45 protein-coding genes and 4 tRNA genes (1 of these 49 cut by a window edge) are annotated in these 57,671 nt (G+C 70.7%); 24 read left to right on the forward strand and 25 right to left on the reverse strand.

Going from position 1 to position 57,671, the window contains the following annotated elements; translation table 11 throughout:
* Positions 1–299 precede the first annotated feature (299 nt).
* Entirely contained in the window at positions 300–2,414 is a 2,115-nt protein-coding gene (gene malQ, locus ACF3NS_RS14705) for a 4-alpha-glucanotransferase (RefSeq protein ID WP_392466985.1), read from the reverse strand.
* A 60-nt stretch (positions 2,415–2,474) separates the two neighbouring features.
* Between malQ and ACF3NS_RS14710 the strand changes: the two genes are divergently transcribed.
* The 5 genes from ACF3NS_RS14710 (at position 2,475) to ACF3NS_RS14730 (ending at position 8,083) form a co-directional block, all read left to right on the forward strand.
* Positions 2,475–3,485, forward strand: a complete 1,011-nt coding sequence (locus tag ACF3NS_RS14710; protein WP_288799513.1) for a mechanosensitive ion channel family protein — start codon at positions 2,475–2,477, stop codon at positions 3,483–3,485.
* An 83-nt stretch (positions 3,486–3,568) separates the two neighbouring features.
* A complete protein-coding gene (locus ACF3NS_RS14715) occupies positions 3,569–3,940 on the forward strand; it encodes a globin (RefSeq protein WP_392466988.1) in 372 nt (123 codons plus the stop codon).
* A gap of 77 nt (positions 3,941–4,017) precedes the next feature.
* Positions 4,018–5,766 (forward strand): alpha-amylase family glycosyl hydrolase, encoded by a 1,749-nt coding sequence (locus ACF3NS_RS14720; protein ID WP_288799510.1) that lies wholly within the window; start codon positions 4,018–4,020, stop codon positions 5,764–5,766.
* 86 nt (positions 5,767–5,852) lie between these two features.
* Complete coding sequence (locus tag ACF3NS_RS14725; RefSeq protein ID WP_288799508.1) at positions 5,853–6,680, forward strand: glycerophosphodiester phosphodiesterase; 828 nt, start codon at positions 5,853–5,855, stop codon at positions 6,678–6,680.
* Positions 6,677–8,083: an MFS transporter gene (locus tag ACF3NS_RS14730; RefSeq protein ID WP_392466992.1), complete on the forward strand. Its 1,407-nt coding sequence runs from the start codon at positions 6,677–6,679 to the stop codon at positions 8,081–8,083. Before ACF3NS_RS14725 ends, ACF3NS_RS14730 begins: the two co-directional genes overlap by 4 nt.
* Here the strand turns inward: ACF3NS_RS14730 and ACF3NS_RS14735 are convergent.
* Positions 8,065–8,697, reverse strand: a complete 633-nt coding sequence (locus ACF3NS_RS14735; protein WP_392466994.1) for a hypothetical protein — start codon at positions 8,695–8,697, stop codon at positions 8,065–8,067. The genes ACF3NS_RS14730 and ACF3NS_RS14735 overlap by 19 nt on opposite strands.
* Entirely contained in the window at positions 8,694–9,164 is a 471-nt protein-coding gene (locus ACF3NS_RS14740; protein WP_154592606.1) for a thioesterase family protein, read from the reverse strand. Before ACF3NS_RS14740 ends, ACF3NS_RS14735 begins: the two co-directional genes overlap by 4 nt.
* Before the next feature lie 56 nt (positions 9,165–9,220).
* Here ACF3NS_RS14740 and ACF3NS_RS14745 point away from each other — a divergent pair, with 56 nt between their 5' ends.
* Together ACF3NS_RS14745 and ACF3NS_RS14750 are read left to right on the forward strand one after the other, a co-directional pair.
* A complete protein-coding gene (locus ACF3NS_RS14745; RefSeq protein ID WP_392466997.1) occupies positions 9,221–11,374 on the forward strand; it encodes a RecQ family ATP-dependent DNA helicase in 2,154 nt (717 codons plus the stop codon).
* 574 nt (positions 11,375–11,948) lie between these two features.
* Positions 11,949–12,908 carry an acyl-CoA thioesterase II gene (locus ACF3NS_RS14750; protein ID WP_288799387.1) on the forward strand — a complete coding sequence of 320 codons (960 nt, stop codon included), beginning with the start codon at positions 11,949–11,951 and terminating at the stop codon, positions 12,906–12,908.
* Positions 12,909–12,975: 67 nt separating this feature from the next.
* On the opposite strand, the gene ACF3NS_RS14755 is transcribed toward ACF3NS_RS14750, so the two are convergent.
* The 5 genes from ACF3NS_RS14755 to ACF3NS_RS14775 form a co-directional block, all read right to left on the reverse strand.
* Positions 12,976–14,715 (reverse strand): pyruvate dehydrogenase, encoded by a 1,740-nt coding sequence (locus ACF3NS_RS14755; protein WP_392467000.1) that lies wholly within the window; start codon positions 14,713–14,715, stop codon positions 12,976–12,978.
* Between the two features lie 172 nt (positions 14,716–14,887).
* Positions 14,888–16,570 carry an energy-dependent translational throttle protein EttA gene (gene ettA, locus ACF3NS_RS14760; RefSeq protein WP_392467002.1) on the reverse strand — a complete coding sequence of 561 codons (1,683 nt, stop codon included), beginning with the start codon at positions 16,568–16,570 and terminating at the stop codon, positions 14,888–14,890.
* A gap of 108 nt (positions 16,571–16,678) precedes the next feature.
* The gene (gene ssb, locus ACF3NS_RS14765) at positions 16,679–17,263 is read right to left on the reverse strand and encodes a single-stranded DNA-binding protein (RefSeq protein WP_392467005.1); all 585 of its coding nucleotides are present in this window, start codon (positions 17,261–17,263) and stop codon (positions 16,679–16,681) included.
* Positions 17,264–17,439: 176 nt separating this feature from the next.
* Entirely contained in the window at positions 17,440–19,092 is a 1,653-nt protein-coding gene (locus tag ACF3NS_RS14770) for a GTPase (RefSeq protein ID WP_154592611.1), read from the reverse strand.
* Positions 19,089–20,813 (reverse strand): dynamin family protein, encoded by a 1,725-nt coding sequence (locus ACF3NS_RS14775; protein ID WP_154592668.1) that lies wholly within the window; start codon positions 20,811–20,813, stop codon positions 19,089–19,091. The genes ACF3NS_RS14770 and ACF3NS_RS14775 overlap by 4 nt, the downstream gene beginning before the upstream one ends.
* A 241-nt stretch (positions 20,814–21,054) precedes the next feature.
* Here ACF3NS_RS14775 and ACF3NS_RS14780 point away from each other — a divergent pair, with 241 nt between their 5' ends.
* Positions 21,055–21,996, forward strand: coding sequence for a DUF929 family protein (locus tag ACF3NS_RS14780; RefSeq protein WP_154592612.1), 942 nt, complete (start codon positions 21,055–21,057; stop codon positions 21,994–21,996).
* Entirely contained in the window at positions 21,993–22,433 is a 441-nt protein-coding gene (locus tag ACF3NS_RS14785) for a vitamin K epoxide reductase family protein (protein ID WP_288798199.1), read from the forward strand. Before ACF3NS_RS14780 ends, ACF3NS_RS14785 begins: the two co-directional genes overlap by 4 nt.
* Before the next feature lie 110 nt (positions 22,434–22,543).
* Here the strand turns inward: ACF3NS_RS14785 and ACF3NS_RS14790 are convergent, their stop codons facing one another.
* On the reverse strand, positions 22,544–24,394 hold the full coding sequence (locus ACF3NS_RS14790; RefSeq protein ID WP_154592613.1) for a bifunctional UDP-sugar hydrolase/5'-nucleotidase: 1,851 nt from the start codon (positions 24,392–24,394) through the stop codon (positions 22,544–22,546).
* A 386-nt stretch (positions 24,395–24,780) separates the two neighbouring features.
* Between ACF3NS_RS14790 and ACF3NS_RS14795 the strand changes: the two genes are divergently transcribed.
* Positions 24,781–25,668 carry an antirestriction protein ArdA gene (locus ACF3NS_RS14795; protein WP_392467009.1) on the forward strand — a complete coding sequence of 296 codons (888 nt, stop codon included), beginning with the start codon at positions 24,781–24,783 and terminating at the stop codon, positions 25,666–25,668.
* Between the two features lie 268 nt (positions 25,669–25,936).
* Here ACF3NS_RS14795 and ACF3NS_RS14800 read toward each other — a convergent pair whose 3' ends face one another.
* From ACF3NS_RS14800 to ACF3NS_RS14810, 3 genes are read right to left on the reverse strand one after another with little or no spacing between them, the layout of a single operon-like run.
* Entirely contained in the window at positions 25,937–27,706 is a 1,770-nt protein-coding gene (locus ACF3NS_RS14800; protein ID WP_392467010.1) for a UvrD-helicase domain-containing protein, read from the reverse strand.
* The gene (locus ACF3NS_RS14805; RefSeq protein WP_392467013.1) at positions 27,703–29,589 is read right to left on the reverse strand and encodes an ATP-dependent endonuclease; all 1,887 of its coding nucleotides are present in this window, start codon (positions 29,587–29,589) and stop codon (positions 27,703–27,705) included. The genes ACF3NS_RS14800 and ACF3NS_RS14805 overlap by 4 nt, the downstream gene beginning before the upstream one ends.
* Before the next feature lie 57 nt (positions 29,590–29,646).
* Positions 29,647–34,014 (reverse strand): hypothetical protein, encoded by a 4,368-nt coding sequence (locus ACF3NS_RS14810; RefSeq protein WP_392467016.1) that lies wholly within the window; start codon positions 34,012–34,014, stop codon positions 29,647–29,649.
* Between the two features lie 383 nt (positions 34,015–34,397).
* Between ACF3NS_RS14810 and ACF3NS_RS14815 the strand changes: the two genes are divergently transcribed.
* The 3 genes from ACF3NS_RS14815 to ACF3NS_RS14825 all read left to right on the forward strand — a co-directional run bounded on the left by ACF3NS_RS14815 (position 34,398) and on the right by ACF3NS_RS14825 (position 35,712).
* Positions 34,398–34,991 carry a hypothetical protein gene (locus ACF3NS_RS14815; RefSeq protein ID WP_392467018.1) on the forward strand — a complete coding sequence of 198 codons (594 nt, stop codon included), beginning with the start codon at positions 34,398–34,400 and terminating at the stop codon, positions 34,989–34,991.
* 49 nt (positions 34,992–35,040) lie between these two features.
* Positions 35,041–35,304: a hypothetical protein gene (locus ACF3NS_RS14820; protein ID WP_392467021.1), complete on the forward strand. Its 264-nt coding sequence runs from the start codon at positions 35,041–35,043 to the stop codon at positions 35,302–35,304.
* A gap of 99 nt (positions 35,305–35,403) precedes the next feature.
* Positions 35,404–35,712 carry a hypothetical protein gene (locus ACF3NS_RS14825; protein ID WP_392467023.1) on the forward strand — a complete coding sequence of 103 codons (309 nt, stop codon included), beginning with the start codon at positions 35,404–35,406 and terminating at the stop codon, positions 35,710–35,712.
* Here the strand turns inward: ACF3NS_RS14825 and ACF3NS_RS14830 are convergent.
* Positions 35,700–36,989, reverse strand: a complete 1,290-nt coding sequence (locus tag ACF3NS_RS14830) for an IS256 family transposase (protein ID WP_154592268.1) — start codon at positions 36,987–36,989, stop codon at positions 35,700–35,702. The two genes, ACF3NS_RS14825 and ACF3NS_RS14830, sit on opposite strands and share 13 nt — an antisense overlap.
* Before the next feature lie 89 nt (positions 36,990–37,078).
* Positions 37,079–37,282 carry a hypothetical protein gene (locus tag ACF3NS_RS14835; protein WP_392467026.1) on the reverse strand — a complete coding sequence of 68 codons (204 nt, stop codon included), beginning with the start codon at positions 37,280–37,282 and terminating at the stop codon, positions 37,079–37,081.
* Positions 37,283–37,454: 172 nt separating this feature from the next.
* Here ACF3NS_RS14835 and ACF3NS_RS14840 point away from each other — a divergent pair, with 172 nt between their 5' ends.
* Positions 37,455–38,855 (forward strand): recombinase family protein, encoded by a 1,401-nt coding sequence (locus ACF3NS_RS14840; RefSeq protein WP_392467028.1) that lies wholly within the window; start codon positions 37,455–37,457, stop codon positions 38,853–38,855.
* Between the two features lie 60 nt (positions 38,856–38,915).
* On the opposite strand, the gene ACF3NS_RS14845 is transcribed toward ACF3NS_RS14840, so the two are convergent.
* A tRNA-Arg gene (locus tag ACF3NS_RS14845) sits at positions 38,916–38,991 on the reverse strand.
* Positions 38,992–39,061: 70 nt separating this feature from the next.
* On the opposite strand from ACF3NS_RS14845, the gene ACF3NS_RS14850 reads away from it, so the two are divergent.
* Positions 39,062–39,778 carry a 4'-phosphopantetheinyl transferase family protein gene (locus ACF3NS_RS14850; protein ID WP_392467031.1) on the forward strand — a complete coding sequence of 239 codons (717 nt, stop codon included), beginning with the start codon at positions 39,062–39,064 and terminating at the stop codon, positions 39,776–39,778.
* A 54-nt stretch (positions 39,779–39,832) separates the two neighbouring features.
* Here ACF3NS_RS14850 and ACF3NS_RS14855 read toward each other — a convergent pair whose 3' ends face one another.
* From ACF3NS_RS14855 to ACF3NS_RS14865, 3 genes are read right to left on the reverse strand one after another with little or no spacing between them, the layout of a single operon-like run.
* A complete protein-coding gene (locus ACF3NS_RS14855) occupies positions 39,833–41,176 on the reverse strand; it encodes a M1 family metallopeptidase (RefSeq protein WP_392467032.1) in 1,344 nt (447 codons plus the stop codon).
* On the reverse strand, positions 41,173–45,042 hold the full coding sequence (locus ACF3NS_RS14860) for a Pls/PosA family non-ribosomal peptide synthetase (protein ID WP_392467034.1): 3,870 nt from the start codon (positions 45,040–45,042) through the stop codon (positions 41,173–41,175). Before ACF3NS_RS14860 ends, ACF3NS_RS14855 begins: the two co-directional genes overlap by 4 nt.
* A 54-nt stretch (positions 45,043–45,096) precedes the next feature.
* Positions 45,097–46,254 carry a PrsW family intramembrane metalloprotease gene (locus ACF3NS_RS14865; RefSeq protein WP_392467036.1) on the reverse strand — a complete coding sequence of 386 codons (1,158 nt, stop codon included), beginning with the start codon at positions 46,252–46,254 and terminating at the stop codon, positions 45,097–45,099.
* Positions 46,255–46,298: 44 nt separating this feature from the next.
* Here ACF3NS_RS14865 and orn point away from each other — a divergent pair, with 44 nt between their 5' ends.
* From orn to ACF3NS_RS14880, 3 genes are all read left to right on the forward strand, one after another.
* Entirely contained in the window at positions 46,299–46,943 is a 645-nt protein-coding gene (orn, locus tag ACF3NS_RS14870) for an oligoribonuclease (protein WP_019287747.1), read from the forward strand.
* A gap of 123 nt (positions 46,944–47,066) precedes the next feature.
* Positions 47,067–47,142 (forward strand) — tRNA-His (locus ACF3NS_RS14875).
* A 137-nt stretch (positions 47,143–47,279) separates the two neighbouring features.
* Positions 47,280–47,777, forward strand: a complete 498-nt coding sequence (locus ACF3NS_RS14880; protein ID WP_392467038.1) for a hypothetical protein — start codon at positions 47,280–47,282, stop codon at positions 47,775–47,777.
* Positions 47,778–48,227: 450 nt separating this feature from the next.
* On the opposite strand, the gene ACF3NS_RS14885 is transcribed toward ACF3NS_RS14880, so the two are convergent.
* Positions 48,228–49,208, reverse strand: coding sequence for a P-loop ATPase, Sll1717 family (locus ACF3NS_RS14885; protein WP_392469139.1), 981 nt, complete (start codon positions 49,206–49,208; stop codon positions 48,228–48,230).
* Between the two features lie 101 nt (positions 49,209–49,309).
* Here ACF3NS_RS14885 and ACF3NS_RS14890 point away from each other — a divergent pair, with 101 nt between their 5' ends.
* Positions 49,310–50,599: an ISL3 family transposase gene (locus tag ACF3NS_RS14890; RefSeq protein ID WP_289032526.1), complete on the forward strand. Its 1,290-nt coding sequence runs from the start codon at positions 49,310–49,312 to the stop codon at positions 50,597–50,599.
* Here the strand turns inward: ACF3NS_RS14890 and ACF3NS_RS14895 are convergent.
* A complete protein-coding gene (locus ACF3NS_RS14895) occupies positions 50,571–51,161 on the reverse strand; it encodes a hypothetical protein (protein ID WP_392467040.1) in 591 nt (196 codons plus the stop codon). The two genes, ACF3NS_RS14890 and ACF3NS_RS14895, sit on opposite strands and share 29 nt — an antisense overlap.
* Positions 51,162–52,045: 884 nt before the next feature.
* Here ACF3NS_RS14895 and ACF3NS_RS14900 point away from each other — a divergent pair.
* The gene (locus tag ACF3NS_RS14900) at positions 52,046–52,201 is read left to right on the forward strand and encodes a hypothetical protein (RefSeq protein WP_392467043.1); all 156 of its coding nucleotides are present in this window, start codon (positions 52,046–52,048) and stop codon (positions 52,199–52,201) included.
* A 500-nt stretch (positions 52,202–52,701) separates the two neighbouring features.
* On the opposite strand, the gene ACF3NS_RS14905 is transcribed toward ACF3NS_RS14900, so the two are convergent.
* Both ACF3NS_RS14905 and ACF3NS_RS14910 read right to left on the reverse strand, forming a co-directional pair.
* Positions 52,702–54,135, reverse strand: coding sequence for a thioesterase domain-containing protein (locus tag ACF3NS_RS14905; RefSeq protein ID WP_392467045.1), 1,434 nt, complete (start codon positions 54,133–54,135; stop codon positions 52,702–52,704).
* The gene (locus ACF3NS_RS14910) at positions 54,132–54,488 is read right to left on the reverse strand and encodes a hypothetical protein (RefSeq protein ID WP_392467046.1); all 357 of its coding nucleotides are present in this window, start codon (positions 54,486–54,488) and stop codon (positions 54,132–54,134) included. Before ACF3NS_RS14910 ends, ACF3NS_RS14905 begins: the two co-directional genes overlap by 4 nt.
* 168 nt (positions 54,489–54,656) lie before the next feature.
* Between ACF3NS_RS14910 and ACF3NS_RS14915 the strand changes: the two genes are divergently transcribed.
* Positions 54,657–55,334 carry a copper resistance protein CopC gene (locus tag ACF3NS_RS14915; RefSeq protein WP_392467048.1) on the forward strand — a complete coding sequence of 226 codons (678 nt, stop codon included), beginning with the start codon at positions 54,657–54,659 and terminating at the stop codon, positions 55,332–55,334.
* Between the two features lie 76 nt (positions 55,335–55,410).
* Here the strand turns inward: ACF3NS_RS14915 and ACF3NS_RS14920 are convergent.
* Positions 55,411–55,485, reverse strand: a tRNA-Lys gene (locus ACF3NS_RS14920).
* Positions 55,486–55,577: 92 nt separating this feature from the next.
* Complete coding sequence (locus tag ACF3NS_RS14925) at positions 55,578–56,159, reverse strand: DUF3618 domain-containing protein (protein ID WP_288799615.1); 582 nt, start codon at positions 56,157–56,159, stop codon at positions 55,578–55,580.
* 160 nt (positions 56,160–56,319) lie between these two features.
* Here ACF3NS_RS14925 and bcp point away from each other — a divergent pair, with 160 nt between their 5' ends.
* The 3 genes from bcp to arfB all read left to right on the forward strand — a co-directional run bounded on the left by bcp (position 56,320) and on the right by arfB (position 57,418).
* Positions 56,320–56,790 carry a thioredoxin-dependent thiol peroxidase gene (gene bcp / locus ACF3NS_RS14930; protein ID WP_288799613.1) on the forward strand — a complete coding sequence of 157 codons (471 nt, stop codon included), beginning with the start codon at positions 56,320–56,322 and terminating at the stop codon, positions 56,788–56,790.
* Between the two features lie 38 nt (positions 56,791–56,828).
* Positions 56,829–56,908, forward strand: a tRNA-Leu gene (locus tag ACF3NS_RS14935).
* 54 nt (positions 56,909–56,962) lie between these two features.
* Positions 56,963–57,418, forward strand: a complete 456-nt coding sequence (arfB, locus tag ACF3NS_RS14940) for an alternative ribosome rescue aminoacyl-tRNA hydrolase ArfB (RefSeq protein WP_392467050.1) — start codon at positions 56,963–56,965, stop codon at positions 57,416–57,418.
* 34 nt (positions 57,419–57,452) lie between these two features.
* Here the strand turns inward: arfB and rdgB are convergent, their stop codons facing one another.
* Positions 57,453–57,671 carry the end of an RdgB/HAM1 family non-canonical purine NTP pyrophosphatase gene (rdgB, locus tag ACF3NS_RS14945; protein ID WP_392467052.1) on the reverse strand. The gene runs 384 nt beyond the window's last position, so only the last 219 of its 603 coding nucleotides appear in the window; its start codon lies beyond the right edge, outside the window — the gene reads right to left on this strand; it ends in the stop codon at positions 57,453–57,455.

Genomic DNA, 57,671 nt, shown 5'->3' on the forward strand with positions numbered 1-57,671 from the left:
TCCACGTCTCGGACGCCCGGCGGGGGCGCGTCCACCTACCGGGGGCAGGATCATCAGCCTGGCGAACTAACCCCGGCTGATGCCCCTACCGGGGGCCGGATCATCAGACGGGCGAACGAAGGCCGGCCGATGCCCCTACCCCCGGCCGGATCATCAGCCTGTCGAACGAAGGCCGGCCGATGCCCCTACCCCCGGCCGGATCATCAGCCTGGCGAACGAAGCCCGGCCGATGCCCCTACCCCCGGCCGGATCATCAGCCTGGGGGACGAAGGCCGGCTGATGCCCTTACCCCCGGTAGGTCAGAGGGTGCGGGCGAGGCGGCGTGCCCAGCGCGAGCGCATGAGGTCCTCGAGCAGCACGGGCCGACCGTCGGCGCCGGCCAGCGGCATGCGCCAGTTGGGGTACTCCTCATCGGTGCCCGGCTGGTTGATGATCCGCCGGTCCTGCGCGAGGTCCGACACCGAGATGCCGCGCAGCAGCGCCGGCGTCCACGACAGCAGCTTGTGCAGCGCCTCGATCGTGTCCTCGTCGCTCGCGTCCTCGCGCAGCAGCCCGCGCGAGCGCAGCAGCGCCGTGATGCCGGCCTGCTCCTTGACCTCGCTCGCGCGCTCCTCCTCGATCGAGCGGGTCAGCAGGCCCAGCTCGTGGCGCAGGTCGATGTGCACCTGCTGCAGGTAGCCCGCGGTCGGGGGCAGGTCGTGGGTGGTGACGGTGGCCAGGCACAGGCGGCGGTACTGCTCGGGCTGGATCGGCTCGCCGCCGTGCTCGTAGTCGCGCTCGAACCACAGGATGGACGTGCCCATGATCCCGCGGTCCGCGAGGTAGTCGCGCACCCAGGACTCGACCGTGCCGAGGTCCTCGCCGATGACGACGGCGCCGGCGCGGTGCGCCTCCAGGGCGAGGATCCCGATGAGCGCCTTGTGGTCGTAGCGGACGTAGGTGCCCTCGAAGGGCTTGCAGCCCTGCGGGATCCACCAGAGCCGGAACAGCCCGATGATGTGGTCGACCCGCAGGCCGCCCGCCGAGCGCAGGACGGTCCGGAGCATGTCGCGGTAGGGCGCGTAGCCCAGCTCGGCGAGCTGGTCGGGGCGCCACGGCGGCTGGCTCCAGTCCTGGCCGAGCTGGTTGTACTGGTCGGCCGGCGCCCCCACCGTGACGCCGCGCGCCAGCGCGTCGCGCAGCCCCCAGGCGTCGGCGCCGCTCGGGTGCACCCCGACGGCCAGGTCGTGGATCAGGCCGAGGCGCATGCCCGACTCGTGGGCGACCCGCTGGGCCTGCTCCAGCTGGCCCTCGACGACCCACTGCAGCCAGCAGTAGTAGTCGACGTCGGTGGCCAGCTCCTCGCGGCGGGCGGCGACGGCCGGGCTGGTCGCGTCCTGCAGCTCCTGCGGCCACTCGGCCTCGTCCTCGCCGTAGGCCGCGGTGAACGCGCACCACGTCGCGAAGTCCACCAGGCCCTGCCCCTCCCGCCCGCAGAAGGCCCGGTAGTCCCGCTCACGCCGAGGCGATCGGGGCTGCTTGTGGACGAGCCGCAGGGCGGCGTCCTTGAGACGCCAGGACGCGTCGCGGTCGATGAGGTCGACGTCGTTGAGCCGCACCGCGTCGTCGGCGTGCCACTGCAGCAGCGCGCGGTCCGCGGCGGTGAGGTAGCCCATCTCGGGGATGTCCTCGACGCGGATGTAGAGCGGGCTGATGAACCGACGGGTGGTGGGCAGGTAGGGCGAGGGCTCGACCGGCGGGACGGGCTCGGCGGCGTGCAGGGGGTTGACGAGGACGAAGTCCGAGCCCAGCTCCTCGCCGGCCCACGCGGCGAGCTCGGCGAGGTCAGCGGCGTCCCCCATCCCCCAGGACCGGCTGGAGCGCATGGCGTAGAGCTGCGTCATGACGCCCGAGGCGGGGTGGTCGCGCAGCGACGGGGGCACCTCGAGGCGGTCTGGCGTGACGACCAGGGTGCAGGTGGCCGTGGCCCCGGCATACGAGGCACTGATCTCGTGCCAGCCGAGCGGCAGGCCGGCCGGGACCGCGAAGGTCGCCTCCCCCACCTGACGACCGTCCACGACGCGAGGGTCGACCCACCTGTCGACCTGGTCCAGGGGACGGTGCGACCCGTCCTCGAGCCGCACGGACACCGTGACGGACTCGCCGTGGGGCAGGTGCACCGGGATCGTCGTGCTCTCGGACTCGGTCACGACCAGCACCGGCGGGAGCGCCTGACGCCACTCGCGGTCGCGGATCTGCGCGAGCGAGGCGCGCACCTCGTCATCGGTCGCGGCCGGCTGGCCCAGGGCGGCGAGCACGGCCACGATGGTCGTGGCGGGCACGGTCACGTGGTCCCCCTGCCAGTCCCAGTACTCCGTGGCCACCCCGTGGGCGCGCGCGAGCTCGATGAGGTCGGTGGAGGGTGCGTCAGTCACGGGTGAAGTGTGTCACGGCGGTGACAGCGTCCGCCAAGGTCGACCCGCCATGATGAGGGCATGACTGCCAGCACCTCCTCGTCCGTCCTCCAAGCGCTCGCCGTGACCTGGGAGTCGGCGTGGGCATGGGCCCAGGGGGCGCCCCTCACGATCGTGGCAATCGTCCTCGGTGCCGTCGCCACCCGCTGGCTGATCCACCGCGCCATCAACGGATTCGTCAACGGCCTGCTGCTGCGCTCGGAGCGCGCCGAGGCCGCCGCGGTCAACGTCACCCGCGTCGACACGGCCGAGCTGCCCGTCATCCGCCGGCAGGCGCGCAAGGCGGCCAAGATCTTCAGCGACCCCAGCATCGTCAGCAGCGCCCGTCAGGAGCAGCGGGTCCGCACGCTCGGCGCCGTGCTGCGCTCCGTGACGACGGTGACGGTGGCCTTCGTCGCGGCGCTGATGGTCGGCGACGAGCTGGGCTTCAACATGGCGCCGCTGCTCGCCTCGGCGTCCGTCGGCGGCGTCGCGCTCGGCTTCGGCGCGCAGAGCCTCGTCAAGGACTACCTGTCCGGGATGTTCATGATCATCGAGGACCAGTACGGCGTCGGCGACGTCGTCGACACCGGCGAGGTGATCGGCACCGTCGAGGACATCTCGTTGCGGCTCACCACGATCCGCGACTTCAACGGGGTGATCTGGTACATCCGCAACGGCGAGATCCTCCGCATCGCCAACCGCTCCCAGGGCTGGTCCACGGCGTTGGTCGACATCCCTGTCCCCGTCACCGAGTCCATGGAGAAGGTCATGCCGATCATCTCCCGCGCGATCCGCGGCCTGGACAAGGAGGAGGAGTGGTTCGGCAAGGTCATCGAGCAGCCCGAGGTCGGCGGCGTCGAGTCCATCGTCGGCGGCGTCGCGACGGTCCGCATCATCGTCAAGTGCGCGCCCAACGAGAATGTCCCCGTCGGGCGAGAGGTGCGCTCCCGGGTGATGGCCGCCCTTGCGGACCAGGGGGTCTCGCTGCCGGTCATGCCGGGCTTCGGGCCGGGGGTCCTGCCGTATGGCGGGGCCGGGACCGCCAAGTAGCCGCCGCGGACGCGGCGGGGGCGACCAGACGCGGCGGGGGCGCGGCATACCCTGGACGTCCACCAACGGGACCGGGAGACGACGTGACGTTCTACGACGAGGTCGGCGGGGCGCCGACCTTCGAGCGGCTGGTGCGCGAGTTCTACCGCGGCGTGGCCGGGGACCCGGAGCTGCGCGCGCTCTATCCCGAGGACGACCTGGGTCCCGCGGAGGTCCGGCTGCGGATGTTCCTCGAGCAGTACTGGGGTGGCCCCACGACCTATTCCGAGCAGCGTGGTCACCCGCGCCTGCGGATGCGGCACGTGCCGTTCGCCGTCACGCCCGCCATGCGTGACCGCTGGCTGCACCACATGCTCGCCGCCGTCGACACGCTGGACCTCGACGAGACGCACGACCTGCTGCTGCGTGACTACCTCGTGCGGGCGGCACACTCGCTCGTCAACCGACCGGACTGAGCCGGTCGCACGTCCCGGCATCCCAGTTCCTGCAAGATCTTGCACGAATTGCAGTCGATTTCACAGGGACCGCCGCCATGGCGCAACATGGAGACGTGACCCCCGACACCGCCGTCCCCCCGGCCACCGCACCCTCGACCGAGCCCCCCGCCTGGTGGCGCCACGCCGTCATCTACCAGGTCTACCCCCGCTCCTTCGCGGACGGGGACGGCGACGGCATGGGCGACCTCGCCGGCGTCACCGCCAAGCTGCCCTACCTGCGCGACCTCGGCGTCGACGCGGTCTGGCTCTCCCCCTTCTACACCTCGCCCCAGGCCGATGCGGGCTACGACGTGAGCGACTACCGCGACGTGGACCCCCTCTTCGGCTCGCTGGCGGACGCCGAGCAGCTGATCGCCGAGGCCCACGAGCTGGGGATCCGGGTCGTGGTGGACCTCGTGCCCAACCACACCAGCGACGAGCACGCCTGGTTCCAGGCGGCCCTCGCCGCCGGGCCCGGATCCCCCGAGCGAGCCCGCTACATCTTCAAGGACGGTCGCGGCGAGCACGGCGAGCTGCCGCCCACCAACTGGCGGTCCGTCTTCGGCGGCTCCGCGTGGACGCGCGTCACCGAGGCCGACGGCCGGCCCGGCCAGTGGTACCTCAACCTGTTCGACTCCAAGCAGCCCGACCTGGACTGGGAGCACCCCGAGGTGCGCGAGGAGTTCCACGACATCCTGCGCTTCTGGCTCGACCGGGGCGTGGACGGCTTCCGGGTGGACGTGGCCCACGGCCTCGCCAAGGACCAGAGCTTTCGCGACTGGGACGCCCACACCGAGATGATCTCCGGCGATGGCGAGGCCCACCCCACCAGCGCGAGCCCCTACTGGGACCAGGACGGCGTCCACGAGATCTACCGCGGCTGGCGCCAGGTGCTCGACGCGCACAACCCCGAGGGCGACCCGGAGCGCGACCGGATCCTGTGCGCGGAGGCCTGGGTGACGCCGATCGAGCGGCTCGTGGCCTACACCCGGCCCGACGAGATGCACCAGGCGTTCAACTTCGACTTCCTCGACTCCCCCTGGCGCGCAGCCGACCTCGTCGAGCGCATCACGCGCTCCCTCGAGGCCGCGCAGAGCGTCGGCGCCCCCACGACCTGGGTCCTGTCCAACCACGACGTGGTGCGGCACGCGACCCGGCTCGGCTACCCCGTGGGGTCGCCGCGCATGAACGGCATCGACGCGACCTGCCCCCAACCGGACGCTGCCCTCGGCCTGCGGCGGGCCCGGGCTGCCACGGCCCTGATGCTGGCGCTGCCCGGCTCGGCATACCTCTATCAGGGCGAGGAGCTCGGGCTGCCCGACCACACGACCCTGCCGGACGAGCTGCGCGAGGACCCGGCCTACCACCGCACCAAGGGCACCCCCGAGGCCGAGATCGGCCGCGACGGCTGCCGCATCCCGCTCCCCTGGGTCGGGGGCGCGCCCGGCAACGGGTTCGGCCCCTCGGAGCGCACCTGGCTCCCCCAGCCCGACGCCTATGCCGACCTCGCGGCGAACCTCCAGGCGGGGCAGCCGGGCTCGACGCTCGAGCTCTACCGCACCCTGCTCGCCACCCGCCGCGAGCTGGACCTCGGCGTGGGGGCGCTGGACTGGCAGCAGGGGTATGGCGAGGACGTGGTCGCCGTCGTCAACGAGCGCGGCACGGACCGGCTGCTGGTCCTCGCCAACCTCGGCGACGAGGCGGTCCCGCTGCCCGACGGGTCCGAGGTCGTCGTGGCCAGCGGCCCGCTGACGCCCGAGGGGCTCGTCCCGACCGACACCACCGTCTGGGCGCGCACCCGCTGAGCTCGGCCACGTCCCAGGTCGTCGGGTCCCACCCGGAGATCCGCGACCTGCGCCGGCCGGCGCGCCCCGGGCCGTAGGTTGGGGACGTGAAGGCTGCGCAGTTCCCCTACTTCGACGCTCCCCGGCCCCTGGCCCTCGCCCACCGCGGGGGCGCCGCCTACGCACCGAACCACGGGCGGGAGAACACCCTGGCGGCCTTCCGCAGCGCCTACGACCTGGGCTACCGCTACCTCGAGACCGACGTCCACGCCACCCTCGACGGCCAGGTCGTCGCCTTCCACGACGCGCGGCTGGACCGGGTGACCGACCGTCGCGGCGCGATCGCCGACCTGCCGTGGGAGTACGTCCGGCAGGCGCGCATCGCGGGCGAGCCGATCCCGCTGCTCACCGAGCTGCTCGAGGCGCTGCCCGACGCGAGGTTCAACATCGACATCAAGGCCCCCGGCGCGGTCGTCCCGACGGCCCAGGCCCTCCTGCAGGCCGGCGCGCTGCACCGCGTGTGCGTCGGCTCGTTCTCCCAGCGACGCCTGCGTCACGTGCGCGAGCTGCTCGGGCCACGCCTCGCGACGGCCGCGGGCGGCGCCGGGGTGGCCAGCCTGCGGTTCCTGCCGCGGCTCGTCACGCAGTGGCTCAGCACTCCGGCGCCGGTGCTGCAGATCCCCCGCACCTACACCCTCGCCGGCCGGTCCGTCGAGCTGGTGACGCCGGCCCTGGTCGAGGCGACTCACCGGCGCGGCAAGCACATCCACGTCTGGACCATCGACGACGCGCAGGAGATGCACGAGCTGCTGGACCTCGGGGTGGACGGCCTGGTGAGCGACGCCATCGACACCCTGCGCACCGTCCTGATCGAGCGCGGTCAGTGGCACGAGCCGCCGCCGCCCCCGGCCACCCCGGTTACCGTGGGGGCGTGATCCCCGCCGTGACCTCCACCCCGCAAGGGCCCATGGGTCCGGCATACCGGCTCGTCACGATCGTCATGATCGCCCAGGTGACCCTCGTCGCCTTCGAGTCCATGGCGGTCACGACCGCCATGCCGGCCGTCGCCGACGAGCTCGACGCGGTCCGGGCGTACGGCCTGGCGTTCTCGCTGTTCCTCTCCGCACAGCTGCTCGGCACCGTCCTGTCGGGCACCTGGACCGACCTGCGCGGCCCGCTGCCCGCCACCCTCGTGGGCCAGGCCGGTCTCGCGCTCGGCTCGCTCGTCGCGGGGCTGGCCGACAGCTTCCCCGTGCTGCTGGCGGGGCGGATGATCGCCGGCCTCGGCGGCGGCCTGCTCGTCGTCGCGCTCTACGTCATGATCGGTCGCGCGTACCCAGAGTCCTTGCGTCCCAAGGTCTTTGGCTGGGTGTCTGCCGCGTGGGTGCTGCCCGCCATCGTCGGGCCGCTGCTCGCGGCCTGGCTCACCGAGGCGCTGTCCTGGCGGTGGGTCTTTCTCGTGGTCGTGCCACCGATCCTGGTCACCACCGTCCTCACCTGGGCACGCCGGTCACTCGTCGCCCCGCCGGGTCGCACCGGGTCCGGGCGCGAGCGCCGCAGCCACCGGCGAGCCGCCCTGGCGGGGGCGCTGGTCGCCGTGGGCGCCGGTGTCCTGCAGTGGGGCTCGCAGCACGTGGAGCCGTTCGAGGCCGCCCCCGTGGCCGTCGCGGGCGTCGGTCTGGTCCTGGTCGTCGTCGTCGCCCCGCGCCTCCTCCCGCCCGGGACCCTCCGCCTGGCGCGCGGCCTCCCGTCGGTGACCATGTCCCGGTTCCTGCTCACCGCGGCCTTCAACGGGGCGATCACCTTCATCCCCCTGATGCTCTTCAACGAGCGCGGGACGAGCGGCACCGTGGCGGGGGTCATGCTCACCCTCGGGTCTCTCGGCTGGTCCGTGGGTGCGGCGCTGCAGGGGCGTGACGCCTTTGTGCGCGACCGGTTCCGCCTGCTCGGGGCCGGTGGCGCCTCGCTCGCCGTCGGCCTGCTGGGGCTCGCCGCGATCACCGGGCTCGGGCTGTCCGCCTGGCTCGTCCCCGTCGCCGCCACCGCGATGGGCATCGGCATGGGCCTGGCCATGTCCACCATCTCCGTGCTGGGGCTCGACCTCACGCCGGTCGAGCGGCACGGCGAGGTGTCGTCCTCGCTCCAGCTCGCCGACACCCTCGGCTCCGCGCTCGGCGTCGCGCTCACGGGCTCGGTCTTTGCCGGGATGCACCGGTCAGCCGGCGCGGACGCCGGGGCCTACACGCTGATCTGGGCGCTGTGCGCGGCGTCGGCCGGCCTCGTCGTCCTCGCCGGGTCCCGGGCCCGGCCGGTGGGCCGTCAGCGCGCGAGGACGTGACCGGACGGCGTCGACAGCCGCAGCCAGCGCCCGCAGCGATGGACCGTGGCCGGCTGCTCGCCGACGAAGCCGAGGACCTGCGCGGCGAAGGCCATCCCCGACGGCAGTCCCTCGACCTCGGCGGCCACCACGGGCCGCGCCCACACGGCGTGCCTCAGCCCCGCGACCGCGAGCCCCCCGGAGCCCGTGCCCGCGCCGCGCGCGACGTCGGCGATCCCCGACTGCGCCGCCTCGTGGAGCTCGGCGCCGGTCACGCGCCCGATCGGCACCCAGCCAGCACGCGGCGGGCTCTGCCCTGCCCAGGGCACCCGCACCTCGGTGGGCGGCACGGGGACCCGGGTGCCCTGGTCGTGCGCGAACCGGTCGAGCAGCGCGCCCAGCGGCACGGTGACGTCGAGGTCGGCGGGCTCGGCCAGACGCATGGTGCGCAGCCCCAGCACCAGTCCCTCTGCGGTCAGCCCGGAACCGGGCAGGACCGCGGCATACGCGGCCAGCACGGTCCCCTGCACCTGCAGGCGCATCGCACCCTCGCGGTCGGCGGCGGCCGCCCGCGCGACGTAGGTCCGTAGGTCGGAGGCGGTGCCGGCCTCGGCCAGGACGAGCGCCCCGGTCACCGGCGCCGCCTCAGCCCGACCGGGTCCCCGAGGTAGCGTCCGAGGGTCTCGCGCTGCTCGGGGGTCATCCGCCGTGGGCGGGCGTCGGCGAAGTCGTACATCACCATCGTCGACTCGGCCCGCGCATAGACCTGGTCGCCCACGCCCTCGGGGTCGCGCACGACGTAGCCCAGGTCGTAGGACGCGCCGGCCAGCCTGGACACCCACATGTCGACGGCGACCGGGGCGTGCCGGAACTCCAGCGGCCGCAGGTAGTCGATCTCGCTGCGCGCCACCAGTACTGCGCGACCGAGCACGGGGTCGTGCTCACCGAACCACGCGCGGAAGGCCTCGACGCGCGCCTCCTCCAGGAGGCGGAGGTACTCGACGTTGTTGACGTGCCCGTAGGCATCCATGTCGCTCCACCGGAGGGGGACGTCCACCCGGTAGACGCTCGTCGGGCGGAGGTCGCTGGGTGCGTCGGCCATGGCACCATCATGGCGCAGCCGGGGGGTCTGTCGGGCCCGGCGTCTAGCGTGTGGGCATGACCAGCAACCAGGCCCGTATGCCGAGCGCGCCCGCCGTCGACGTGGACACCGAGTCGGTGCGCGAGGACGCCACGACGGCGCTGCGGCGCCTCGTGGGGCGCGAGGACGTCGACTTCCGCGACGGCCAGCTCGAGGCGGTGGCGGCGCTGGTGTCCGCACGGCAGCGGGTGCTCGTGGTGCAACGCACGGGGTGGGGCAAGTCGGCGGTCTACTTCGTGGCGACCGCGCTGCGGCGCGCAGCCGGGGCGGGCCCCACGATCATCGTGTCGCCGCTGCTGGCGCTCATGCGCGACCAGGTCGCCGCCGCCGGGCGCGCCGGGGTGCGGGCGGTGACGATGAACTCCGCCAACGCCGACGCCTGGGGGGAGGTCGCAGCCGCGCTGGCCGCCGACGAGGTGGACGTGCTGCTGGTGAGCCCGGAGCGGCTCAACAACCCGCGCTTCCGCGACGAGCAGCTGCCGGGCCTCGCTGCCCGCTGCGGGCTCCTGGTCGTCGACGAGGCGCACTGCGTCAGCGACTGGGGCCACGACTTCCGACCGGACTACCGACGGATCAAGGACCTGCTGGCCGAGCTGCCGAGGGACGTCCCGGTGCTGGCGACCACGGCGACCGCCAACGCCCGGGTGGTGTCGGACGTGGCCGAGCAGCTGGAGGTCGGTGGCCACGAGGTCCTGACCGTGCGCGGCTCGCTGGCCCGCGACTCGCTGCGGCTCGGTGTGCTCCGGCTGGGCTCGGCGGAGCAGCAGCTCGGGTGGCTCACCGCGCACCTCGGCGACCTGCCGGGCAGCGGGATCGTCTATGCCATGACCGTGTCGGCGGCCGAGGACGTCGCCGAGGCGCTGCGTCAGGCCGGTCACGAGGTGCGGGCCTACACCGGGCGCACCGACCCCGCCGACCGCGAGCAGCTCGAGGGCCTGCTGCGCGCCAACCAGGTCAAGGCACTGATCGCCACGAGCGCGCTCGGGATGGGCTTCGACAAGCCCGACCTCGGCTTCGTGGTGCACCTCGGCTCCCCCAGCTCGCCGGTCGCCTACTACCAGCAGGTCGGGCGTGCCGGCCGCGGGGTCGCGCGGGCCGACGTGCTGCTGCTGCCGTCGGCGTCCGACCGCGACATCTGGTCCTACTTCGCAAGCGCCTCGATGCCCCGGCCCGAGCAGGCCGACGCCGTCATCGCCGCGCTGTCCGCCTCAGCCCGCCCCCTGTCCACGGCCGCCCTCGAGACGGTGGTCGACGTGCGCCGCACCCGGCTCGAGCTGCTGCTCAAGGTCCTCGACGTCGACGGGGCGGTGCACCGGGTCCAGGGGGGCTGGACGGCCACGGGCGCGTCGTGGACCTACGACGCCGAGCGCTACGCGCGGGTGGCCGAGGCGCGCGAGCGCGAGCAGGACCTCATGCTCGCCTACCAGCGCGGCGAGGAGTGCCGCATGGCCTTCCTGCAGCGGGTGCTCGACGACCCCTCGGCCGCGCCGTGCGGGCGGTGCGACGTGTGCGCGGGCGCGTGGTACCCCGAGGGCGTCCCCGAGGGGGCCGTCGTCGAGGCCCGCACCCGGCTCGACCGCCCCGGGGTGCTCGTGGAGCCGCGGGCGCAGTGGCCGAGCGGGATGCCCCGCCTCGGCGTCGACGTCAAGGGACGCATCGGGCCGCAGGAGCAGGTGGAGCCGGGTCGTGCGCTGGCCCGGCTGACCGACCTCGGGTGGGGGCAGCGGGTGCGGACCCTGCTGGCCGGCCCGGACGGTCCGGCGGACGAGGCGCTCCTGCGGGGGTGCGTGCCGGTGCTGCGCGACTGGGACTGGGCCGAGCGACCGGTCGCCGTGACCTGGGTGCCCTCCCGCTCCCGCCCCCAGCTGGTGGAGTCGCTCGCCCGGGGACTCGCGGCGATGGGCCGCATGGTCGACCTCGGTCCGATGGACCTCGTCGACGGGGGGCCGACGGGTGACCGGGGCGGCAACAGCGCCTATCGTCTCGCCGGTGTGTGGGACCGCGTGGCCGCCGGGCCGCTGGTCCGCGACAACCTCGAGCTGTCGCCCGGTGCGGTCCTGCTCGTCGACGACCTGGTCGACTCCCGCTGGACCATGACCGTCGCCGGCCGGGCCCTGCGTGCTGCGGGGGCGACCCACGTGCTGCCCTTCGCCCTCGCCGTGGCCGGCTGACCGGCAGGGGGGACGGCATACGGGCCGCGGCCGTCGACCTTGCCGGCACAGACCACGCCGCGGACGGTCGTGAAGCTGGCCGGGAGCGCCTCGCCGGGCTTGACCCCGACGGGCACCAGCTGGGTGCGCGATCCGACGGCGATGACCTGCGGGCCCTTTGCCGTGCCGACGTAGCCCGCGACGGTGGCGCCGGTGCGGCCGTTGAGCTCGAAGACGACGCGGTCGTGGCACGCGTGGTGCCCGGTGCGCACCGCGGTCGCGGGGGTCCCCTCACGGCGCTGGACAGGTTGATGGCCTTGTGCGCCGAGCCCCAGGCCACCCGGCAGCTGGTGGCGGCGTTCGCGGCGGGGAAGGCGGCGAGAAAGACGCCCCCGACGGCGACCGCGGCAGCGGCGGCAGCAGTGAGGCGGCGGGCGAGAGCAGGCATGGAATCCCCTTGTGTGACAACGATGTCGAAGTGGGCGAGCAGCCGATGCGGTCACGGTGGCCCCGGGGTGACGAGGACGTCTGCGGCCGCGGCGCCGCATAGTCCCGCAAGTCATCCGGTCGGCCCAGAGGGACTAGTCTTCGAGGCGTGACCCAGACACCCCAGGACCCCTTTGCCGAGCTGCTCGACATCCTCGACCTGGACCACCTCGGGACAGCGCGCATGACGGTCAGCGCCCGCACCGACGCCGGCCCCGAGTCCTTCCTCACGGAGCAGATCCTCGGTGACCCCGACCGCGAGATCTTCGAGGGCCAGAGCCAGTGGCAGCCGCACGGACGCGTCTTCGGCGGTCAGGTGCTGGCGCAGACGATCATCGCGGCGGGCCGCACCGTCGAGGTGGGAGCCGGCGAGCCCGCACGGCCGATCCACTCCCTGCACGGCTACTTCGTGCGGCCCGGTGACGTGGCCAGGCCGATCAGGTTCTCCGTGGAGCGCATGCGCGACGGTCGGTCCTTCTCCACCCGCCGGGTCCACGCCATGCAGGAGGGCCAGGTCATCCTGTCGATGACCGCGTCCTTCCAGGAGCCCGCCGGCGGGCTCAACCACCAGGACACGATGCCGCAGGCCCCCGGGCCCGAGACGCTGCCGAGCGTCGCCGACAAGTACGGCCACGTCGACCACCCGGCCGCCAAGCACCTCGCCTATGGCCGACCGATCGACCTGCGCCACGTGCGGGAGGACCTCTGGTCGCAGCCGGCCTCCGAGCAGGTGGCCCACCAGGAGCTGTGGCTGCGCGCAGTGGGCACCCTGCCCGACGACCCGCTGGTGCACGCCGCCGTCATGGCCTACGCCAGCGACTACGCCCTGCTCGAGCCGGTGATCCGCCGGCACGGGATTGCGTGGATCGACCGGCGGCTGCGGGCCGCCAGTCTCGACCACGCGATGTGGTTCCACCGACCGGCCCGCGCGGACGAGTGGATGCTCTACACGCAGTACTCCCCCAGCGCCCAGGGCGGGCGCGGCCTCGGGATGGGACGGATGTTCACGCCCGACGGCTCGCTGGCCGCCACCGTCGCCCAGGAGGGCATGCTGCGGCTCAAGGGCTGAGCCGGCCGGGCCGGGGCCCGGCCGGCGCCGGGCGCCGGCCCGGCCGTCCCGACCACCTCACCGGCGGTCAGCGGGGGATGTTGCGCAGGTTGGCCCTGGCCATCTCGACCATCTTGCCGACGCCCCCGTCGAGCACGGTCTTGGTGGCGGCGGACGCGAAGCCCGTGACCTGCTCGAGGGTGATCTCCGGCGGGATCGACAGGGCGTTGGGGTCGGTCACGACGTCGACGAGCACCGGACCCGGCGTGGCGAGCGCCCGGCCGAGGCCCTCGCGGAGGGCCTTGGGGTCCGTGATCCGCAGGCTCGGGATGCCGCAGCCCTGGGCGATGGCGGCGTAGTCCACGGGCGCGCGGTCGGTGCCGTAGTCAGGCAGGCCGTCCACGAGCATCTCGAGCTTGACCATGCCGAGCGTCGAGTTGTTGAACACCACGATCTTGACGTCGAGCCGGTGCTCGGCGACGGTCACCAGCTCGCCCATCAGCATCGACAGCCCCCCGTCACCCGACATCGAGATCACCTGGCGCCCGGGCTGGCTCGCCGCGGCGCCGATCGCGTGCGGCAGGGCGTTGGCCATGGTGCCGTGGTGCCAGGAGCCGAGGACGCGGCGCCGGCCGTTGGGCGTGAGGTAGCGCGCGGCCCACACGTTGCACATGCCCGTGTCGACGGTGAAGACGGCGTCGTCGGAGGCGAGGTCGTCCAGGATCGAGGCGAGGTACTCGGGATGGATCGGCACCATCGTGTCGACGTCATGGGTGTAGGCCTTGACGACCTTGTCGAGGGTCGAGGCGTGCTCCTTGAGCATCCTGTGCAGGTATCGCCCGTCCCGCTCACGCCCCAGCATCGGCAGCAGCGCGTCGATGGTCGCGTCGACGTCACCCTCCACCGCCAGGGACAGCTTCGCGCGACGCCCCAGGCGTTCGCCATACCGGTCGACCTGAACGATCACCGTGTCCTTGGGCAGGAACTGGTCGTAGGGGAAGTCGGTGCCGAGGAGCAGGACGAGGTCGGCCTGGTCCATCGCCTCGGCGCACGCGCCGTAGCCGAGCAGCCCGCTCATCCCGACGTCGTAGGGATTGTCGAACTGGATCCACTCCTTGCCGCCGAGGGCGTGCCCCACCGGCGCCTGCAGAGCCTCGGCCAGCGCCATCACCTGGTCGTGGGCGCCGCGCACCCCCGCTCCGACGAAGAGCATGGGCTTCTTGGCCCGGTCGAGCAGGCGCGCGAGCTCGGTCACCACCTCGGGGTCCGGGACGTGGCGCGGTGGCCGCTCCGAGGTGTGGCCGAGGGCGGGCGCGTCGACCGCGGGCTCCTCGGCGACGTCGCCGGGCAGGACCAGGACGCAGACCCCGCTGCGGGCGATGGCGGTCTGGGTCGCGATGTGCAGGATCCGGGCGGCCTGGCGCGGGCTGTTGGCGACCTCGGCGTAGTGGCTGCACTCGGTGAACAGCTGCTCGGGGTGCGTGGCCTGGAAGAAGTAGGTGCCGATCTGCGGCGAGGGGATGTGGCTCGCGATGGCCAGGACCTTGGCGCCACCGCGGTTGGCGTCGTAGAGGCCCTGGACGAGGTGGGTGTTGCCGGGGCCGCAGGAGGCCGCGCACACGGCGAGCCGTCCGGTGAGCCGTGACTCGGCGGCCGCGGCGAAGGCGGCGGCCTCCTCGTTGTGGACGGCGAAGAAGGAGATGTCACCGTCGCGACGGATCGCGTCGGTGACGGGGTTGAGGCTGTCCCCCACGAGCCCATAGACGCGTTGCACCCCGAGGGACTTCAGGTGGGCGATCAGCTGGTCGGCGACGGTGGGCTTGGCCATGCACGAACCTCCTGCGTAGGGCGGTCGGCGTCGCGGGCGTGCGGCGTCGCCCCTCCCCCTACCCACCGCGCCCGGCTTCATCGCCGGTGACGACGACCATCTCGTATGCCGAGAGCCGCACCCCGACGCGGGGATCCGGGGGCGGGATGCGGCTCTCGGGCTACGGCGGTGGTCAGTCGCGGGTAAGCTTGCGGTAGGTCACCCGGTGCGGACGGGCGGCGTCCTCGCCGAGGCGCTCGATCTTGTTCTTCTCGTAGGCCTCGAAGTTGCCCTCGAACCAGTACCACGAGGCGGGGTCGTCCTCCGTGCCCTCGTAGGCCAGGATGTGGGTCGCCACCCGGTCCAGGAACCACCGGTCGTGGCTGATGACCACGGCGCAGCCGGGGAACTCGAGCAGGGCGTTCTCGAGGGAACCGAGGGTCTCGACGTCGAGATCGTTGGTGGGCTCGTCGAGCAGCAGGAGGTTGCCGCCCTGCTTGAGGGTGAGCGCGAGGTTGAGGCGGTTGCGCTCGCCGCCGGACAGGACGCCCGCCTTCTTCTGCTGGTCCGGGCCCTTGAAGCCGAACTGCGAGACATAGGCGCGCGAGGGGATCTCGACCTTGCCGACCTGGATGTGGTCGAGCCCGTCGGACACGACCTCCCAGAGGTTCTTGCCGGGGTCGATGCCCGCGCGGCTCTGGTCGACGTAGGAGATGTCGACGGTGTCGCCGACCTTGACGGAGCCGGAGTCCGGCTCCTCCAGGCCCACGATGGTCTTGAACAGCGTGGTCTTGCCGACGCCGTTGGGGCCGATGACGCCGACGATGCCGTTGCGGGGCAGGGAGAACGACAGGCCGTCGATGAGGACGCGGTCGCCGAACCCCTTCTTGAGGTCCGTGACCTCGATCACCGTGCTGCCGAGGCGCGGGCCCGGCGGGATGGTGATCTCCTCGAAGTCCAGCTTGCGGGTGCGGTCGGCCTCGGCGGCCATCTCCTCGTAACGCTGCAGGCGGGCCTTGGACTTGGCCTGGCGACCCTTGGCGTTGGAGCGGACCCACTCGAGCTCGCTCTTGAGGCGCTTCTGGAGCTTCTGGTCCTTCTTGCCCTGGACCTCGAGTCGCTCCGCCTTCTTCTCCAGGTAGGTGGAGTAGTTGCCCTCGTAGGGGTAGAGGCGGCCGCGGTCGACCTCGCAGATCCACTCGGCGACGTTGTCCAGGAAGTAGCGGTCGTGGGTGACGGCGAGCACGGCGCCGGGGTAGGACGCGAGGTGCTGCTCCAGCCACAGGACGGACTCGGCGTCGAGGTGGTTGGTGGGCTCGTCGAGCAGCAGCAGGTCCGGCTTGGACAGCAGCAGCTTGCACAGGGCCACGCGGCGGCGCTCACCGCCGGACAGGACGGTGACGTCGGCGTCGCCGGGCGGGCAGCGCAGGGCGTCCATGGCCTGCTCCAGCTGGGAGTCGAGGTCCCACGCGTCGGCGTGGTCGATGTCCTCCTGGAGCTTGCCCATCTCCTCCATGAGCGCGTCGAAGTCCGCGCCCGCCTCGGCCATCTCGGCGGAGATCGCGTTGAAGCGGTCGACCTTGGCCTTGATCTCGCCGACGCCCTCCTCGACGTTGCCGAGGACCGTCTTGTCCTCGTTGAGCGGCGGCTCCTGCAGCAGGATCCCCACGCTGTATCCCGGTGAGAGCCGGGCCTCGCCGTTGGAGGGCTGGTCCAGCCCCGCCATGATCTTGAGGATCGTCGACTTGCCGGCACCGTTGGGGCCGACGACCCCGATCTTGGCTCCGGGGAAGAACGACATCGTCACGTCGTCGAGGATGACCTTGTCACCGACCGCCTTGCGGGCCTTGGACATGGTGTAGATGAACTCCGCCATGAGGCTCAGGCTATCGGTCGCCCACCAGGGCCGACGAATCCGTCGAGGCCGGTCGCGCGGTGCCGCGGTCGGACCGGGCACCGCGCGACCGGTGCGGCGCGGGCACCGTCAGAGGTAGGCGGGCTCGCGCTCGGTGACGACACCGTCCGCATCCACGTCGTAGTCGTCGTCGACGTCGGCGTCACCGTGGACGACGTCACCGTGGATGCCGTCGGCGTGGGGAGCGGCTCCCGGCTCCGTCTCGGGCAGTCCGTAGGTCACCACACCGTCCGCGAGGGCGCCCCGGTCGTTCGCCGCCGCCACCTCGGGATCGGCCATGCGGTCGGACGTGGAGCTGTGGACGCCCTTGGTCACGTCGGCGAAGGCGAAGGTGAGGTCGGGGCCCACCGCGTGGGCGTCGATCTCGACGTTGGTCCCGCGACGCTCCCCCTGCTCCCAGTCGGTGACGCGCAAGCGGCCCCGCACGATGACGCGCGTGCCCTGCTTGAGCGAGGCCGCGCAGTTCTGGCCGAGCGAGCGAAAGGCCGTGACCCGGACGAAGTTGGTGTGCCCGTCGCCCCACCCGCCCTCGCGGTTGCGCTTGCGCTCCGTGCAGGCGATCCGGAAGGCGGCGAACACGTCGCCACCCTGGGTGAACCGCAGCTCGGGGTCGGCGCACAGGTTGCCGGTGACGGTGATCATGGTCTCGTGCATGAGGTGTCCTCCTGGTCGGGTCCTCCTGGTCGTGAGGACGTGACCCCAGGCTCGGACGAGCGGGGCGCGGCGGCCAGGGCCTGGGCGCGGCCTGTGGACGACGACGCGGAATGACGCGACGCCGCCGTCCCCTGTGGACGACGGCGTCGGGGGGGGGGCGAGACAGAGCGGGCGTGCTAGCCCTTGATCGCCTGGTCGAGCAGCTCCCGGGTGCGCGCGTGCCGGGCGAGCACCGCCTGCACCTCGCTGACCAGTCGCTCCTGCGCGACGTCGTGGATCGCCGCGTCGAAACGCCGCCCGATGCCGTCACGGCGGCGTCGGGCGCCGGCCCGCGCGACGGCCCGGCCGAGGGCGGCGAGCAGCAGCCCGAGCAGGATCCCCCCGACGAGCATCAGCAACGGGTAGGGCAGGATCCCGACCGTCGGTGGCTCGGGCACCGGCAGCTGGGCCCAGCCGAGGCCCATGAGGACCAGGAGCCAGGCGAGCCCGCCGAGCGCGACCAGGGCGAGGAGCCACTGGAGCCCGTTGAGCACGCTCCACCACACGGGGCGCCGGGCGCGCAGCGGCACCTCGAGGACCGTCTGGTCCAAGGAGTCCACCAGGTCGTTGTCCTCGGGGGCCGCCGCGCGGTGAACGGCATCGGCCCACCGGGTGGGCAGCCCCTGGGAGGCGACGTCGGCGAGGTGACGGGTCGCGAGGTCCACGGAGGCGCGGGCGGCCGGCGTGGGCGGGGGCAGCGACGACCGACCGATCGTCCGCCGGACGTCCGTCGCCTGGATGCCCAGGTCGTTGTCCTTGAGGCGCAGCCGCTTGAGCGGGTCGGGCCGCAACGCGTGGCCCCAGCGGGTGAACGGCCACCCCGTCGTCTGGGCGGCCTCCCGGCGGTAGTCCCGCTCGACCGCCTCGAGGACCACGGGCACGCCGGCCGCCCGGCCCAGGGCAGCGACCAGCTCGTCTGACGGTCCGTCGGGGATCCGGGGGTCGCTGGACCCCACCTCGGCGCGCAGCTCCTCCGCGGAGGCCCGCAGGTCTCCGGTGAGCCGTCGCTCGGCCGCCGTGCGCGACGACACGGCCGCGGCGAGGCGCTGCTGCAGCACGTCCAGCCCCAGGCCGGTGCGCGCCGACGTGGGGATCACCTCCGCCGCCGGGATCCCGTCGTCCGCGAGGATCCGGCGCAGGTCGGCGGTGCACTGCTGCACGCCCTCGGCGGACAGGCGGTCGGCGTGGTTGAGGACGACCACGGTGACCGCGTCGTGCTCGGACAGCACCTGGATGTAGTCGTCGTGCAGGCGGGCGTCGGCATACTTCTGGGGGTCGGTGACCCAGACGAAGACGTCCACGAGCTGCAGGACCCGGTCCGCCTCCGCACGGTGGGACTGGGTGCGCGAGTCGAAGTCCGGCAGGTCGAGCAGGACGAGACCGTCAAGGTCGGCGGCCCGTCCGTGGACCGGGTCCGTCGCGACGCGGTGGCGGGCCCCCACGCCCAGCCAGTCGAGCAGCGGGGTCGCGGGGTCGTCCCCCCAGACCGCGGCGCTGGCCGTGGACGTCGTGGGACGGCGAGCGCCGACCCGTGAGACGTCCTCGCCGACGAGGGCGTTGAAGGTCGAGGACTTGCCGGACCCGGTGGCGCCGGCGAGCGCCACCACGGTGTGCGTGCCGACGAGGGCCGTGCGCTCCCGGGTCTGGTTGACGATCCGGCGCGCCGGAGCCACCGCCTGCTCGCTCAGCTCGGCCCCGCCCGTCTGCAGCGCCTCGGCGAGGATCCGGGCCCGCTCGGTGGCGGGCAGCGTGGTCTCCTCGGTGGTCCGTCGTCTGAGGATGCTGGTCATCGGGCCGCCCTGATGCTCACGGCGGCCTGCGCGAGGTCGCTCGACTGGTTGCTGTCCACCGCGACGTCGTCGACGGCCTCGAGATAGCGGCGCTCCTCGTCGGCATACAACCGCTGGACCCGCTCCATGAGGTCCCGACGCGCCCTGCGGGCGAGGTCCCGGACGGCCTGGTCGCCAAAGATCGCCTCCAGGATGCGCTGCGCGAGGACCGCGGACCCCGCGGCGATGCCCCCCTCGGCGCCGGTGAGGCCGCTGGTGTGGGTGAAGACGACGAGCATGAGCACCACGGACAGGGCGTTGACGCCGTACGCGAGGACGCGGGCCGTGGTGCGCTTGTCCTGGCCCTCGTCCCGGATCATGGCGAGCAGGTCCGACTGCCAGTCGCGGACCAGCCGGTCGACGCGGTCGGGCAGCTCGACGGAGGACATCCCCAGCGCGGTGCGCTGCGCCAGCAGGACCTCGCCCCCGGGGGTGTTGCGCCACTGTCGGCGGACGTCGGAGGCGGCCCGGTCGGCCTGCGCCTGGATGAGCGAGGCGACGCCGGACTGCAGCACCTCCCCGAGCTGGTCCGCGGGCTGGGGCTGGCCCTTGACCGCGGCGGTGATCCGGTCGCGGATCCGGCCGATGCCGGACTCGATGGTGCGCAGGAACTCGCCGGTGCCGACGAACTCCTGCCAGCGGGCCAGCACCTCGCCCCGCAGGAGGGTGCCGTCGCTCACCCCCAGGTCCACGCCCTCGAGCGCGTCGTCGTAGGCGCGGTCGGCCGCTCGCCGCAGCCCCGCGGCGGCCTCCAGCTGGTCGTCGCTGGCCTCCACGAGCCCCGAGACCCGCCCCGAGAGCGAGTCGAGGGCTCCCGACAGGGTGCGGCGGACCACGGCCTGACGGGCCACCGCGTCCTCCGCCAACGTGGTCAGCCAGCGACGCAGCGGACCCACCTCGCGCTCGGGGAGCAGTCCGCCGTCCTCGAGGACGGTCTCGCGGACCGTGAAGATGGGGGCGCTGTCGAGCTGCTGCTCGGCCAGCATGCGCGCCAAGTCCTCGCGGACCTCGACCACGGCGTCGTCGGGCACCCGGTCCAGCACGATGGCGACGGAGGTCCCGCGGTCCCCGGCCTCCCTGAGCAGGTCCCACGGCACGGCGTCGGCGTAGCGCGCGGCGGTGGTGACGAAGAGCCACAGGTCCGCGGCGTTGAGCAGCTGCCGGGACAGCTCGCGGTTGGCCGCGACCACGGAGTCGATGTCGGGCGCGTCGAGCAGCGCGAGGCCCGCCGGGAGGGAGTCGGAGGTCACGAGGCGCACCGACCCCATGTCGTCGTCCGGGGTGCCCTGGCTGTCGCTGCGGCCGGTGAGCCGCCCAAAGCGGGGCAGGACCTTGGTGGTGAACCACTCGCGGTCCGCCTCGTGGTGCACGAGGACGGGAGCCCGGGTCGTGGGCCGCAGGACCCCGCTGCGAGAGACCGCCTCGCGCACGACGGAGTTGACGAGGGTGGACTTGCCCGACCCGGTCGAGCCACCGACGACGACCAGGAGCGGGGCGTCCAGCGCCGCAAGCCGCGGGAGGACGTAGTCGTCGAGCTGCGTCACCAGGCTCGTGCGGGCCGCGCGCGCCTCGGCGGTGGAGCCCAGCTCGATGGGGAACTGCGCCCGCTCGACCACGGTCTTGAGGTGTGCCACGGCGTCCGGCAGGCGGTCGTCGCCGCGGATCGCCGGGCTGTCCACCATCTCCACGAGTCCCCCAGGGTTTGCGGTCACGGGTTGCGGTCACGGATCGTCACCACGGCACGGTCTCGGCCCTGGTCGTCGCGCATATTCTGACAGGAAGCTTCCCGTTTCGTGGGGTCTTGACCCTCACGCGTGCCTCAGGATTCTCACCGGGACGGCTCGCTAGACTCCCCCGGAAGGCCGACGCGTGTCACGGACCGTGACCCGCCCGGCAGACTCACCCACCTGTGCAGGAGCCCCCGTGTCCGCCAAGAAGAACCGCGCGAGCAGCGCCAAGCAGGCCGCCCGCCAGCGCACCGCCGAGATCCGCGCCCAGCAGGAGGCGGCCGAGCGCAAGCGGCGACTGCTCCTCGCCGCCGTCACCTCCGTCGTGGTCCTCGCGATCATCGGCGCCATCGTGGCCGTGGCCGTGCTCGACAAGGACAAGCCCTCACCGGCCGCCGCGGGCGCGGTCGCGCTGGACGCCGCCGCGCTCTCCTCCATCAACGACGTGCCGGCGTCGGCCTTCGCGGCCGCCGGCGTGAGCGACCAGATCACCAACGGCCCCAAGCGGGTCAAGGACGCGCCCGCCGCCACCCGCGACGGCAAGCCGCAGGTGCTCTACGTCGGTGCCGAGTACTGCCCCTACTGCGCCGGGCTGCGCTGGTCCACGGCGGTGGCCCTCGGCCGGTTCGGCCAGTGGACCTCCCTCACCGAGAGCAAGTCCATCCAGGAGGCCGGCCTCGACCCGCTGTCGACGGTGTCGTTCAGCCAGCAGAACCACGGTGCGGCCTACGCCAGCGAGACGCTCACCTTCAACGGCTACGAGACCACCACGTCCGAGCAGCGCAACGGCCAGTTCGTCAAGCTCGACCGGCTCGAGGGCCAGGACGACGCGACCTTCAAGAAGTACGACTTCCCGCCCTATGTCGAGGGGCAGGGCGGCTCCATCCCGTTCCTGTCGATCGGAGGCAAGACCTTCCAGTCCGGCGGCATCTTCGACGTCCGCGTGCTCGAGGGCAAGAGCACCCAGCAGATCGCGACCGCCCTCAAGGACCCGCAGGACGAGACCACCAAGCAGATCCTGTCGGGCGCCAACGTCATCACGGCCGCGATCTGCGAGCAGACCGGCAACAAGCCCGCGGACGTCTGCTCGTCGGCCCCCGTCAAGGCGGGCGCCGCCAAGATCAAGGACCACCAGTGACGAACGCGCTGCCCGGGTGGCTGCGCTCCGGCGCGCTGCTCCTGGCCGTCGTCGGTCTGCTCGCGTCGGCCTACCTGACCTACGAGCACTTCACCGCGAGCGCCACCCTCGCCTGTCCCGAGGGAGAGGTGCTCAACTGCGCCAAGGTCACCGAGAGCCGGTACGCCACCTTCCTGGGGCTGCCCGTGGCGCTGGTGGGCCTCGCCTACTTCGTCGTCGTGACCCTGCTCTGCCTCCCGGCGGCGTGGCGGCGGCCCGACCTGGACCTGCCGCGACTGGTGCTCGTCGGTGTCGGCGTCCTCATGGTCTTCTACCTCGTGTGGGCCGAGCTGTTCGGGATCGGGGCGATCTGCTTGTGGTGCACCGTGATCCACGTCGCTACGGTGCTCATGTTCATCCTGCTCGTCTTTGGCCGGGCGCTGGCGCCGCGGCGCTGATCCCTCCCCCGCACCCAGCCAGAAGGCGCGGCGCCCCGCCCCCGGTGACCCCGGGAGCGGGGCGCCTCGTCATACGGCAGGGACGACGAGAACGACCTGCCCGTGCATCGTCAGCGCAGGACGATGCGGTCCAGCGGGCCCGGGGTGTAGGGCGAGCTCGCGGCGAGGTAGGCCGCGAAGCCCTCGATGTCCAGGCCGCCGATGAGCTTGCCGGTCGCCTCCTTGAAGGCCGGGAAGCCGTCGCCACCGTCCGAGAGGAAGTTGTTGGTCACGACGCGGTAGGTCCTGCTCGCGTCGTTGGCCACCGGCACGCCGCCGAGCGTGACATTGCTGATCGCCCCGGCCGCGGTGCGCTCGTAGCGGAAGCCCTTGCTGACCTGCAGCACCTTGGGGAAGGCAGCGTTGGAGCCCGTGAACTGCTGCCCCAGCAGGGTGTAGATCTGCGCGCCCGTCATGTCCATGGAGACCAGGTAGTTGTTGAACGGCTGGACCTGGAAGGCCTCCTCGTAGGTCACCACGCCGTCGCCCTCGGCGCCGGACGCCTTGTAGGTGAGGTCGGTGCGGATGCCGCCGGGGTTCATGAAGGCGACGACCGGCTTGACGCCGTTGCTGACCACCGACGGGTCAGCGAGCTGGGCGTCGGCGATGAGGTCGCCGAGGGCCGACTCCCCCGCGGGGCTCTGCACGCGGGTGACGTCGGTCGTGATGCGGCCGAGGACCTTGCCGGCGATCGGCCTGACCAGCTCCTTGTACGTCGCGATCAGGGAGGTGACCGCGGCGTCCGGCGCGACCGTGCGGGTGACGATGCGGTTGTCGACCCGCACCGAGCTGCGCACGATGTCGCGGGACCTCGTGTCGTACTTCATGCGAGCGTCCGTCACGAGCCTGCCGAAGGACAGCGCCGAGGTCACGTAGCGCGACTGTCCGGCCGGGTCGGGCACGTCGCAGACATAGGACTGGTGCGTGTGCCCCGTCATGACCAGGTCGAACTTGGGCGAGAGGTTGCGCGCGATGGGCAGGATGTCGCTGTTGGGGTCCAGCTCGCCACCCTTGCCGCACACCACGTCGAAGGCCGGGTTGACGGGGTAGGTCTTGCCGTCGGGCGCCGTCCACTGCTCCTGCTTGAGCGAGCCGCCCTGGTGCACCATCGCCACGATCGCCTTGACGCCCTTGCGCTGCAGCTCGCGGGCAGCGGCATTCATCGTGGAGACCTCGTCGCGGAAGTCGAGCCCGGCCACGCCGGCCTGGGTCACGATGTTGGGGGTGTCCTTGAGCACGGCGCCGACGAAGCCGACCTTGACGCCGTCGACCTCCTTGATCGTGTAAGCCGGCAGGACCGTGCGGTTGGTGCCCTTGTAGAACACGTTGGCGGCGACCATCGGGTAGCTCGCGCCCTGGAACTCGCCTGCGGCGCAGGAGTTCTGGTTGTCCTTGCCGTCGCCGTCGTCGAGGCAGCCGCCCCCCACGAGGCGCAGCATCTCGCGGTAGCCCTCGTCGAACTCGTGGTTGCCGATGGTCCCCACGCCGACGCCCATGAGGTTGAGGGCCTCGATGGTCGGCTCGTCGTGGAACGCGGCGGACAGCAGCGGGGAGGCGCCGACCTGGTCGCCGATAGCGGCCGTGATCGTGCGGGTCTGCCCCTGGCGCAGGGTCGTGAGGTGGGTGGCGAGGTATGCCGCCCCGCCGGCGTCGACGGTGACGTCGACCGGCTTGCCGGTGGTGGGGTCGAGGCGGTGGTCCACGACGACCCGGCCGCTGGAGCCCGACGGGCCCTCGAGGTTGCCGTGGAGGTCGTTGAAGCCGAGGATCTGCAGGTCGACCAGCTTGTCCTTGCCGGGCTTCCTGCCCTTGGCGTCGGCGCCGCCCTGGTCGGCGGGCGCCGCGGCGGCGGTGGTGGCGGAGGCGGCCAGCACCAGCCCCGCGAGGACGGCGGCGGCACGCGTGGTGCGCACTCGAGACATGTCACTCCCAGTGGACGGCACGCCCTCGTCGTCGGGAGCGTGCGGGTGGTCCGGCCCCTGGGGGTGGGGCCGGCGAGATGAACGCTAGCCTCGGCCTCCGACAGACCGTCAAGACCACCTGCGCGTGACACGGGGGCGTCGCGGGGGTGAACAGGCCCGGGCCCTCGCGGGTGCTGCGCCACGACCGGTCACCGAGCGTCACCCGGGCGATCCGACCGGGCGGTCATCGTCGGACAAAAGCCCCCCGTTTCGGCAGGTGCCAGGACCCTGTCGGTGCGGACACCTACGGTCGTTGACGGACCAGGGAGCAGGGGCCGAACGGCGCCCTGCTCTACAGGCGCGAGACCAGCGCCACCACCAGACCAGCGAGACAGACGGAGGCGAGCATGTCGGGCACCCCCCTCAGCGACAGCTACCGACACCGCCCGCCATCGCTTCTCGCGGACGTGGCCGAGCTCAGCTGGATGCGCGAGCACCGCCGCACGGGCGCCTGGACCGATGCTGCGCTGGCGTCCGACCTGGCCGCCCACGGTCGTGTGGGCGCCGCGCTCTGCCACGTGATCGGGGAGCACCTCGAGCCGGAGGCCGAGTCCCCGCTGGGCGAGTTCGTGATCTACGACATCCTCGACCCGCGCGCCGTCCTCGACCAGCTCCCCACCCTGCGCCCCTGCGGCCACGCCGCCTGGATCGAGGCGCTGCGAGCCTTCTGCGCCACGGCGATCCGGGTCGGCTGGGGCGGGCGCGAGGCCGAGCTCCAGCCCCGCCCCATGCTCTACGTCGCCCGGTCGGCGTGCAGCGTCGGCGACTGGATCGACATGACGCGCCCCGAGCGGCAGGTCGAGCAGGCTCTCGGCTCGCTGCCCGGCGACCCGACGGACACGGACTGGCAGGTCCACGGCCGGATGGGCTTCCACCACGTCTATCCGATGGCGCAGCCCGAGCTGTGGACCATGAACGCCGTCGCCCAAGGGATCGACCGGCACGGCGAGGCGTACGCCGCCTATGCCGAGATGACCTTCCAGCAGGGCATGTCCGAGCACGACTTCGAGGCCCGCTACCGCGGGCACGTGAGCACGCTGGAGGAGTTCGTCTTCGACCAGGCCGAGTCCCGCGGGTGGCTCGCGGCCCTGGCGGCCCTCAACCGGGTCGACGGTCTCGCCGGGGCGCTCTCGCTGGACATGGCGGTGCTGACGCGCCAGGTCTTCTCCTCGGGCTACTCCTACGAGCCCGGGGCCGACGGCTACCACATCTTTGGACCGCCGGACCTGTCCTGACGCTCCTGCGGCGCCCCCGATCGGGGCCCTATCGAACGGGCGAATCGGGACGATCTCCGATGAACTGGCGGAGCCCGGTGACCTCGTGACTACCGATTGCTCATCGACGCCTCGCTGCAAGTGCGGATGCGGGCAGCCCGTCACGGGCAACAGGAAGTTCGTCGGGCAGGCGCACTACAACACCTGGCTGAGCGCCGAGCGGTACATCGGGCGGCATCTCGATCGACGACCTGGCTGATCTCGATGTTGGAGCCCGACTGCCACCGGATCAGCTGGCGAGCGTATGAGGGACGCCGTTGCGATCAAGGATGGCCGTGACGCGCTCGACGTGGCTTGAGTGCACTGCCAAGATCAGCAACCGCTCAGCGCGGGAGGTCGCCACATAAAGCACTCGCTTTGCTTCACCTTCGAGATCGTTCTCCCATAAGTCCAAGCAGGTGTGGCCATCATCGTTCGAGATCAACTCCTCGGGCAGCACGACGGCAGCTACGGGGTACTGGAGCCCCTTTGCGCCGTGAATCGTGGAGAACCGCAGCGCGTCGGGGTCGGGTGCGCTCCGCATGGCGTCGCGCCACTGCTGGGCCGTGGGACTGCGTAGTTGTTTTAGATCGACCTGGCGCGGCCAATCGATTTCTCTCAGTCGCACTCGCAGCGCCTCGGTGTAGGCGGCGGTCTCCATGCCCTCGGGGCTCAGACCTAGTGCGAGGCGGTGCGCCTGGTCTCGCAGCCATCGCGGCGTTGCGCCGAGCTGCTGAAGGCCGGAGGCACCCCCACCGTCGTCTGCGCAGCCGGCGATGTCGAGCAGGCCACGCTCGATTTCTGTCACGGCGGTAAGACGCTGTCGTGCTGTGGCGGCCAGGTTGCCGAGCACGAGAGAGTTGGCGGCAATGCGTAGCACTCGATGACTTCCACCACCGGCTTGGGTTGTTCGAGCTCCCGCAGCTTTCATGGCGTCGGCGGACTTGTGTGCGAGCACCATGACGTCGTCGCCTGTCGTGAAGCCGAGTGCTGTGGCTGCCGCGGTCACAGCTGCTTGCACCTCTCTTGGTCTTCCGAAGGGCAGGACACTCACGGGAGTGTTGAGCTCCCCGTGCTCACCGACCGGCTCGTCCATCGCGTTCCCGCTGCGCAACGAGGCCACGACGCTGCATATGGCAGGGGTGCTGCGGTAATTGCCGTCAAGTCGCCGCCCAGGCGGGAGTTGGCTCGCGAACGCCCGCACCTGGTCTGGCTGCGATCGGCGGAACTCGTAAATAGCTTGGTCCAGGTCACCCACCATCACGATAGCGACGCCGGCGTCCTTGAGGACTGTCAAGATCGCAAGCTCTTCAGGGCCGCAGTCCTGAGCCTCATCGACAATGATCTCCGCGAATCGGGCCGCCAGCACCGGGACGATGAGGTCCTTCCACTCAGGAAGGCCCAGGTAATTAGTCGCATAGTTGCGCGCTACCTCGGCACTCATCAGGCCGCATCGAGGCTGGATGACGTCACCCTTAGCCAGGCGATGCAGCTGAGTACGTGCCCTTTGCTCCAAGAGAGCTCGGGCGTCAGCGGGCAGGCCGAGAGCCTGGCTGCGCTGCGGAAACGGGATGCGCTCCGGGACGAAGGTTGCGGAGGCGAAGTTGGGGTCAAAAGAGAAGTAGTCGAGCGAGTAACCCGCGCTTCGCTCGCCATCGAGGCGGATGACCGCTGCAGCCACCGAGGCCCACGAGTCGATGAATCGGACGGGAATCTGGTGCTTGGTCGTGAAGATGGGAGCCACGATCTGGCGGTTGATGAAGCTGTCGAACGTGCCAATGAAGTGCGGTGATTGGATCGTGGCACCGCCTTGAACGCTCCGGGCCTTAGCCTCGTCGACGGCGGCGTTGGTGAAGGAAAGCAGAGCGATGCCCTTGCGGGGCTCCTGCTGAACGCGCCGTAGGAACCGGCCGACGATCGCTCGGGTCTTCCCTGCCCCCGGACACGCCTCAACGAAGAGACTGCCGGGTGTCTCGACAAGCGTGCGCTGGGCATCGCTGTACGGGAAGTCGTCGGTCACGATGCGGCCGGATTGTTGGAGTTCAGCGCATCTTTGAGTGCCTGCGCAAGGTACGGCGGACAGGTGAACACCCGATCATCGTCAATGGCCCCTGCCACCGCATGAGCGAACTCGCCCTTGCTGAGGAAGTCGTCGTCCTTGAGCTTGATGTAGAGAGCCTCGCGCCGGTCGGCGGCCGCCATGATGTCGTTCCAGTGGTGCGGCGACCGCGGGTGTTGCGCAAGGTATGCCGCCTTGAGGACCTCGTGGTTCGTCGATCCGTCGACCAGCAGATCCGCTTCGAGAGTGAAGTCAGACGAGTGGACGATGAGCCGGCCGTCGGCGTTGTTGTTTGGAGCCGCTGCTCTCAGCTGATCCGGTCGGTTGATTGGCTCCCAGACATCTTCGGTGCCATCTGCGGCGGGACGAGTGTTGGTCGCCTCTGGGGTTCGGCGAACAGGGTCACCATCCGTCACGACCACAAGGCGATCCAGGACGGCATGACCGCCGACCGGGGTGAGCAGGAGCTTGACGTACGGAGCAAAGTCGACGCTGCCGACGTAAATGATGGTGACGCCCCGGAAGTCCCTCCGCTGCCGCACCTCGACGTCAGTCGTTCCAGCAAAGACGACTTTGCGGGCCAGCACCGGGAGCAGGACGGCCTCGGCGACGCCTTCGACAAGGAGCACCTTTGTGGCGAAGAGTAGTGCGGCACGGGTGACATCGAGGTACTGGTCGATCTTGCGGATCTCGCCAGCCTGGAGTCCAAGGCGCGCGATGGGGATGGCGTGCGTGCTGCGGGTTGCCGGCGAGTCGTCATCATCGGACGGCTGCGTCACGGTGCGGAGCACCACAACGTCCTCAACACTGACGCCGCTTGAAAGGTTCGACGAGTGAGTGGTCGCGACGACCTGGATGCGTCCTGCGGGACCGGTCGTATCGTCGCGTAGCGACTCCTCGGCCTGCTGCTTGAGGTACTCCAGAAGCACGACCTGCAGCTGCGGATGCAGATGCGCCTCCGGCTCTTCGACGAGGAACAGAGTCAGCTCCGCGTCGCAGGCCTTGCGCAGTTCCAGGATGACGCTGGCGATGAACAGCAGGTTGGCGTAGCCGAGGCCGGACTCTTTGAGGTTGGCGAGATCGACGTCGTGCTCCGCCATCTTGACGCGCAGCGAGCGGACGAGGCCACGCAAGCGGTGGTCCTCGAAGTTGATACCCACCTTCTGCCCGCGAACGGGCATCGTGAGCTCGTCGAGGTGCCCTTGAATCTCGGAGGTGGTCTTGGTCAGAACCGGGTCCGAGCTGAGGTCTCGCATGGCCTGGTTGGCGGCCTCGACGAAGGCCTCAGTCTCGGCGGGACTCGTCAACAGTTCGATGATACGCGCCAGCCGACCGTTATCGGCCGAGTCAAGCTCCCGGCGGGCATCACGAAGCGGCTCCAGGTAGACGTGCGTGATCTGCTCGCGCTTCTCGGGCTCCGCCTCCGGGGAGTTGGCTGGCCCCGCCATGACGACTGGCCGGGGACGTGCCGGTGCGGGCTCTGCGGTGAACTGGACGCGGTAGTGGGCACGACCGGTCTTTAGGTCAAGCGCCGATACGAACTGTCCCTTCTGGATCGGAGTTAGCCCGTCCAGGGTCAGGTCGAACTGGATAGATTCCTCAGCGGCGCCCTTTGAGAAGTCATCACTCTCGAAGTACCGCGTCCGCCGGCCGCCGATCGGGTTGGTGGCGAGCCGCAGTGCATCCACGACATTTGACTTACCGGAGTTGTTCTCGCCGACAAGCAGTGTCAGGGCTGGGCGCAAGTCGATGGTGGTGTTGCGGCAGGATCTGAAGTTGGTGAGCTTGACCTCACGCAGATACATGCCTGCGCGAGATGGTGAACCGGTATCACTGTCGGGCACGTTCGCGTCCTTGCTACTTGCGTTCCAGTATAAATCCGCGCGGTCTTGCTGCCCAGCCTACGATAGCCGTTCCGTCTCGCTGAGGAGCCTTTCGATGCCATACGAGCCAGTGCGCAAGAGGCCATCTACAAGATCGAGGGTCTCGTTGCGTTCCGCATCAGAGGCCGCCTGCTGGTACGCACGCATCACGAGACCCCCAACGTAATGCGCATCCCCGGCCGCCGCAGTGCGAATGTCACGCGACTCTGTGCCAAGCTCAGACAGGAATCGCTGGGCAGCCAACACGATCAAGTCGTGCACCCGATCAGGGGCGTGCTCTAGCGTAATGAATAGCTGTGGCAGCGCCGGGCGGAATGCTGGCGACTCGATCAGGGCTTTCAGCGGTTCCGTGAATGGCTGGAGCGCCCGATCACGGAGATGCATCGCAACGGTGGCTGCTGACTCCCTCACCTTCTCGTCCGGATCAGCGAAGAGCTTCACGAGCACGTCGCGTCCGGCTGAACTCGACTCGCCGCGCAACCGAATCGCGGCAACATCCGCGACACCTCGGCGCACGTCGGGGTCGGTGCTCTCAGCCGCTCCGCGAAGCAGGTCCTCGCGGGTGTGCTCCAAGCCGAGGTAGGCGGCAACTTGGCCGCCGGTGTAACGCACGGAGGCGTACGGTGAGGAAGCCATACGAGCTTGAAGGTGCTCGATCAGTTCGATCTGGTGATGGCTTTGGTAAAGCATCAGATCGCGGGCATGCCGCGACACGAGCAGACGATCGTCGGCCGTGAAGAAGGTGTCTGCGACCGCGAGCACATCAGCGGACGCGTAGCGAAGGCAAGCCGCGAGCAGATGCGCAGAGCAGGACTTGACTACCGCAGTCGGCTCGGCGGCGAACTGTGGTAGCTGAGGCGTGATGTGCGCTGTGCGGCTGCCGTCGGTGTCGTAGACGACGTAGTCACCCAGGAACTCGGCGATCGAGCCGCGCACACAGTTGATGCCGTGACTAAGCAGATCGTCGTGCGGGGCGTCCGGCTCGTCCTTGTCGGGGAGGTTGTCCGCTGCCGGGCTCGACGAGGTGAGCGCGCGGTCGATCAGGATGGCGATGATGTCATCGGGCAGGTCCTCCTTCACCCGATGACGCAACGGCCATGACAACCAGCGGTCTACTTCCACCAGATCGAACGTAGCTAGATGCCTGATGACCTGATAAGTCAACTCCGCGTCGACCTCAGTCTCGTTCTCTCCAAGACCGCGAAGGATCGCTGAGGCATAGGCTGCGTGATGATCCTTTGTGAGACGAAGGGCTAAGTTTCCGAAGCGGGTCGGGTCTCGCTTCACCTCTTCATTGAGCTGAGCTGCCAGTTCATGAGCTCCGCCCTTGAAGGTCCAGCGGTCCTCTCGCTCTCCGGTGTAACGCGCCATCGCGCCCAGCCAGTGGGCGTCTGTCATGTGTGGCGTTGCACTCGACGGGATGGGCGAGGGAATCCAGCCGCCCGTGATGACGCCCGACCTGACGAGGTCGACGCCGTCGCGTCGCTGGAGCTCTTCAAGCCTGAGCACGGCCGGCCTGGCCAGCCGCTCGCGGGGGAGGCCGTCGAGCAGCACATGCACCGTGTGGCCGGGACGCTTCTTCTCCCAATCGGGCCTCAAGTTGAGGACAGCCGTCTCCAGCCGATCGAACTCGCTAGCGGACAGTTGTGGGGCAATGGCGGCGATGAGGTCTCGAACTGTCCAGGCGTCCATTGGCGCGACAAGACCGTTGGCCCGGCCAAGTAGACAGCTGAGGGCGTAGGCCACGAGTGCTGAGGTCTTGCTAGCGGCGAGCCCCTGGTATAGGAGCCATTGAGCAGTGAAAGTGTCGATGTCCGCCAGCTGGACAAGTACCTCGGGTACAGAGTCGGACGAGGCGACGACCGCCTGCAACGACTCCCGCGCCGCCGCAAGCATTGCACCCTGAGCGTCGTGGTGGTGGCCCTCGTTCTCAAGGCGCCGCAGGAGCCAGTACCGCGACGCGCTTGGGCTGTCTGCGCCAAGCTCTGCTTCACGTTGCAACACCCGGACGACGAACGGCAGCAGCTGCTCCACGAAAGCGTGGGGTGCTTTCGCCGCGGCTGTGGTTATCAGTTCGAGGGCTGCATGGTCTTGTAGATCCAGAGACGAGACGGGCTGAGTCGGGTCGGCAGGAACGGCATCTGGACGATCAACCCAGTAGGCCTCGATCAGGTCGATGGCCCAGGCGGGGTTGTCCTCGCGCAGCTGGTAGATCGAGACGAACAACTGATGCTCGTGACCGTCGTACTCGCCCCGGCGCACGCTCTGCAGCATGAGATCGAACAGTGGGCGGCTACTCTCGGCCGCTGCTGGAGCCATGACCGCCCGGAGCCACGACGGATAGTTCGGGTTGACCCCCGCGTGCCGTGAAAGGAGGGCAGCGACCTCCCCAGAATGCGCGTCAGTGCCGCTCTGCAGCAGACGTACGGCACGAGTCTGTTCCTCTTCGTTCCCCGACTGCAGCCATCCCGCGACATCGCCAGCCTCGTTGGCCCGAGCGAACCAGCCTGCGGTGTATACCGTCCACCAGAGGTGATCTGCGAGTTCGGGCAGATCGGTGGCGAGCCGCTTCACCGCCTCCCACTCGGCCGCCGTCGGGTCCTCGAGCATGCGAAGGACAGCGAGAGCCACCTGCTTGAGGTGAAATCTCACCCCCGGGTCGCGAAGCATCGCTACAACTTCCGTCAGAAAGCGCTCGGGATCCTCAAGACGTAGATGAACGAGGATCTGGCGAACCTGGCTTCGGCGGAATAGCTCTTGCACGTTCGAGGTCAGGAACGCAACGAGCGTCTGCCCACCCTGGCACCACTGCCGCGCAAAGGCATAGTCGAAGAATGATTCGTGGAAGAAGCTGACCTTTCGGCCATCCTTGACAAGCACGCCTTCGGAAACCAGGACATCGCCGTCGGCAGCTAGGTCATCCTCATCGAGGATCGATGACGGAACGGTGAGCCGCTGTTGCTGGCTCATGGCCAAGGCCACCCGTCGAACTACTGTGGCGAACCTGACCGTCCCACCCTTGCGTGCGTCGCAAGCGCGGCTCTTGTATGCCCAGAACGTCTCCTGGAGGTCCTGCAGAGTCGAGAACGATAGCTGGGACGCATCCATCTGCGATAGGAGCTTGAGGGCGAAGGGAGAGCCCAGGAGCTTGACCTGCTGCGTAGAAAGAGCGGCCGGGTCGATCCCCATTGCCTCGACCGCACCCCTGACTTGCGTGTCAGTCAAGAGCGGGACGTCGAGGCGTGCGGCCTTGTGATATTTCAGCAGGGACAGAATGTGGGAGTCATTTTCTAGATCAAACTTGCGACACGCAATGAGAACCCGCATGTTAGGGAAAGCGGACGCCTCCTTGAGCATGCTCTCCACAGCCGCGAACACCGCGGGCATCCGTCCGGACGCGTGGCTCACAGCGTCCAGCTGATCGATCACAAGTAGCGTCGGTTCGCGCTCCGACAATGCGCCCAACGCCGAGACGGGAGACGCTCCCAAGCCGTACCGATGTCCGAGTTCAAAGCTCGTCGAGAACTCAGACTCGCGGTCGAGGCGGAAGGCCAGGCAGGTCCACCCGGCCTCCTTGAGGGCGTCTGCGGCGTCATGCAACACGGCACTCTTGCCTGAACCGCCGTCGCCGGTCACAAAGTGAACACCACCTCGCTCGCGGAGACGTTCGACTAACTCGGCAGTCTCCGGGCGGGGTATATGCGGTGTGATGAGCTCTCGGGCGACGCTACCTTGCCAGGTATTGAATATCTCCGGCAAGGAGGCCCGAATCTCCTCCCGCAAGCGCGCAAGATCCGACAAGCGCAACTTGTATTCGGGGAGGAGTCCAATGATTGCTTCTCGATCGAGAGGTAGCGAGAGGCTCTTCTCGATGAGCATCCGGAGCGTTGGGGGTACTGCGGCTGGCGCATCGCTGTCAAAGAGCAGCCCGGCAATCGTGGTGTTCTTCCTGTCGAGCGTGTCCTCGTCGATGCTATGGAAGTAGCATCTCTTGAGCGTTTTCCAGGTGACCTCGAGCGTCCCGATCTTCTCCTGAATGTAGGTGAGCGTCTTCCATGGGTCCGTGTCCGGCGCGATCCGCTTCAAGAAGACCTCTGCCGTCGCGGAGCCACGCGCGACGTCTGCTAGCTCCCGCAGCCTGGGAGCATGAGTCATTGAGGCGAAGTGGAATTGGCGTCCTGCCAACACGTGGTCACGGGCCGCCGTCAACAGGCCTTCCGCATGAAGGTCCGCGGGCTTCCATTCTGCGTTGCGCGAACGCTGACGTTTCACCTGATGCACTTCAACGTGGTCGCCCCGGAGGAGCGTGAACTCCGACTTGTGTCCGGCATCGTCCAGGTCCTCAACCGTGATCGATTGGGCTTGCCCGCCGAGCACGTCGAGCACGAACGAGACGGTCCATGCCGCCTCGTAGGAGTTGCCAAGCTTGTCGAGTACCCCACCAGACAAGAGAGCCGCTCCGGACTCCGGAGCGCCCCCGGTCTTCGCTGATGGCGTTGGTGTGGTTGGTCGCTTGGGCATCTTTCCTACAATTCAAACAGTTTCTGCGTGTGAATCAAGCCCCGGGCCTGTCCTGCGGTCACCTGGATCACGCTACATCGCTGCGCCGACACACCGCTGACGCTGCAACCAAGGGTCAACGGTCACTCGAACTGTCGGTGAGCCGTGCGAGTCTGGGACGGTGAGCTTGAAGGATCTACGCAGCGCTCCGGCGCCCTGCTTGGGGCCAGGTCGGTCCAGCAACGCCCGGCGCGGACGAGTGTGACGGCGTGCGCGCCACCAAGCAGGAGAAGGATGCCGTTCGGGCCTACGTCGAGGACCAGGCGCACGAGGACGTCGTCCACTTGGAGAAGGCGGCGTCGGAGCTGGTTGGTCCGGTGCGACACGACATCTGGGATGTGCACTGCGCCAAGACTCGCTGGTGGGTAGTCACGAACCCGACGAACCTCTACGACCAGGGCGACTTCAAGAGCCGGGACGTCGTGCTGACGTTCCACGTCGGTCTGACGCTGCGGGTGCAGTACGCCCAGGAGCGTGAGGTCCCGGTGGCACCGGGCGTGGCCGTGCTGCTGCCAGGCTCGTGGCGGCGCTGGGAGCAGGCCTTCGAGGCGTATGACAGCGGCGACGAGGCGGAGAACCTCCAGTCCGTCGGCTGCGGCTGCGGGAGTGTCTGGTGTCGTTCGTCGGTGAGGTCCGGTCGGACGACCTCGTGCCGGAGGGCAAGGCCCCGCCAAAGGGTTCGGACTTCAAGGGTTGGACAGACCTGCTCGCCAACGCACTGGCGGCGGGCGAACCCTCGGCGCGGCTGCGCTCGTACCTCAAGAAGCTGTCGGTCGAGACGTGGGAGTACGTCAACTGGCTGACGCACGCCAAGAACGCAATGCGGATGGAGCAGAGGTCGGGCTCAAGCAGGTGGAGTTCCTGCTTGAGCTGTTCACGGCGGCGATGCTCCGCCTGGCCCACTCGCCCACCCGCTGCGAGGGCTGCCAGTCGTACGCCGTCGGCGGGGGCGTCTGCCGGCACTGCGGCTGGGAGGACCCGGACTACGTCCCGCCGCCGGTGCGGGAGCTGTCAGAGGAAGCGATGGCGGCCCGACTGGTGGAGCCGTGCACTCCGACCTCCGACATCTCGACGTTCCTGAGTCCCGAGGTCCTGCTGCGCGGTGGAGTGGAGTGATCAAGGCTGGCCGTCGGATGGACCGGCTACGTTCACGACTTGAGAGGCTGCTGACGCGGTGGCGCGAGCAGCGGCCGGGCGGAACACGAGGAGAGCCTGATGACGGAAGCGTGGCTGCAGCTGGGCAACGAGAACTCGGCAGCCCGGCTGGCGTTCAAACGTCTGGGAGGAAGCGCAGGCGTCGGCCTCGCCCAGCTTCAAGTCACCGTGGAAGTGGCAAGCCGCAAGGCAGTCGCAGACAACCGACCCCTCTGGCTCGGTGGCAGCGCCTACGCGCAGGGCATCGGCCGAGGCAGCGGGTACGTCGGCGAGATGCGCACCCAGATCCAGCCGCTGACGCTGCCCGAGCGCGGTGGGACGAGGGGAGGAATAGTCAAGACCTGTGGATTGATGTGTCAGGCGGCGTGAGCGTGACCTCCTGATTCGTCGGGTCGTTCGACGAGCTTGCCGTTGCTGAACTCCGCGCCGGCACGGACGAGCGCAACGAGGTGGGGTGCGTTGACGGCGCGCCAGCGGGCCTGGGCGGACTCGATGAGCTTGAACGCCATGGCGATGCCGGCGGCGCGGGAGCCGGGGCCCTTGGTGACCCGCTGCCGGAGCCGGACGGTGGCGAAGGTCGACTCGATCGGGTTCGTCGTTCGTAGGTGGATCCAGTGCTCGGCGGGGAAGTCGAAGAAGGCGAGTAGGACGTCGAGGTCGTCGACGACCTTCGCGACGGCCTTGGGCCACTTCGCGCCGTAGTTGGCCGCGAACGCCTTGGCTGCGGCCCGCGCGTGGTCCTTGTCCTCGGCGTTGTAGATCTCCGCCAGGGCGGCCTTCGCCCCGGGGTGCGCCGACTTCGGCAGGGCGGCGAGAACGTTGCCGAGCTTGTGCCACCAGCAGCGCTGCTCCTTGGTGTCGGGGAACACCTCGCGCAGCGCCTTCCAGAACCCCAATGCACCGTCCCCGACGGCCAGCACCGGTGCGCGCATCCCGCGGCGCTTGCAGTCGCGGAGTAGGTCGGCCCACGACTCCGAGGACTCGCGGAATCCATCGGACAGGGCGACGAGCTCCTTGGCGCCGTCGAGGCGGACGCCGATCATCACCAGCAGACACACCTTGTCCTGCTCGAGGCGGACCTTGAGGTGGATGCCGTCGACCCACAGGTAGACGTAGTCGCTCTCGGCGAGCGACCGGTTGCCGAACGCCTTGGCGTCGTCTTGCCACTGGACGGTGAGGCGGGTGATGGTGGCCGCAGACAGGCCTGCGGCGGAGCCGAGGAACTGCTCCAGCGCGGGCACGAAGTCGCCGGAGGACAGGCCGTGCAAGTAGAGCAGCGGGAGCACCTCGGCCACGCCTGGGGACTTCCTCGCCCATGCGGGCAGGATCGCCGAGGAGAACCGCTTCCGCTCCCCGGTGGCCTCGTCGATGCGCTTGTCGTTGACCCGCGGCGCACGCACCGGCACCGCCCCAGCCGCGGTCGCGACCTCCCGCGGGTCGTGGAAGCCGTTGCGGACCACCAGCCGGTGCCCGTCCTCATCGACCTCGTGCTGGTGTGCCTCGACGTAGGCGGCAACCTCGGCCAGAAGCGCCGCCGCGAGCATCTGCCGCGCACCGTCGCGGGCGAGCTCGTCGAGCAACGACCCACCGACGGCCGCCGGGACGTGCTCCTGGGACCCGTTCTCCTCGTGGACTATCTTGAACATGGACGTACCTTCCCGAGCCGGCGCGTCAACGCCGACCACGATCCGAACTTGAGCATGGGCTTCGATCTTGCTCGGGAGGTACGTCTCCTCTACGTCACCTCGCCGAGAGCCATCCACAGGTTCTGATCATTGCTCGGACGAGGGAGGTCACGCTGACTGTCGATCTGAGCTACACCCAGCTTCAGGCGATCGAGAACCATCGCACTGGTGGCGTGAACCTGGCGTTCGACTTCGCCGGCCACTGGATGGTTGACGGTGTGCCGGAAGCGTTCTGGAGCGCCCGAATAGAACACGAGGCGAAGCGGAGCGAGTGGATCGCAATCCTGGAGCACATGCAGTACCGGCGGATCATGCTTGTCGAACTGGACGCCGTCGATGCCAACTCTTCATCGACATACGCCGAGGCTATGCAGTACTTCGCTGACGCGCAGAGGCACTACTTGGAGCACGAGTGGCGGCTGACCGTTGAGTCACTCCGGCAGACGCTCGCCGCACTGGTGGGCAAGCAGTCCCGAGTCGGCCAAGACGACCGACCGACCGCAGTTCCAGCTCATGATGCAGCGCATCCGCACGATGCGGGACGTCGACTACGTCATCCTCGACAAGATCGACCGGCTGGCCCGCAACGGCCGCGACGACGCGAACACGATGTTCGAGCTGCAAGCCTGCGGCGCACAGCTCGTGTCGGTGAAGGAGAACGTCGACGAGAGCCCGGCCGGGCAGCTCCTGCACGCCATCATGGCGGGCATCGCGGAGTTCTACAGCCGCAACCTCGGCACCGAAGCGCTCAAGGGCATGACCCAGAAGGCCAAGACCGGCGGCACGCCCGGCAAGGCTCCCATTGGGTACCTCAACACCCGGCAACGCATCGAGGGCCGCGAGATCCGCGTGGTGGTGGTCGATCCGGACAAGGCCCCGCACATCCAGTGGGCCTACGAGGCTTACGCCACCGGGGAGTGGACGATCCGCATGATTGCCGAGGAGTTGGCGGAGCGAGGCATCCAGTCGTCGCGGGGCGCGAAGCGCGGCAAGCCGTTGGCCCTGTCGTACGTCTGCAGGCTGCTGCAGAACCGCTACTACCTCGGTTACGTGACGTTCAACGGGGTCGAGTACCCCGGGCGACACCAGCCGCTCATCACGGTGGATACCTACGAGCGGGTGCAGGAGGTGCTCAAGGCGCACGACAGCTCAGGTGAGAAGCAGCGGGTCCACCAGCACTACCTCAAGGGCTCGCTGTTCTGCGGGCAGTGCGGCCGCCGGCTCTCGTTCACCCTGGCCAAGGGGAAGTACCCCTACTTCATGTGCCTTGGCCGACACCAGGGCGGGCGCTGCCCGCAGCCCTACCTCGACGTCGATGCCACCGATGCCGCCGTCGAGCGGTACTGGCGGACGGTGCGGCTGGAACCCGAGATCGCGGAGATCGTGAAGCAGGGGCTAAGGTCGAACTCGACCGGCAGAACGAGCGGGCCATGCCCGAGATCCGACGAGCCCGGGACCGGGTCGACCAGCTCACCGAAGAGCGCCGCCGCCTCACCCGCGGCGTCGTCACCGGCTCGATCCCGGACGACCTGGCCCGGGAGGAGCAGGCGCGTATCGCCAAGGACCTACGACAGGCCGAGCGGATCCTGGAGACCTCGGTCGTCGTGTACGAGCACATCGAGCAGAACCTCGTGCGCACCCTCGGCCTGCTGGAGCACATCGGGGAGGCCTACCAGCTGGCCGGACCACTCGTACGCCGCCGAGCCAATCAGTTCATGTTCGCCAAGATCTACGTCGACGGCACCGAAGACGGCCCGAGCGTCAGCGGCGCTGACCTGCTCGAACCGGCCGCCACTCTGTTCGACCAGGACTTCCAGGCCCGCATGACCCTGAACACGACGAACCCCGACCATGATCTTTTAGGTCGGGGTTCGATTATGAGAACTTTGGTGCCCCCAGCAGGACTCGAACCTGCAACCGTCGGATTAGAAGGCCGATGCTCTATCCGTTGAGCTATGGGGGCCGGCCCGCCAGTCTAGTGGCCGGTCGCGCCGCTGCCTGCACCTCGTGACCTGCGGTGGGACGATGTCGCCATGATCACCGGGGACGTCGAGGTCCACCTGGCCCACGTGGTCGACACACCCGCGCTGCGCGGGCTGCTCGACGACGACGAGCTGCGTCGGCTGGACGGCCTGCACCGGCCCGCCGACCGGGCCCGGCTGGTCGCCTCGCACGCCCTCCTGCGCCTCGCGCTGGCCTCTCGCTGCGGCCTCGACGCGCTCGACGTCGTGCTCGAACGTCGTTGCCCCACCTGCGGGTCCGCCGAGCACGGCAAGGTGGCGGCGCCGGACCTGGACCAGCACGTCAGCCTCGGTCACGCCGGCGACCTCGTCGTGGTGGCGCTGTCCCCCACCGCGCCTGTGGGCGTCGACATCGAGGTCGAGTCCGCTTGCGGCTTCGAGGGATTCGCCGCCGTGTCGCTGCACCCGGTCGAGGTCGAGGAGCTCGCCGAGGTGCCCGAGCGCGACGCCGACTGGGCGCTGGCGACCTGGTGGGTGCGCAAGGAGGCCGCCCTCAAGGCCACCGGCCACGGCATGACCATCGACCCCACGACCGTCCGCGTGACGCCTCCCACCGAGGACCCGGCCCTGCTCGCCTGGCCCGAGTCCCCCTCGCCCGCGGTGCATCTCGCGGACCTGCGGGTGGCAGGCTCGTATGCCGCGGCCGTGGCCCTGCACGACGTCGACGACCGGGTCGCTGCGATCGACGTCACCCAGCTCGACGGCGACGAGCTCCTGCGCGTCGACTAGCTCCTCGGCCCCCGGACGCGCCGCGCGTGCACACCTGGCCAGGGCAGAGCGGGCTCAGCGGCGGGGCAGCTCGGGCAGGGTCGGCTGCTCGAGCCAGGCCTTGAGCAGCGATCGGGCGGTCGCTCCGCCATACCGCTCGGCGTGGGCCACGAACATGTCGGTGGTGACCACGGAGTGCAGGTGCTCGGCCACCCAGGACTGGATCAGCTCACGAAAGACCTTGTCCCCCACCGTGAGCCGCAGCGCGTGCAGAGTGAGGGCGCCGCGCTTGTAGACGCGGTCGTCGAACATGTCGGGCGCACCGGGGTCGGCGAGGACCAGGTCCTGCGGGCGGCGCTTGACCGAGGCGTGCCAGCGACGGGCCTGGGCGTCGGTGGACTGACCGCCCCCGTGCGGCGCCCACAGCCACTCGGCATAGCAGGCGAAGCCCTCGTTGAGCCAGATGTGCTGCCAGGTCGCGACACCCACGGCGTTGCCGAACCACTGGTGCGCGAGCTCATGCGCGACGAGCCGCTCGTCGGACCGACGCCCGGTGCAGTGGTTGGCGCCGAACGTCGAGAAGCCCTGCGACTCCAGCGGGATCTCGAGCGGGTCGTCCGTCACGACGACGTCGTAGGCCGGGAAGGGGTAGGGCCCGAACAGCTCGGTGAAGACCGCCATCATCTGCGGCTGCCGGCCGAAGTCGTGCAGGGCCTGGGCCTGCAGCCGGCGCGGCACGTACACCGTCTGCGGGATGTCGGGGGCGTCGGCGATGCGCACCGCGGTGTAGGCACCGATCTGCACGCTGGCGAGGTAGGGCGCCATGGGCTCGCGCTGCTCGTAGGACCAGGTGGTCCGCGAGCCCCGCACGACCCGCTGCACCAGCACCCCGTTGGTGACGACGGTGTATGGCGAGTCGCACGTCACCGTCGTCGCGTAGGTCGAGGTGATGCCGGGGTGGTCGTTGCAGGGGAACCAGGTCGGCGCCCCGTCTGGCTGCCCGGCGACGAGCACGCCCTCGGTGAGCTCCTCCCAGCCGACCTCGCCCCAGGGGCCGCGGCTGGGGCGGGGGTTGCCCGACCACTGCACCTCGACCACGGGGGCCGCGCCGACGGCGACCTGCGCGGGGAGCGTGACGGTCAGCCGACCGCCGCGGTGGGCGTAGCGGACGCGCTTGCCGTCGACCAGCACCTTGGCCACGGCGAGCGGGGCGGCGAGGTCCAGGGCCAGCCGGTCGATGCGGCGGGTGGGCCGCACGTGGATGCGCGCCCGACCGGCCAGGCGGTTGCTCGCCACCCGGTAGTCCAGCTCCAGGTCGTAGTGGGCGACGGTGTAGCTCGTGTCGCCGTGCGCCGGGACGTAGGGGTCGGGCTCGATCCCGACGGCGGTGCGGGGTCTCGGCAGTGCCGGGGGCCTCATGCCGACCCCGTCCAGGGCGCGACCGGGTTGCCGATCCAGCGGGTGCCGGCGGGCACCTGCTCCCCGCGCAGCACGAGGGACGCGGGCCCGACGGTCGTGGCCTCCCCGAGCCCGGCCGCCGGCAGGATCACGCCGTGCGGGCCCATCGTGGCGCCGGCCTCGAGGGTGACGGTGTCCATCTGCATGATCCGATCATGGAAGAGGTGGGTCTGCAGGACACATCCGCGGTTGACGCTCACCCCGTCTCGCAGAGTGACCAGGTCGGCCTCGGGCAGCCAGTAGCTCTCGCACCAGACGCCGTGCCCGATCCGGGCCCCCAGGGCGCGCAGCCAGACGTTGAGGACCGGTGTGCCGGTGGCCGCCCACGCGAGCCACGGCGCCGCCACCATCTCGACGAACGTGTCGACGACCTCGTTGCGCCACACGAAGGTGCTCCACAGGGGGTGCTCCACGACGCGGAGCCGGCCGACCAGCAGCCATTTGACCGCCACGGTGATCGCACCGGCCAGCACCCCGGTGAGCAGCAGGACGACACCCGCGAGCAGGGCCGCCACCCACCACCCGGCCTGCGCCCACAGCAGCTCCAGGGCGGCGACCACGAGCACCGCGAGGGCCACGGTGCACATGACGGGGACCACGCGGCACAGCTCCACCAGGGCGCGGGCGACCTTGAGGCGCCGCGTGGGGTGGTAGGTCCGCGACAGGTCGTGGTCGGTGGCCTGCCGCTGCAGGCGCACCGGCGGGCTCCCCAGCCACGACGAGCCCGACTTGGACTTGGCGGGAGCGGCGGAGAGGACGGCGACCAGGCCGTTCTTGGGGACGCTGCGCCCCGGCGCGGCCATGCCCGAGTTGCCGAGGAAGGCCCGCTTGCCGACCTTGGCCCGCTCGATGTGCACCCAGCCGCCGCCGAGCTCGTAGGACGCGATCATCGTGTCGTCGGCCAGGAAGGCGCCCTCCCCCACCCGGGTCATCGCGGGCAGCAGCAGGACGGTGGAGGCCTCGACGTTCTTGCCGACGCGGGCACCCAGCAGCCGCAGCCACACCGGGGTGAACAGGCTGGCGTAGATGGGGAACAGCTGGGTGCGCGCGCTGTCGAGGAGGCGCTCGGTGGCCCACACCTGCCAGCCGATGCGGGACCGGACGGGGTGGTAGCCCGGCCGCAGACCGAGCCCGAGCAGCCGCACGCAGACCAGCGTCAGCAGCATGAGGGCGAGCATCGCGACCACGGTGGCCGGTGGCGTCCACACGAGGGCCCGCACCAGGGCCTCGGACAGCGTCGGCGCGTCGTGGACGGCCCAGAGCACCAGCGCGGCGGCCGGGACGACGGCGAGGGTGGGGACGAGTCCGAGCAGGACCGAGCTCACGGCATACGCCGTCAGCCAGGCACGCGACTGGGCCGGGCGCTCGGTGGGCCAGGTCGGGCGCGCCCGGCCGACCTTGGTGGCGGGCGAGCCCGCCCACAGCTCGCCGTCGGGCACGACCCCGGTGACATAGGACCCGGGCAGCACCTCCGCGTCGCGGCCCACGACTGCGCCGGGCCCGAGGGTGGAACGGCCTCCGACGACCGCGCCAGGGCGCACCGTGACGTGCCCGACGTGCAGGACGTCACCGTCGAGCCAGTGCCCGGCGAGATCGACCTCGGGCTCGATCGAGGCACCGCGACCGAGCGACAGGAGGCCGGTGATGGGAGGCAGGGTGTGCAGGTCGGCGTCGCGGCCGATCTTGGCGCCGAGGGCGCGGGCGTAGTAGACGATCCACGGCGCGCCGGCCATGGTCACCGCCCCGACGGCCTCGGCCAGCCGCTCGGCGGCCCACAGGCGCAGGTGCACCGAGCCGCCGCGGGGGTAGCTGCCGGGGCGGACTCCGCGCAGGAGCAGGCGGGCCCCGACGACCGTGATGCCCATCCGCCCGACGGGCGTCAGCAGCAGGAACCAGCCGAGCAGGATCGCCCACCACGGGGCGGCGGGCGCCCAGGGGATGTCCCAGACCAGGGCGGCGACGGAGTTGGCGGCGGCGACCCCCACCAGCCACTGCAGCCCCGTGACCGTCGACAGGGGTATGCCGAGAAGCAGCTGCACGAGCTGGGCCCGCCGGGGCACGGGGGTCACGGTGCGCGGTGGGGTGTCGTCGGCGCGCAGGCGCGCCGCCATGACGTCGAGGTAGGACGCCTGGTCCGCGAGGCGCGGGTGGGCGTAGGCGTCGGCGACCGTCATCTCGGGGTGGGTCGAGCGCAGGACCGAGACCAGCTGAGCGGTGGTGAGGCTGGACCCGCCGAGGCCGAAGAAGTCGTCGTCCGGGCTGGTCACGGGTGAGCCGAGCACCGAGGACCACTGCTCGGCGAGCCAGGCCGTGGTGCCGGTCAGCTCGCTCGTGCCGCCCGGGGCGCTCGGCGCGAGGTCGGGCAGCGGCCAGGGCAGGGCGTCCCGGTCGACCTTGCCGGAGGTCTTGGTGGGGAGGGTGTCGACGACGGCGATGAGGGGCACCAGCGCGGCGGGCAGGACGCTCGCGAGCTCGCTGCGGGCCTGGGCGCGGTCGAAGCCGTCGGGGTCGTTCGGCACGACGTAGCCGACGAGGATCTGGTTGCCCGCGTCGGTGGTGCGGACCGCGGCGGCGGCGCCGGCCACCTCGGGCAGCGCCTGCAGGGCCGCGTCGACCTCGCCGAGCTCGATGCGGCGGCCCCCGAGCTTGACCTGCTCGTCGGCGCGCCCCATGAAGATCAGGCCGTCGGGCTCGTAGCGGACGAGGTCGCCCGAGCGGTAGGCGCGGTCCCAGCCGAGCAGGGGCAGGGGGGCGTACTTCTCGGCGTCCTTGGCCGGGTCGAGGTAGCGGGCCAGGCCGACGCCGCCGATGATCAGCTCGCCGACCTCGCCCTCGGCGACCAGCTCGCCGTCCCTGACGATCGCGAGCTGCCAGCCGTCGAGGGGCAGGCCGATCGAGACGGCACCCTCGCCGGTCATCCGCGCACCGCACGCGACGACCGTGGCCTCGGTGGGACCGTAGGTGTTCCACACCTCACGGCCGGGGCGCACCAGCCGCTCGGCCAGCTCGGGCGGGCAGGCCTCGCCGCCGAAGATGAGCAGCCGCACGGCGTCCAGGCTCGCGGCGGGCCACAGCGCCGCGAGCGTCGGGACCGTCGAGACGATGGTGATCCCGCGCTCGACGAGCCAGGGGCCGAGGTCCATGCCCGTGCGGACGAGGGCACGCGGTGCGGGCACGAGGCAGGCGCCGTGGCCCCACGCGAGCCACATCTCCTCGCAGCTGGCGTCGAAGGCGACGGACAGGCCGGCGAGGACCCGGTCGCCCGGGCCCTGGGGTGCGTCCTGGAGGAACATGCGTCCCTCCGCGTCGACGAAGGCCGCCGCGCTGCGGTGGGTCACCGCCACGCCCTTGGGGGTGCCGGTGGACCCGGAGGTGAAGATCACCCACGCGTCGTCGTCCGGCGTGGGACGTCCGCGCTGGTCGGCGGGCCGGTCGGCCTCGAGGTCGAGCAGCTGCAGCCGCAGGCCCGCGCCGACCACCGCGACCGCCCCCGCCTCGGAGAAGACGAGCTCGGCCCGCTCGATCGGGTCATCGGCGTCGACCGGGACGTAGGCCGCCCCGGCGAGCAGGATCGCCACGATCGCGACGTAGAGGTCGCAGGTGCCCGACGGGACGCGCACCCCGACCTTGTCGCCGCGGCGCACTCCCTCGTCGCGCAGCCGGTCGGCGAGCCGCGAGGCGGCGGTGCGCAGCTCGGCATACGACAGGACAGTCGTGCCGTCGTCGAGGGCCGGTGCGTCGGGGTGGGTGCAGACGACCTCGTCGAGGAGGTCGACCAGGGTGCGCTCGGGCGGCGTGCTGCCGCCGATCAGCTGTGCCGTTGCCACGTATGACGTCCCTGCTCTGCTCCCTGACCGCGACGCGGACCGACGGCCCAGACCTTACAGGGCACGCGAGCCGACGAACCGCGACCGACACTCCATCATGGTGGCCAGCAGGTGACGTTCCAGTGCGAGCACGCCGTCGTCGACGTCGCCGAGCTCCATGCGGTGCCGCAGCATCGCGAGGTCGCTGGCCGCGTCCTGGAACCGGTCCATGGCCGCCTGGCTGCGGCGGCCCCCGATGCCGCGCGCCCACTCCCGGGCCTGGCGCCGCGCCGGAACGGAGGAGAGCATGGCGACCTCCGTCGGGGCCAACCACCCGGCCCTGGCGTAGCGCGTCAGCTCGATAGAGATGATCCGTGCCTCCCGGCGCCGGGCCCACACGGCCAGGGCCACGAACGCCGCGAAGAAGGGCACCTGCAGGAGGACATAACCCGTGAGGAAGCCCTCGAGGCCGGCCACGGCGGAGAGGTTCCAGGCGGCGTGCAGCGCCACCGCGACGGCCCACCCGACCACCGGCGCGACCAGGCGCAGGGGGCCGCGCCTGCGGTAGACCGCGACCCCGATCCCCACCCCCGTGCAGCACGTGAAGATCGGGTGCGCGAACGGGCCGACGACGCCTCGCAGGACGAACGTCGCGACGAGGCCGGCGCCTCCCGCCTCGTTGAAGGCGCGGCCGAGGTAGAGGATGTTCTCGCCGAACGCGAAGCCGCCCGCGACCAGGCCGGCGTAGACGAGGCCATCGACCACGCCGTCGAACTCGCGGCGCTGCAGCCACAGGATGACCAGCACGCCCAGCCCCTTGGCGCTCTCCTCGACCACCGGCGCCACGACGACGGCGCCCAGCGAGGTCGGGTCGGTCCCCGTGGCACCGGCGATGATCGCCATCGTGCCGGTGTTGGCGACCAGCGCCACGGCCGTGGCGACCACCGCACCCCACGCGAAGGCCAGCACCAGCATCCGGCGCGGCTCGCTCTCGAGCCGGTCGATCCACAGGAACGCCGGCACCACCACCCCGACGGGGAGGGCGGCGAAGACGAGTCCGAGCAGCCCGGCGCCGACGCCGGTGGAGATGCCGACCGCGCCGAGGAGCACGAGCGAGCACAGCCCGAAGCCGATCATGAGCAGACCCACCATGAGCCAGCGGCGCAGCGTCGCCCGGCGAGGGGGGACGGCTGCGGCCATGGACAGCGGGGGTCCCCCGGGCGACCGACTCATGCCTGCAGGCTAGCCGTCCGGGTGAGGTGGCTACAGTGGGGCGGGTGACTAGCGCTGGCACCGACAAGGCCCTGACCGACCGGATCGTCTGGATCGACTGCGAGATGACCGGGCTGTCGCTCGAGCACGACGCGCTCATCGAGGTGGCCGCGCTGGTCACGGACTTCGAGCTCAACCAGCTCGGCGACGGTGTCGACGTGATCATCCGCCCGGAGCAGGCGGCCCTGGACCAGATGAACGACTTCGTGCGCGAGATGCACACGACGAGCGGGCTGCTCGCCGAGCTGGACTCCGGGGTGACGATGGCGGAGGCGCAGACCCGCGTCCTGGACTACGTGCGCGAGTGGGTCCCCGAGCCCGGCAAGGCCCCGCTCGGGGGCAACACCGTCGCGACCGACCGCGGCTTCCTCGCCAGGGACATGGCCGAGCTCGAGTCCTACCTGCACTACCGGATCGTCGACGTCTCCTCGATCAAGGAGCTGTCCCGGCGGTGGTACCCGCGGGTCTACTTCAACTCCCCCAAGAAGGTCGGCGGGCACCGCGCGCTGGCCGACATCACCGAGTCGATTGCCGAGCTGCGCTACTACCGGGAGGCGGTGTTCGTGCCGCAGCCCGGTCCCACGACCGACCAGGCGCGGGGAATCGCGGCGAAACACGAGGGCGGGGGCGGCGGCTCCCCTCGGGCCTGAGCGCCCCGGTCCGTCCCGGGCCGCCCCGGGCCGAACGTGGTCCGAACGTGGTCGGAAGCACCTCAGATCCACGGTAGTATGGTCCGCGCTGCTCGACGCGGGCGACCGTGGTCGAGGTGCATGGTGGGTGTAGCTCAGCTGGTAGAGCACCTGGTTGTGGTCCAGGTGGCCGCGGGTTCAAGTCCCGTCACTCACCCCATGTTCCCCGCATGTGCGGGGCGTATCTGTGGCCCGTGCCCCTTCCGGAGGGGCACGGGCCACAGTGCTTTCCGGCAGCGCCCTGTCAACCGTCCGGACCGTGACACAGGTCAAACGCCGGGCGACTGCGCCCACAGGGTGGGTCGCGACGGTTCGCCGTGTCCGAAGAGGCACGACACCCAGGAGCACGACATTTGGTACGAACGACGTTGGAGCCAGCACCGCGCCTACTGGCGCACCGAGACCGGCCGGCAGTACGAGCCCTTCCGCACCGAGGCCGACGCGAATGCCTTCATTAACGCCTGCAAGGAGCACGGCCGCGAGGTCATCCTCGCGATCCTGCACAGCACCGCCCCCGACACGATGGCCCAGGAGTACGACGCCGACGCGTCCCTGACGGCCCGCGAGATCCAGGCGGCGCTGGTGCTGCCGCCGCTGCCGGAGCGGATCCAGGTCCCGGAGCCGGGCGGCATGAGCCTGCGGTGGCTCGGCGAGCAATACGTTGAGAGCGGCAACAAGCGCAACGAGCAGACCCGCGGGGACTCGCTGGAGGCGGAGCAGCAGGCGCTGGAGCGCCAGCGCCCGCGGGCCGCGCCAATGTGCGCGTCGCTTGGGGGGACGACGTCGCGGACCTAGGTCAGGCACCTAGGATCCGACCTCCTAGGATCAGAGGCGAGAGGCTCGAGACCGTCGTCGTGCCTGGACCGCCTACGACGCCGGGCACTACGCCGACACGACAGGCCGCCAACCGGGCGTTCATCCCGTTCCCCGGGCCAGGGCCGAACCGCCCACCTGGAGCCCGAGGACCCGTGGCGGGCGCTGCTCGGCGTGCAGGACGAGCGCGGGCGCGGCGACATGGACAACGTCAACGCCTATGGAACGACCCGGAGCAGGCTGCGGACGAGCCGGACGCGAAGTGGGCCGCCGAGCTGGAGGGCGAGAGGCCCAGCATCGAGGCCCTCGCCGAGCCGATCGCCGCCGAGCCATGGGTCAGGAGGCCACTGCACCCCGAATGGGAAGCCGACTGAGGCGTCCGGCGCGGGGCCCGTGGGGACGGACACTCTGCCAAACGTTTCTGTCCGGCACCTACTCGTCGTCGCTCGCAGACACACCCTCAGCAGAGCCCTGCACCATCTCCAAGGCGGGGCGATACATGAAGGGCACCCAGTAGTCGGTGAGCCGAGGCTCGAAGAAGCCGATGACGACCAGCTGCTCCGCGACCTTCGCCGCATCGGTTGCGGAGACCGCCCACACGGCCGACAAGCTCACTGCGTTCTGCCGCGTCTTTTGACCCTCAAGCGCCTCGATGAACGGCCGCAGGGTCGGGTGCTCCGCGTAGAGGGTCTGGGTGAGCCGGGCTTTGGACACGGTAGGCAAGGCGTCCTTGAAGGACTGCCGGTCGAAGACCGACTCCCCATCAGGCGCCGCCTGGCCAGTTTCGAACCGGTTGAGTTGGCTGTTGCGCGTCTCGGTGAGCAGGTGGATAAGCTCGCGCGGCGCGTTCTGGCCGGTTCCGTCCTTGGTGCGCGACAGGCACCAGTCGAGCGTGGCTGGCTTCTTGCTGCCTTGGTCGATTTGACGAGGAAAGACGCGATAGAACAGATCACGCTGAAGTTGGATGTCTGACAGCACCACCTCCTGTTCCACACCGTAGTGCTCCCTCAGCGCGCTGCTGCGAAGGAGTCGCTGGACCGCCAACCGGAGAAGGGTGTTCTCGTTCCAGTCGATCCGCAGGTCCCGAGTGATGTGGCTGGCCTCACGAAACCCGTCCTTCGTGATCGCCTCCCAGATGTCCGACCGGAGGAAGATCTTCAGGTGGACCTTGTTGCGTGGCTCCAAGTCCCGATACACGCGGAACAAGGCGCGAAGGGCATTCGCCTCCAGCGCAGGGGAATCCGCGAACGCGATGTCGAGACGGTCCAGCAGAATCCACATCGAGGTTCCGGCCTCATCCAGGGCGTCTTGGGCGAGATCAAAGAGGTCGTCGACAAACAGAGCCCCCGCCTGCCGCTGTTCCGTCGTGGGCTCCGCGAACGTGATCTTCGGGATGACCGTCGTGATCCCGATGTGGCTCTCCGACTTTGAGCGGGGTGTCCTGACCTGAGGGGGCTCGTGGCCCCGGTCATGCTGTTGGTCTCTACTCCTTCAGCAGCAACGAGGCCACGAGCATGATCGACAGTACGTCAGTGCTGTTCGGGCTGGAAGACGAGTTCGTCGTCACCAGTCTCGAGCGGCTCAGCAGCAGCGACCTGAGGGTCGTGATCGAGCTGCGGGAGCGGGGGGCGCCCTGCCCGGGGTGTGGTGTCCTCACCGCGCGGGTCAAGGAGCGACCGTTGGTGCGGGTGAAGGACCTTCACGCGTGCGGGCAGGTGGTCGAGCTGTGGTGGCGCAAGCGGCGCCTGACCTGTCCCGAGCCGCTCTGCGGTACGGGTTCGTTCACGCAGCAGTCCGAGGCGATCCCCGCGAGGGCGCGGCTCACCGGCCGGCTCCGCGAGGCGATCGCGACCGAGATCGCGTCGGGGAACCGGGCGGTCGATGAGGTCGCCCGCTCCCATGGGGTGTCGTGGCCGACGGCGCACCGGGCACTGGTGGCCGCGGCAGCCAGGTGGCTACCGACGCCTGAGCCGGTGCGCGTGCTCGGGATCGACGAGACCCGCGCGAGGTCGGTGCGGTGGGTCCTGGCCGACGCCGGCTGGCGGCGCAGCGACCCGTGGCTGACCAGCTTCGTCGACGCCGACACCACCAGCCCCGGCCGGATGCTCGGGTTGACGCCGGGCCGCTCTGGGGCGTGCGTGCGCGACTGGCTCGCCGAGCAGAGCCCCGCGTTCCGCGACGCCATCGAGGTTGTCGTCATCGACACCAGCGCGCCCTACGCCTCCGGCATCCGGGCTGCTCTGCCCGACGCGAAGATCGCGGTCGACAAGTGGCACCTGGTGGCCCTGGCCAACACCGTCGTCACCGAGGTCCGGCAGCGGGTCACCCGTGAACGCTACGGGCGGCGCGGCACCACCGCCGAGAAGGTGTGGGTCAACCGGCACCTGCTCCTGACCGGGTACGAGCACCTCTCCGCCAAGCAGCGGGCCCGGCTCAAGGCGACCTTCGCGGGCGAGGACCCCACCAACGAGATCGGCGCAGCCTGGGGCGTCAAGGAACGCCTGCGACTCCTCCTGGCCGAGTCAGAGGAGCACCGGATCCGGCACCGGCTGTACGAGTTCTATCGGGACGCCGCGAGAGCGGACATGCCCGAGACCACCCGGCTCGCCACCACGATCGAGACCTGGTGGCCGGCCATCCACGTCGCGTTGACGATGGACGTCACCAACGCCCGCACCGAAGGCTTCAACCGGATCATCAAGAACACCAAGCGCGTCGCCTGCGGCTTCCGCAACTTGGACAACTACCAGCGCCGGATACTCTCAACCATCGCGCTCACCCGAGCACGACGAGACGCAGCATGACCCGGCCCGCCCCGCGGAAAGTCGAAGAGCCCCCGATGTTGGCATCCACGGACACGACTGCCTCCACCGACGAGGGCCTGAACAGGCGCCTCACGTAGTCCATAGCGGAATGAATGAGTTGACGTCGCGGCGCGGCGCTCGGTGGAAGCAAGCCCGCCTCCTCCAACTTCGCAAGGAGCTTCTTTGCGGAGTCATGGCGCAGGTCGTACTGCGCCAAGGTCTGCGCAATGATCGTCAGGAAGTAGATCTTCCACAGACCGATGAACTCTGGCTCGGTTGTGGGTGGGGCGGTCTCCACCTCCGCGAATGCCGTGCCACCACTGGGATTCTCAGCGGTTGCGAGCAGGATGCCCCTGTCGAAGAAGTCGCCCTCACGCGACATCAGCATCGAGTAGATGGCGCTCTTTCCACCCCCCTTGGGCGCGAAGATTACGTCCGCCTCGCCCTGGTACACCTTGCGCCAATTCTCGGTCTCGACGAAGTAGCTCGAGAGGTCGTCACGCTCATCCTCGGCGATCCGCGACCCCATAGTGATGGACTGAACGACCTGCTGCGGTTCCATCTGCGTCTCCTCGCCCCTGTGCTCTCTGGCACTCGCGCCATTCGCGTGCCGCACCGCAGGTTACCCGGCGTGGCTGCCCCGTTGGAGGCGCCGGTGGGGGAGTTGTCCCGGGCCGCTTGGCCCCATTGTCCGCGTGCTGTGGCAGGGTCGCCCATGTGTCCGAGGAGACCTGGCGACCCCTGGGGGTCGATTCGGATGCGGAAGTCGCCACGTACGACGCGCTCCACGACGGCGTCCCGGCCTGGCTGTCTGCCCCGTTTTGGCGTTGGATCAGGGACGCCCTGACCGTGGGCCGGGCAGCCCCTCTCGGCAGGGGGATCATCCCAGTCCTCGCGATCGAGGGCGCCCGAGGAGATGGCGCAGACGCTGCGGATCCTCCTGCCTGACCTACGGGTCCGTAGCTTCGACGGTGCGAGCGTGCGCAGTCAGCTGGACGCCGTGAAGGACTCTGTGCACCGTCAGGCCCAACCGCTTCAGGTCGCCGACTACCTCCTCGCGCACGGGGCTTCGAACGCCACGCAACTGGAGGCCATGCTCGCCCGGGGGAAGTCGGCATGGACGGTCGGGTCGCGAGCCGAAAGACCCGGCCTCGTCCGGCGTGTCCCGAGCGGGGTCCAGGCCGCCTCCGACTCCGTCATGTCACGCGCGGGCCGGGCCGGGGCACGGCTGGCCAGGTCTTGGGAGGCGCTCGACAGCGTCTCGCCCGACCCGAGCGCCGCGTACTCGCTCGCGATCAAGGCGGTCGAGGACGCCACCGTGCCGGTCGTCTCGCCAGCGGCGGTTCCGCCACCCTCGGGAAGGTGCTCGGACAGCTGGAATCCCAGGGCGGCTGGCGCCTCCCCCTCGTCCAAGAGCACACGCGTGCACCCTCCCAGGAGGTGCTCGTGAGCACGCTGCGGCTGCTCTGGCACGACAGGCACGGCGGGCAGCCGTCGGCCCCAAGCGACGTGTCCATCGAGGAGGCCACCGTCGCGGTATCGCTGGCCGTGACGCTCGTGAACCTCTTCCACGCCGGCGTCGTCGTTCGAAGGCCCGAGTAACCCGCCCCCCCCGCACGTGACGAAGAGGCTCGGAACCGGGGCAGGACAGTCCGCTCCCCCCGGCGTGCCGCACCCGAACGACCGGCCGGGGTCGCGGGGATGTGGGTCGATGAACACATCCCGAGGTGGAGGCTGGGCGGGGAGTTTGGATCCGGCGAGCCAGCTCCCATGGTGTGGGACGCGCCCGGACAGGGCTGCAGCCGACGGGTCGACTGGCCATTGGACCGCGTTTGCGCACCTGTCTCGGCACCGCGACCACCTCTCACCGTGAGGGGGCGGGAGGGGGCAATGGGAGCTGCTCACGACTGAACAGCACTGAGATCAACTGATACTGACGGAGATGAGGACGACGGCGTCGGCTCGAAAGGTCCACAGACACGTCTCTCCGAGCACTGCGAGCGACAACTTCAAGTCCCGTCACTCACCCCAGTCGACGAGAGGCCCCGGACCGTGACGGTCCGGGGCCTCTCGGCTGCCTGCCCGAACCGCGCCCTCGCGGCTCACCATCGCCGGTCGGCGGTGATGCGGACGTGGGTGGTCTCCATCGACGCCGCTGCCCCGTCCTCGGTGAGCACGCCGACCGCACGCATCTCGCTGACCACGCGAGCCAGCGAAGGGTCCGTGGCAGCGAGCTCGTCGACCTCGTCGGCCGCCCGGGCGTAGGTCCGCAGGTCGTGGTTGGGGCCCGTGCCCGCAAGACCGCTGTCGAACCGCACCGTCACGCGCCGGGCGCGGTCGCCGTTGGCGCGCCCGTCGAGCTTGGTGACGAGGTCCCGGTCGCCGTCGAGCGCCAGCGTGGTCACGCCGCGAGGCTGCCGCAGGTTGGCGATCGGCGACGCCACCGCGAGCACGTGCGTCACGCGGTAGCCCTGGCTGCGCAAGCGGTCGGCGGCCACCACCGCGGCCATGCCGCCCTGCGAGTGCCCCGCCAGCGCGATCGGCACGTCCTTGGGCACGCCCGCCGCCACCACGGCCGCTTCGACGCCACGGGCGTAGGCGGTGGCCTCCCCACCCATCAGGCCCACGTTGCCGCCGAGGTCTCGGACCTGGTCCGTCTCCTCCCCCGGCAGGCTCCAGGCGTCGGTGCCCGGGACGTCGACGAGCACCGCCTGCCGGTCCGTCCCGTCCTGCCGGCTGGTGATGCGCCGCACCGCGATCGTGCCGTCCTCGCGGGCGTTGGTCTCGGCGAGGCCCCGCACCACGTCGGCGGTGCGCCCGGGCGCCGGGCCGACCGACACGGGACCTGCTGCCGCCAGGACGGGCTCGCCATCGATCCACAGCGGCGCGGCGGCGTGCGCGACCACCGCGACCGGCGACAGCTGCGCGTGCTCCCCCAGGACCTCCTCGCCCTGGGCGAGACGGTCGGCCGCGACAACCGGAGCCGCGAGGGCAGCCGCACCATTGATCCGGTGCTCCAGCTCCCCCGCGTGCTCGGACGCCCACCGGTCGGCCGCCTCCCGAGGTGAGAGCGGCTCGCCGGCCCGCAGCGCCTCCGTCAGGTAGGCCTCCCCCACCGAGCGGGACGTGCCCACGGGGTCGCGGACGACACCGTCGACCGCGAGGACCACGCCGGCCGCGTCGCGGGCGTCCCACAGGGCGGTGTTGGCGACCTCGGCCAGGTCGTAGCCGCTCGCCGCCGTCACGAGAGCGTTGCCGACGACCCGTGCGCCACCCGCGACGACGAGCGGGGAGAACGGGCCGATCAGCGACCGCTGCAGCGCCGCGGCGGCCGCCAGCGCGGTGGCCGGGGCAAGGACCGCCGTCGCGTCGACCGCGAGACCCGCGCCTGCCAGGGCGCCCGCGACGCCCAGCTCGTCGAGATCGGCGCCCACGCCCCGGCACAGCACGCCCAGCACCTGCACGTCGTCCACGACCACCCTGATGCCGCCGGCGCCGCCGTCGACGCCCGTGATCCGGGGCCCGTCCCCGGTCACCGGAGGCCCACCAGGCCCGTGCCCACCGGCTCGTCACGCAACACCCGGCGCACCGCCTCGGCCCCCTGGTCGGCGGCGTCGTGGACGGCGGCCGCGGTCGAGACGAGCTCGGCCCAGGCGGCGGAGACCGCCATACCGTGCGCTCTGACCGCGACCGCCGCCTCCTGCACCTGCTCGGACCCCGCGCGCAGACCGACGACGAGGTCGTCGACCCGGTCCCGGGCGGCCTGGGCGGCCGGGGACTGCCAGTCCACCACCGCAGCCGCCTGCGCGAGCCGCTCCGCCGCCCGCCCCATGCCCGCCGCGTGCTGCTCCAGCACCGCCGCGCACGCCACGACCTGACCACCGTCCATGCTCACCTCCGCCGCCGCGCCGTCCTCCCATGGACGGCCCTGGTGAGGATGCTAGGAAGGACCTGCACCACCCCGGGACGCACCCGCTCTGCCTGGGGACGACGCCGACCGGATCGCGACGACCTGTGAACAACTCGGCCGCGAGACGGGTCCAGACCGGAAGGAACCATGCCCACCCACGTCAGCCCAGCCCGCCACGTCGCCCTGCCGCTGCTGATCCTCCTCACCGCAGCGCTCGCCCTGCTCGGTGCCGGGCCGGCGTCCGCGCACTCGGCCCTCGTGTCCGCCGACCCCGCCGACGGCAGCACCCTGCGCACCGCACCGACGGCGGTGACCCTGACCTTCAACGAGGACGTCAAGGGGCAGTTCAGCAAGGTCATCGTCACCGACCCCGAGGGTCGCCAGGTCGCCGAGGCAGCCACGGTCGCCGGCCCCGTGGTCAGCGCCAGGCTCCCTGCCGGGCTGGTCGACGGCCGCTACCGCGTCGTCTACAGCGTCGTCAGCGCCGACACCCACCGGATCGCCGGCGAGCTGCACTTCACGCTCGCGACGTCCGGGGCCACCGGTGCTCCCACGTCCACCACGTCCACCACGCCCACCTCGTCCCCCGCGACGACGAGCGCGCCCGCCTCGTCGAGCCCCACGTCGACCGGCCCCACGTCGACCAGCCCCGCGACGACGAGCCCGACCGCCCAGCCTGCGAGCCCGCCGGCGTCCCCGCCCCCCGGCGGCAGCTCCCCGTGGCTGTGGGTCGGCCTGGCCCTCGTCCTCGCCGCAGGGGGGCTGGTGAGTCTGAGCCGCCTGACCCGTCGTCGCCGCGCCGGCGACGAGGGTGGCCGCCCCTGACCAGGTCCGAGGCGCAGCAGCGAGGCGCCCCGGACACGACGAAGGGCCCGGTCCACTGGACCGGGCCCTTCGGATCTGGTGCGCCGCCAGGGATTCGAACCCCGAACCCAGTGATTAAGAGTCACTTGCTCTGCCATTGAGCTAGCGGCGCAACGAGGTAAGACCCTACCAGGTCAGCGGGCCGACATGAAATCGAGGTGACCCCGCCGCGACGGGGTCACCACGACAGTGGAACGTATGGGCTCAGCCGTGGTTGCGGCGCGCGACGCCCAGGCTGATCAGGACGGCGCCCACGGCGGCCAGCCCGGTGGCGACGCGCTCCAGGCGCAGCTCGCCGTCGGCGTCGTGGGTGGCCTCGTCGACCTTGAGCCGGGCCTGGTCGGCCTTGACCTGGGCGCGGGACTTCAGGTCCGCGAAGGAGTTCTGCGACGACGGGTCGGCGTGCTGGCCCTGGCTCTCGGACCGGGACTTCAGCTCGTCGATCTTGGCGGTGGCGGTGGCCTTGAGCTCCTCGGCCTTGAGCGTCGCCGTCGCCTTGAGCTCCTCGGCCTTGGCCTTGGCCTGGTCGGCCACGGAGGCGTCGGCGTGGGTGGTCGTGGTGGTCGCGGAGTAGCGGCTCGGCCCCGTGGTGGCGCTCGCGGACGTCCCCATGAACGAGTGGTACTTGGCCATGAGCGAGTCGCGCAGCTGGCGCTTCTGGTCGGCCACGATGTTCTTGGGCTGGGCGCGGAAGGCCAGCTCGTCGATGGTGGCGGCCAGACGCTCACGGCTCTTGGCGATGTCGGTCTCGAGGTCGGAGACGGACTTGTTGGGCTGCTCGGTCACGATGCTCTCCTAGCGTGGGGGAATGCGCGGGACGCGGGTTCTGCGTCGACGATAACGCAGGTGAGGTGCCCCACGTCGGAGCATCCGCCTGCGCGGCTGCAGTCCGGCATACCCCGTAGGCTCGGGGTGCATCCCGACCAGCCGCCCGGAAGGACCCGACATGCCCCGTCTCGAGCCCGGCGACCAGGCCCCCGACTTCACCCTCCCCGACGACACGGGCGCGCCGGTGTCCCTCGCGGACTTCCGCGGGCGGCGGCTCGTGATCTTCTTTTACCCCGCCGCCATGACGCCCGGCTGCACCACCGAGGCCTGCGACTTCCGGGACTCGCTCGGATCCTTGCGGGCGGCGGGCTACGAGGTGGTGGGGATCAGCAAGGACGCGCCGGACAAGCTCGCGCGCTTCCGCGAGAAGGAGGGCCTCACCTATCCCCTCCTCGGCGACCCCGACCTCGGCGTCCTCACGGCGTACGGCGCCTACGGCGAGAAGAAGAGCTACGGCAAGACGATCCAGGGCGTGATCCGGTCCACGATCGTGCTCGACGAGCAGGGCCGGGTCGAGCTGGCCAAGTACAACGTCAAGGCCAAGGGCCACGTCGCCTCGCTGTCCAGGTCCCTCGGCCTCGCCGAGTAGCCTGGGCCTCCTGCCCGGTCGCGTGGTCGGCCGGGCTCGCGCACGTGGTGGAACTGGCAGACACGCAGGATTTAGGTTCCTGTGCCCCGGCGTGCGGGTTCGAGTCCCGCCGTGCGCACCTCTCCCGCCCGGCTCACCCTGGTGAGCCGGGCGCCTCTGTCACAGTGGTCGTATGCCGACCGCCGACCTCCGCGTCCCTCCCGGCCCGGGCATCCCGCGCGGGCTCGTGGTGCCGGCGGCCGAGCTGACCGAACGCTTCTCGCGGAGCTCGGGCCCCGGGGGTCAGGGCGTCAACACCACCGACTCGCGGGTGCAGCTGTCCTGGTCTCCCGCCACCTCCGCCGCGCTGACCGAGGCGCAGCGGGGCCGGGTGGTCGCGGCCCTGGCGTCACGCCTGGTCGACGGGGTGATCACGATCGACGCGTCCGAGCACCGGTCCCAGCGCCAGAACCGCCAGGCGGCGCGGATGCGGTTGGCGGACGGCATACGGCAGGCCCTGGCTCCCCCACCGCCCCCGAGGCGAGCGACCAAGCCCACCAAGGGGTCCCAGCGCCGCCGGCTCGCCGCCAAGGCCCGCCGCGCGGACGTGAAGTCCGGCCGCGGCCGGGTGACCCGCGCCGACGACTGATCCGCTCGTCGGCTCGTCGGCAGCTCGGCGCGAGTCAGCCCACCAGGCGAGCGATCTCAGGCGCCAGCGCACGAAAGGCCTTGCCGCGGTGGGAGATCGCGTTCTTGTCCTCGGCGGTGAGCTCGGCGGCGGTGCGGGTGTCGCCCTCGACCTGCAGGATCGGGTCGTAGCCGAAACCGTTGCTGCCGCGCGGCGCTCGCGTCAGCGTCCCCGGGAAGTCGCCCTCGCGGCAGACGGTCGTCCCGTCCGGCAG

The sequence above is a fragment of the Arsenicicoccus cauae genome (assembly GCF_043162025.1).
GTDB lineage: Bacteria > Actinomycetota > Actinomycetes > Actinomycetales > Dermatophilaceae > Arsenicicoccus > Arsenicicoccus cauae.

What these genes read in the sequence shown, in the direction of transcription:
- ettA (WP_392467002.1), bottom strand. Translation starts at nt 16,570, where the DNA reads ATGGCGGAGTTCATCTACACCATGTCCAAGGCCCGCAAGGCGGTCGGT.
- ACF3NS_RS14775 (WP_154592668.1), bottom strand. Translation starts at nt 20,813, where the DNA reads ATGGTGGACAGCCCGGCGATCCGCGGCGACGACCGCCTGCCGGACGCC.
- ACF3NS_RS14740 (WP_154592606.1), bottom strand. Translation starts at nt 9,164, where the DNA reads ATGGCCGACGCACCCAGCGACCTCCGCCCGACGAGCGTCTACCGGGTG.
- ACF3NS_RS14830 (WP_154592268.1), bottom strand. Translation starts at nt 36,989, where the DNA reads ATGTTCAAGATAGTCCACGAGGAGAACGGGTCCCAGGAGCACGTCCCG.
- ACF3NS_RS14890 (WP_289032526.1), top strand. Translation starts at nt 49,310, where the DNA reads ATGATCGACAGTACGTCAGTGCTGTTCGGGCTGGAAGACGAGTTCGTC.
- ACF3NS_RS14865 (WP_392467036.1), bottom strand. Translation starts at nt 46,254, where the DNA reads ATGAGTCGGTCGCCCGGGGGACCCCCGCTGTCCATGGCCGCAGCCGTC.
- ACF3NS_RS14910 (WP_392467046.1), bottom strand. Translation starts at nt 54,488, where the DNA reads ATGGACGGTGGTCAGGTCGTGGCGTGCGCGGCGGTGCTGGAGCAGCAC.
- ACF3NS_RS14710 (WP_288799513.1), top strand. Translation starts at nt 2,475, where the DNA reads ATGACTGCCAGCACCTCCTCGTCCGTCCTCCAAGCGCTCGCCGTGACC.
- ACF3NS_RS14795 (WP_392467009.1), top strand. Translation starts at nt 24,781, where the DNA reads ATGTCGGGCACCCCCCTCAGCGACAGCTACCGACACCGCCCGCCATCG.
- ACF3NS_RS14825 (WP_392467023.1), top strand. Translation starts at nt 35,404, where the DNA reads ATGACGGAAGCGTGGCTGCAGCTGGGCAACGAGAACTCGGCAGCCCGG.
- bcp (WP_288799613.1), top strand. Translation starts at nt 56,320, where the DNA reads ATGCCCCGTCTCGAGCCCGGCGACCAGGCCCCCGACTTCACCCTCCCC.
- ACF3NS_RS14790 (WP_154592613.1), bottom strand. Translation starts at nt 24,394, where the DNA reads ATGTCTCGAGTGCGCACCACGCGTGCCGCCGCCGTCCTCGCGGGGCTG.
- arfB (WP_392467050.1), top strand. Translation starts at nt 56,963, where the DNA reads ATGCCGACCGCCGACCTCCGCGTCCCTCCCGGCCCGGGCATCCCGCGC.
- ACF3NS_RS14755 (WP_392467000.1), bottom strand. Translation starts at nt 14,715, where the DNA reads ATGGCCAAGCCCACCGTCGCCGACCAGCTGATCGCCCACCTGAAGTCC.
- ACF3NS_RS14770 (WP_154592611.1), bottom strand. Translation starts at nt 19,092, where the DNA reads ATGACCAGCATCCTCAGACGACGGACCACCGAGGAGACCACGCTGCCC.
- ACF3NS_RS14850 (WP_392467031.1), top strand. Translation starts at nt 39,062, where the DNA reads ATGATCACCGGGGACGTCGAGGTCCACCTGGCCCACGTGGTCGACACA.
- ACF3NS_RS14745 (WP_392466997.1), top strand. Translation starts at nt 9,221, where the DNA reads ATGACCAGCAACCAGGCCCGTATGCCGAGCGCGCCCGCCGTCGACGTG.
- ACF3NS_RS14720 (WP_288799510.1), top strand. Translation starts at nt 4,018, where the DNA reads ATGGCGCAACATGGAGACGTGACCCCCGACACCGCCGTCCCCCCGGCC.
- ACF3NS_RS14915 (WP_392467048.1), top strand. Translation starts at nt 54,657, where the DNA reads ATGCCCACCCACGTCAGCCCAGCCCGCCACGTCGCCCTGCCGCTGCTG.
- ACF3NS_RS14855 (WP_392467032.1), bottom strand. Translation starts at nt 41,176, where the DNA reads ATGAGGCCCCCGGCACTGCCGAGACCCCGCACCGCCGTCGGGATCGAG.
- ssb (WP_392467005.1), bottom strand. Translation starts at nt 17,263, where the DNA reads ATGCACGAGACCATGATCACCGTCACCGGCAACCTGTGCGCCGACCCC.
- ACF3NS_RS14895 (WP_392467040.1), bottom strand. Translation starts at nt 51,161, where the DNA reads ATGGAACCGCAGCAGGTCGTTCAGTCCATCACTATGGGGTCGCGGATC.